The sequence below is a fragment of the Pseudomonas sp. SJZ103 genome, assembly GCF_007828335.1.
Lineage (GTDB): Bacteria > Pseudomonadota > Gammaproteobacteria > Pseudomonadales > Pseudomonadaceae > Aquipseudomonas.
In genome coordinates, this window is the sequence record NZ_VIUN01000010.1 from 55,317 (window position 1) to 111,381 (window position 56,065).

Sequence of the window (56,065 nt, forward strand, 5' to 3'; positions counted from 1 at the left end):
CATCTGCACCTACATGACCGGCGCCTGGCTGATGAATGTGCCACCGCGCAGCCTGCCCGACGACCTGACCTGGGAATGGATCAGCGGCCAGTTGAGCACACTGTGGCAACCCTTTCTGCTGGGTTCGGTGGTGTTGGGGGTCGTGTTGGGCGCATTGGCCTACTGCCTGACCATGGGGTACTGGCGCTGGTGGGTCGCGCACCAATGGAAAAAGCGCAAGCAGCGCCGAAGCTGAGACCTATCGCGCCGGCAACCGCAGGTGCACACGCAAGCCCCGGCCGGTATTTTCCGCCCACAAGCTGCCGTCCTGGCGTTGCACGGCATTGCGAGCGATGCTCAGGCCCAGCCCGAAGCCACCATCGCCTGGCCTTGAGCCGTCCAGCCGCGTAAACGGTGCAAAGATTCGCTCCAGATCCTGCTCATCGATTCCCCCGCCCTGGTCTTCCAACCAAAGGTGCCAATACTCCCCCTCGCGGCATCCATCCAGGCACACAGCCCCATCCGCCGGGGAGTGGCGTATGGCGTTGCGCAGGATATTCTCCAGGGCCTGCGCCAGGGCATTCAGGTTGCCCCGTACCCAACTGTCAGCGCCCAGAAGGCAGGGCAGTCGCGATGCCGGCCAATCGCTTTCAAAGCACGCGTTCTCGCGCAGCATGTCCCACAGCGCTTGCACCTGAATATCTTCTTTGGGCAGCGGCGCCCGCTCGGTATCCAGCCAGGCCAGTTGCAGGCTGTCTTCCACCAGGCGCTGCATGGCGTCGATCTCCCGCCCCAACCGCTCACGCAGGCGCGCAAGATCCTGCTCGCTGTCACAGGCCACCCGCAAACGGCTCAATGGCGTGCGCAGTTCATGGGACATGTCCCTTAACAGTTGCTGTTGCAGCATCACCGTACCCTGCAAGCGCTCGGACATATGATCAAACGCGCGCCCCAGCTCGCCCAATTCGTCCTGACGACTGGTGGCGTCGTGGGACATCCGCGTATTCAATTGATCGGCACGCCATGCGTTGGCCTGCTCGCGCAGTTGATTGAGGGGCATGATCAGCAGCCGATAGAGGCCGATGCACAGCAACAAGGTAAAGAGGCCGGGAATCACGCCGTTGGTCACCACCCGCCAGAACAGTTGGTAGCGCCCCGGCATAAAGCGCTGCGGCAGTTCAATCACCAGCGAACCGGCGCCCGGATCCACCGCAAACGGAATCTTCAACCACGGCAACCCCTTGACGTGGCGGCTGACCGGCCAATCCAGGCCCCGCAGGAAGGTCAGGCGCTGGCTTTCCGTGTCGGTCAGCGGGTAGCTGCTCAACGACTGTAAGTCATTGCCGATCACACCGATCCACGTGCTTTCGCGCTTGCCCATTGCATGCAGCCACGCATCAACGCCGGCATTGCCACCCTGGTTCCAGGCCTGCTCGGCGCCGACCGCATAACCACTCAAGGTGATCCTGGCCTCGTCGGACAGGTAGGCGTTCTTTTGCTCCATGTACCGGCCCCAGGACCAACTGAGCCAGATCATCAGCAAACAGAAGGCGATCAGCAGGCAGGCAAGTTTCCAGAATAACGAGTGCCTGCCCGGCAGTCGTTTCAGCGATGCCTCAAAGCCCATCGTCGTGACCGCTCAGCACATAGCCCTTGCCCCACACCGTGCGTACCTCACGCTCGCTGTAGCCGATGGCCTTGAGCTTGCGGCGGATCTGGCTGATGTGCATGTCGAGGCTGCGGTCATGGGGCGCATAACCCCGTTGCAACACGTGCTGGTAGAGGAACGCTTTGCTGAGGACTTCTTCACCGTTGCGATGCAGGGTTTCCAGCAGTCGGTATTCGCTGCGGGTCAGGCCCGCCCAGTGCCCCTGATGAAAAACATCGCACAGCTCATCGTCGAAACGCAGCGTGCGGTTATCTTCACGCACGGGCGCAAGCGTCGGCAACGGGCGCCGATCCAGGGCCACCCGACGCAGGATGGCTTCGATACGCACGCGCAGTTCAACCATGCTGAAAGGTTTGGGCAGGTAATCATCGGCCCCCAGGCGAAAACCGCTGACGCGATCGGTTTCAGCGCCCAGGGCCGACATCAGGATCACCGGAACCGAATGGCTCTGGCGCAGATGGGTGAGGATCGACAAGCCATCCAGGCCCGGCAGCAGAATATCCATCAACACCACGTCGAATGCCTGATCGCGCGCCATCTCCAAGCCCTGCTGACCGTTCTGGCACCAGGAGACCTGGAAACCACAGCGCCCCAGATGCTCATGCACATAGGCACCCAGCACGGGGTCATCTTCAATTGTCAGGATACGAGGTAGGCCAACTGGTGCGGGATTCATTAGCGTCTGCAAGTCATTCTCAATCACTGATTATTCAAGATAACCCCGCCGCAGGCAATCGCCACACGGTGTCCAACGGCCCGAGGATTGCCCTCTGTCATTAATTTGCAAGATTCCAGACCGCGCAAATGGCTACACTGCGCAGGTGGCGCGGGCCGGATGCCGGCGCGGAAGATTGATATCAGTGTGGTAGCAGGAGAGTGGCGTGCTTAGAAGAATGGGGATAAAAGGCCGCGTACTGTTGCTGACCTTATTACCGACCAGCCTGATGGCCTTGTTGTTGGGGGGTTACTTCACCTGGATGCAGCTCTCGGAGTTGCAGGCCCAACTGCTGCAACGCGGCGAAATGATCGCCGAGCAACTGGCGCCCCTGGTGGCCCCCGCCATGGGCAGCAGGAACACCGACCTGCTGGAGCGTATCGCCACCCAATCCCTGGAACAGACGGACGTGCGCACAGTGGCGTTCCTCGCGCCGGACCGCACGCCCCTGGCCCACGCCGGCCCGACCATGCTCAACCAGCCGCCGGTCGGTAACAGTTCCCACCTGCTGCAGCGCACCGGCAACGACGCCACGCGCTACCTGCTGCCTGTGTTTGGTCGCCATCGCAACCTGGCGGGCGATTTGATCCCCGATGAAGCTGATCGCCTGCTCGGTTGGGTCGAGGTGGAGTTGTCCCACAACGGCATGTTGCTGCGCGGCTATCGCAGCCTGTTCGCCAGCCTGCTGCTGATTGCCATCGGCCTGATCTGCACCGCAGCCCTGGCCCTGCGCATCAGCCGTACAATCAACGCGCCGATTGGCCTGATCAAGCAAGCGGTGGCCCAACTCAAGGACGGCAACCTGGAAACCCGCTTGCCCCCCTTGGGCAGCCAGGAGCTGGATCAACTCGCATCGGGCATCAACCGCATGGCCGAAACCCTGCAAAACGCCCAGGAAGAATTGCAGCACAGCATCGACCAGGCCACCGAAGACGTACGCCAGAACCTGGAAACCATCGAAATCCAGAACATCGAACTGGACCTGGCGCGCAAGGAGGCCCTGGAGGCCAGTCGCATCAAGTCCGAGTTCCTGGCGAACATGAGCCATGAAATCCGCACGCCACTCAACGGCATCCTCGGTTTTACCCACCTGCTGCAAAAAAGCGAACTGACCCCGCGCCAGCTGGACTACCTGGGCACCATCGAAAAATCCGCCGACAATCTGCTGGGCATCATCAACGAGATCCTCGACTTCTCGAAGATCGAGGCAGGCAAGCTGGTCCTCGACAGCATCCCCTTCAACCTGCGGGATTTGCTGCAAGATACCCTCACCATCCTCGCCCCCGCCGCCCATGCCAAGCAGCTGGAACTGGTGAGCCTGGTCTACCGCGACACGCCGCTGGCGCTGGTGGGCGACCCGCTGCGGCTCAAGCAGATCCTCACCAACCTGATCAGCAATGCGATCAAGTTCACCCGCGAAGGCACCATCGTGGCCCGGGCGATGGTCGAGGACGAGCAGGAAGACAGCGTGCAACTGCGCATCAGCGTGCAGGGCACCGGCATCGGCCTGTCCAGCCAGGATGTGCGCGCGCTGTTCCAGGCGTTCAGCCAAGCCGATAACTCATTGTCGCGCCAACCCGGCGGCACGGGGCTGGGCCTGGTGATTTCCAAGCGCCTGATCGAACAAATGGGCGGTGAAATCGGCGTCGACAGCACGCCGGGCGAAGGCTCTGAATTCTGGATCAGCCTGAACCTGCCCAAGACCCGCGACGACGTCGAAGACCTGCCCTGTGCGCCGCTGCTGGGCCATCGCGTGGCGGTGCTGGAAAATCACGAACTGGCGCGCCAGGCCCTGCAACATCAATTGGAAGACTGTGGCCTGGAAGTGACGCCGTTCAATACCCTGGAAAGCCTGACCAACGGCATCACCAGCGCTCACCAGACCGAGCAGGCTATCGACCTGGCGGTACTCGGCGTGACCGCCAACGATATTCCGCCCGAGCGCCTCAACCAGCACCTGTGGGACCTCGAACACCTGGGTTGCAAAGTGCTGGTGCTGTGCCCCACCACCGAACAGATGCTGTTCAACGAGTCGGTACCCAACCCCAACAGCCAGTTGCAGGCCAAGCCGGCGTGTACCCGCAAGCTGCGCCGTGCCCTGTCCGACCTGATCAGCCCGCGGCCGTCACGCAGTGAACCGGGCGAGCCGTTGTCCAGCCGTGCTCCGCGTGTGCTGTGTGTCGACGACAACCCGGCAAACCTGCTGTTGGTACAGACCCTGCTGGAAGATATGGGCGCGCAGGTACGTGCAGTGGAAAGCGGTTACGCGGCGGTCGACGCGGTGAAACAGGACACCTTCGACCTGGTGCTGATGGACGTGCAAATGCCCGGCATGGACGGACGCCAGAGCACCGAGGCGATCCGCCAGTGGGAAAGCGAGCGCCATGGCACGCCGTTGCCGGTGGTTGCCCTCACCGCCCACGCCATGGCCAACGAAAAGCGCGCCTTGCTGCAAAGCGGGATGGACGATTACCTGACCAAACCCATCAGCGAACGGCAACTGGCCCAGGTGGTGCTGAAATGGACTGGCCTGGCCCTGCGCAACCAGGTGCCGGAGCGCGCCGTCGAAGGCCTGGGCCCGGGCGTGCAATTGCCGGTGCTGGACCACGAGGAAGGCCTGCGCCTGGCCGCTGGCAAGACCGACCTGGCGGCCGACATGCTGGCCATGCTGCTGGCCTCCCTGGAAGCCGACCGTCAGGCCATTCACGTCGCCCGCGACGCCAAAGACAACCTGGCCCTGATCGAACGCGTCCACCGCCTGCACGGCGCCACCCGCTACTGTGGCGTGCCGCAACTGCGCGCCGCCTGCCAACGCGCCGAAACCCTGCTCAAGCAGGACGACGCCAAGGCCATGCACGCGCTGGACGAACTGGACATGGCCATTGCACGGCTGGCCAGTGAAGCGCGGGTCAGCGCCTGAACTCATCAAAAAAGGACGCCTTTGATGCGCGTGATTCTTTTCAGCAGCCAGACCTACGACCGCGACAGTTTCCTCGGCGAACCCCTGCCGCGCGGCCTGGAACTGCAGTTCCAACCTGCCCGGCTCAACCTCGACACCGTCGCCCTGGCCGAACACCACGAGGTGGTCTGCGCCTTTATCAACGATGACCTCAGTGCCCCGGTGCTGGAACACCTGGCCAAGGGCGGCACGCGGTTGATCGCGTTGCGTTCGGCCGGTTACAACCATGTGGACCTGCCTGCCGCCAAACGCCTGGGCCTGACCATCGTACGCGTCCCGGCCTATTCGCCCCATGCGATCGCCGAACACGCGGTGGCCCTGATCCTTGCCCTCAACCGCCGCCTGCATCGCGCCTACAACCGCACCCGCGACGGCGATTTCAGCCTGCATGGCCTCACCGGTTTCGACCTGGTGGGCAAGACCGTCGGCGTGGTCGGCACCGGCCAGATCGGCGCCACGTTCACCAGGATCATGGCGGGCTTCGGTTGCCGGTTGCTCGCCTACGACCCGTTCCCCAACCCGCAGGTCCAAGCCCTCGGTGCTGACTATGTGAGCCTGCCGGAGCTCTTGGCCCAGGCGCAGATCATCAGCCTGCACTGCCCGCTGACCGCCGACAGCAAGCACCTGATCAATGCACGCTCCCTGGCGCGGATGCAACCCGGCGCCATGCTGATCAACACCGGTCGCGGTGGCCTGGTCGACACGCCGGCGCTGATCGAAGCACTCAAGGACGGCCAACTCGGCTACCTGGGGCTGGATGTGTATGAGGAGGAAGCCCAGCTGTTTTTCGAGGACCGCTCCGACCTGCCCCTGCAGGACGACGTGCTCGCGCGCCTGCTGACCTTCCCCAACGTGATCATCACCGCACACCAGGCGTTCCTCACCCGCGAAGCCCTGGCGGCGATCGCCGGCACCACCTTGGCGAATATTGCGGCATGGGCCGATGGCCGGGCACAGAACCTCGTCGAAGGATGATCAGCGGTCACATACCAGGCTCATGATGATCAGGCACCCGTGATAGGATGCCGCGCCTATTTGGAGGATCCATGGCCGAACACGATTTCCGCTTCAGCTTGCTGAGCCCGCAACACACCCTGATCGAATGCCGCGCCCTGGTGCCGGGCCGTTACCAGGTCACCGGCAACGGTGGTTCGATCAAGCATGACGACGTGCTGATCGTCACCCTGCGTGGCAGTAAAACCTTGTCCATGCGCCTTACCGTCGAAGGTGACGCGCGCTACTCCATCCGTCCTGCTGGCCAGTGGGTCGCCATGGCCCGCGGGCCGAAGTTCGGTGAGCTGGAGATTCACACCTGGAAGGTCAACTGCGACAGCTGCGACACTGTGCTGGAGTTTGAATTCGCGGTGGAAACCAAGCTGACCAAAGAGCCGCTGCAACCGGCCGCCAACGCGCGCATTGCCGAGTTGGGCTGGGCCAGCGAAGGCGACAAGCACCGTTGCCCGACATGCCAGAAGGCCGGGCAATGAAAGGCCTGCTTCTGCTCGCCGCCGTCGGTGCGGCCCTGAGTGGCTGCGCCGGGGATGCGGTCAAGCTCAAGCAGGATCACAGCTACGTGGTGGAGTGGATTGGCGAGCGACCGCTGATGGATTACGCACACCTGACCGTCACCCTCGGCGCCGATGGGCGTGCCTACGGCAATGGCGGCTGCAACCACTGGTTCGCGCCGTACACCGTCGAGGGCGACAAACTCAGCTTCGGCAAGCTCGGCAGCACCCGCAAGCTCTGCGCCGAAGCCCTGATGGAGCAGGAACAGCGCTTCTTCCAGGCCCTGCAAGGCGTACAGCGCTGGGACATCTCGCCGATCGAGCAGACCCGCTTCTGGCCGGCCGAAGGCAAGCCGATTCGCCTGTGGCTCGAAGAGGGCTGACTGCACCGATCTGCACGTTGGTTAGATCTAAATGTGGGAGGGGCGGTTGCTTTAGCCGCGCAAGGCCTTGAGTTTGGCCAGCACCCCTTCCGCCGTCTGCTCACCCATCAACTGCTCGCGCACCTTGCCCTTGTCATCGATGATGTAGGTCACCGGCAACGCTTCGCTACGCGGAATATCGAAGATCCCATCCGGGTTCTGCGCCAGCACGGTGAACTTGATCCCCAGTTTGTCGCTGGCCCCCTTCAGCTCCGCCCCCTGCACATTGTCGAAGTTAACCCCGAACACCCCCACGCCCTGCCCCTTCAACTGTTCCGCCAGGGCGTTGAGTTCGGGGATTTCCGTGCGGCATGGGCCACACCATTCCGCCCAGTAGTTGACCACCAGCCACTGTTTGTCCAGGCGCTCGGCCGCGACCTTCTGGCCGTATTGGTCAACGCCGTAGTCATTGCCGCAGCCGCTGAGCAGCAGGGTTGTGATGATCGCCAATGCACCGATCAGTCGCCTTGTCATGGGGTAATCCTTCGCAAAAATGAACGTTGGCTGCGACCTATCGCCTCTTACGGTTTAAGGACAGGACGCCGCGCAGGTAGAATACCCGCCACCTTACGCAAGATGCGACCCGCACATGACCGATCTGACGCTTTATCACAACCCGCGCTGCTCGAAATCCCGCGGTGCGCTCGACCTGCTGGAAGCCCGAGGCCTCGCCCCCACCGTGGTGCGTTACCTGGAAACCCCGCTGAATGCCGTGCAATTGAAGACACTGCTGGCCAAGCTGGGCATCAGCGCCCGCCAACTGCTGCGCACCGGCGAAGACGAATACAAGACCCTTAACCTGGCCGATACCAGCCTCAGCGAAGCGCAGTTGATTGCCGCGATCGCCGAACACCCCAAGCTGATGGAACGCCCGATCCTGGAAACCGCCGATAAAGCCATCATTGGCCGCCCGCCAGAGAACGTGCTGGAGATCCTGCCGTGACTACGCCGTATGTGCTGGTGTTGTATTACAGCCGCAATGGCTCGGTGAGCGAAATGGCTCGGCAGATTGCCCGTGGCATCGAGCAAGGCGGGATGGAAGCGCGACTGCGCACCGTGCCGGCGATCTCCACCGAATGCGAAGCCGTGGCGCCGAGCATCCCCGACGAAGGCGCGCTGTACGCCAGCCTCGATGACTTGAAAAACTGCTCGGGCCTGGCCCTGGGCAGCCCGACGCGCTTCGGCAACATGGCCGCGCCGCTCAAGTACTTTCTCGATGGCACCAGCAACCTGTGGCTCACCGGCGCGCTGGTCGGCAAACCGGCCGGGGTGTTCACCTCCACCGCCAGCCTGCATGGCGGCCAGGAAACCACGCTGATGTCGATGCTGCTGCCGCTGCTGCACCACGGCATGCTGATCACTGGCCTGCCCTACAGCGAACAGGCGCTGCTCGACACCCAGGGCGGCGGCACACCGTATGGCGCCAGCCACCATGCCGGGCCGGATGGCAAGCGCCTGCTCGATCCACATGAAATCACCCTGTGCCGGGCCCTGGGCCTGCGCCTGGCCAAGACCGCCACGCTGCTGGAGAACGGCCGTGGCCAGGAAGCCTAAGGTTCTACCGCCGCAAGCGTGGCTGGAGCCACGGGTCAAGGCGGCACGCGCGTTAAGCCTGCTGGCGTTTTTCGCCCTGGTGGGTTTGTTGTGCGGGTACTACCTGTTCGTCGCCGACCTGCACGGCGCACGCCCGTGGGTGATCCTGCTGATCGAACTGGTGCCGCTGCTGGTGCTGGCGCCGGGGATGATCATCGGCAGTGCGCGCGGGCACTCGTGGATGTGCTTTGTGGTGAACCTGTATTTCATCAAGGGTGCGCTGGCGGCGTATGACCCGAACCGGCAGTGGTTCGGGGTGCTGGAGATGCTGGCCAGCCTGGCGGTGTTCTGTACGGCGCTGCTGTATGTGCGCTGGCGGCACCAACTGAACCGCCGGTTGGCCGAGTAACCGTGTGGCGGGCCTGCTCGCCACACAATAGACCCCGGTCAATGGTTGACGGTGTACGCCAGCATCATCGACAGCTGGCACATCGGCCGCCCACTCTCGGCATGCCACTGGTTGAACGCACCTTGCACCGTCGCCAGGTCGCGCAGGCTGGTGGGGGCCTTGTCGACGATCTTCTGCGCATTCAATGCCGCGACCACGTCATAGCTCGGCACAAATGTATCCTTGCCGACCATGCGCAGGAAGCGTGGTGCCGACAGCCCACCCAACTGATGACCGTGCTTGCTCAGGTACTTCCACAGCCCGACGATATCAGTCACCGGCCAATCGGCGATAAACGCGCCGAAGCTGCCTTTTTCCTGCTCGATATCCAGGATCATCTGCGCATTGCGCGGCACGCTCTTGAGCTTGCCCAGGTGACGGATGATGCGCGTGTCCTGCATCAGGCGCTCCAGGTGTTCGGCGCCCATCAGCACGACTTTTTCCGGGTCGAAGCCGAAGAACACTTGCTCGAACGCCGGCCACTTGGCATCCACCACACTGTGTTTCAAGCCGGCGCGAAACACGCGCAGCGCCAAGGTCGACAGGTAGCGATCATCACTGATCTTGCGCAGTTGCGCCGGGGTCTTGGGCACGGGCAGGTGGGCGTCCAGCTCGGCCGCTGAACCGAAGCGGTTCAGACAATATTCGTGCAGCCACTTGTAATCACGCATGCCCTCTCCTGCTGTTGAATGCTGGCAATTGAATTGAAAACGGCGCCCGCAAGCGCCGTGTGTCAGAGCGTTGAATGAGCTCAGAGGTTCACAACATTGACGAAGCGCGACGCGGCAGTCTCATCAATTTTGAGGCTGGTGAAGTCGAACAGGTTGCGGTCGGCCAATTGCGACGGCTGCACGTTCTGCAGGCTGCGGAAGATACTTTCGGTACGCCCTGGCGTCTTGCGCTCCCACTCCACCAGCATTTCCTTGACTACCTGGCGCTGCAGGTTTTCCTGGGAGCCGCACAGGTTGCACGGGATGATCGGGAATTGCTTGAGGTCGGAGTAGGCCTGGATGTCCTTCTCGTTGCAATACGCCAGCGGGCGGATCACCACGTTGCGCCCGTCATCGGCACGCAGCTTGGGCGGCATGGCCTTGAGCGAGCCGTTGAAGAACATATTGAGGAAGAAGGTCTCGACGATATCGTCGCGGTGATGACCCAGGGCCATCTTGGTCGCACCGATCTCATCGGCAAAGGTGTAGAGCGTGCCACGGCGCAGGCGCGAGCACAGCGAGCAGGTGGTCTTGCCTTCAGGCACCAGTTCCTTGACCACCGAGTAGGTGTCTTTTTCGACGATGTGGTATTCGACGCCCAGCGCCTTGAGGTAGGCCGGCAGCACGTGCTCGGGGAAGCCCGGCTGTTTCTGGTCCATGTTAACGGCGACGATCTCGAACTTGATCGGCGCGACCTTTTGCAGGTGCAGCAGCACGTCGAGCATGGTGTAGCTGTCTTTGCCGCCGGAGAGGCAGACCATGACCTTGTCGCCATCCTCGATCATATTGAAATCGGCGACCGCCTCACCGGCCAGACGGCGCAGGCGTTTTTGCAGTTTGTTCTGGTTGACCGTAAGAGTGCCCATGGCGCTTGGATCCGCTGGAGGTATGTGACGAAAAGCCGGGTATTTTACGCAAAAAAAACAGCTAAAGGGCTAACAGTAAAAGACCCCGCCGCGATTAGGCCCGATGTTTACAGCGCAATTTGCTCTAAAGGCCCTACAGTTATTCCGGTCATCCCTTCCTATACTGCGACTTGAGGTCGCACACATATATCCAGACCTTTGTGGCCATTTGGCCCGTAGGCGCTCCGATGGGGGGCGATGGTAATAACGACAGGAGTGACTGGCATGATCCATCACGTCGTGGGGCTGTTTACCCATCCCGACCAGGAATGGCGGGAAATTCGTGGCGATAAAGAAGAAAGCATCGGCCACATGTACCTCACTCACACCCTGATTCTCGCGGCGATCCCCGCCGTATCAGCCTTTATCGGTACCACCCAGGTCGGCTGGGTCATCGGCAACCGCTCCCCGGTCATGTTGACCCAGGAAAGTGCGCTGTGGATGACCCTCATGTCGTATGCGGCCATGCTCGGCGGCGTGGCGGTGATGGGTGCGTTCATTCACTGGATGGCCCGCACTTACGATGCCAACCCCAGCATGGCGCGGTGCGTGGCCTTTGCCACCTACACTGCGACACCGTTGTTTATCGGCGGGCTGGCGGCGCTCTACCCGCATATGTGGCTGGGCATGGTGGTGGGCACTGCAGCGATTTGCTACACGGTGTACCTGCTGTATGTCGGCGTACCGACCTTCATGAGCATCGACCCGGATGAAGGCTTCCTGTTTTCCAGTTCGATACTGGCCGTAGGGCTGGTGGTGCTGGTGGCGATCATGGCGTTTACCGTGATTGTCTGGGGACTGGGCGTAGGACCGATCTACACTAACTGACCGTTCAATGGTGAAGGCAAGGCCACCGCAAGGTGGCTTTGTACGTGATGGATGACCATTCGGCGCCTGACAGATTCGGAAACACTCGGTTTTGCGGCATACTGGACGTCTCTGGAGATATGTACAGCATGCCCGAGCAACTCAATACCCGCGTCGAAGATTGTTTCCTGCAAGCCGAATCCTTTTTCAAACGAAGCTTCAAACGCCCCCAGGTCAGCCTCAAGCTGCGGGGCCAGAAGGCCGGTGTCGCGCATTTGCACGAGAACCTGCTGCGCTTCAACCCACAGTTGTACCGAGAAAACAGCCAACACTTCCTGAAACAGACCGTGGCCCATGAGGTGGCGCACCTGATTGCCCACCAATTGTTTGGCGAGCGAATCCAGCCCCATGGTGAGGAATGGCAACTGATCATGCGCGGGGTTTACGAACTGCCGCCGGATCGTTGCCACACCTATGCCGTGAAGCGTCGCCAGGTGACCCGCTATATCTACCGTTGCCCATGTGCCGAGAGTGACTTTCCGTTCTCATCGCAGCGCCATGGCATGGTGGCTCAGGGGCGGCGGTACCTGTGTCGGCGCTGTCGGCAGACATTGGTGTTTACCGGCGAAACCAGGGTGGAATAAAGGCCTCATCGGGAGCAAGCTCCCTCCTACATTTTGATCGTATTCACAGGCCTGAATGTGGGAGGGGGCTTGCTCCCGATAGCGTCCGCCCAGCCACTACATAATCACCTTGGAGCTGCGCAGCTCGCTGATGCGCTGCGGGCTCAAGCCCAGCTCCGCCAACACTTCATCACTGTGCGCGCCCACGACGACGCCAATGTGCCGGGGGGCTGGCAACCCTTCCGAAAACTTCAACGGGCAGGCAATCTGCGCCTGGCTCGAGCCATCCCCCCTGGGCACCTCGCTGACCAGCGCCCGCGCCTTCAACTGCGGATGGGCCACGGCTTCGCTGAGCGTCAGCACAGGCTCCACGCAGGCATCCACCCCGGCAAACAGCTCGCACAATTCCTCGAAACTGCGCTTCTCGAACTCTACCTGCAAGGCCTGCTTAAGCGCCGGCTGCTGCTCAGGCTTCAAGCCCTGCGCGGCCAACTCCGGGCGCCCCAACGCTTCACACAACGGCTGCATGAAAGCCGGTTCCAGGCTGCCCACCGACATCCAGCGCCCATCTCGCGAGCGGTAGTAATCGTAGAAACTCCCACCATTGAGCACATGGCCCTCCCATTCCGGCTCCACACCACACGCCAGGTAACCCGCGCCGGCCATGGCATTCAGGCTGAACGAGCAATCGGTCATGCTCACATCCAGGTATTGTCCGACCCCACTTTGCTGCCGGGCGATGACGGCAGCGAGCAGCCCCACCACCGCATGCAGCGAACCGCCGCCCACGTCCGCCAACTGCACGCCCAGTGGCAACGGTCCGCTGTCCTGGCGCCCGGTGTAGCTGGCCACCCCGGCCAACGCCAGATAATTGATGTCATGCCCGGCGCGATCCTTATAGGGCCCGGTCTGGCCGTAACCGGTAATCGACACATAAATCAGCCGCGGGTTGATCGCCTTCAGCGCCTCGTAACCCAGGCCCAGGCGCTCCATCACCCCGGGGCGAAATTGTTCGAGGACAATGTCGTAGTCCTTGACCAGTTCGCGCACGATCTCCAGCCCTTCGGGCTGTTTCAAATCCAGCGCCAGGCTGCGTTTATTGCGATTAAGGTAGGCATGGCTGGCCGAAGTCCCCTGGTCATGGGGCGGCAGCACCCGCAGCAGGTCCACGCGCGTGGGGGATTCGATCCGCAGTACCTCGGCGCCCATGTCCGCCAGCATCAACGATGCGAACGGGCCAGGCAGCAAGGTGGAAAAATCCAGCACTTTGAGGAACGCCAAGGGACCTGACATGGGGACTCCATTTGGGTTTCGAATTCACACAGACTAGGCAGCCTGGCGCCTACCGGCAATCGTCAGAACGATCATCGAAGGTGACCGTTTTGATCATGGCGGGCTTTTTCGTGGCGGCGGCTTTATCATTGGCCCACGTTTGCTTGCAGAGAGTTCCATGAAGTTTGCGATTGCACTGTTTTCCGCCGCCCACGCGCCCTCCTCGCGCCGCGCCCTGCTGTTTGCACAGGCGGCGTTGGCCGGCGGGCATGAGATTGTGCGGCTGTTTTTCTATCAGGACGGCGTCTACAGCGCCTCCAATAACATCGTTGCCCCCCAGGATGAGCAGGACATCGCCCGCCAATGGCGTGAGTTTGTCAGCACACATCAGCTCGACGGCGTGGTGTGCATCGCTGCCGCCTTGCGCCGTGGCGTGCTTAACCAGGAAGAAGCCACGCGCTATCAACGCAGCGCGGTCAACCTGGATGCACCCTGGGCGTTATCGGGCCTGGGGCAATTGCATGACGCCGCCCAGGCCGCCGACCGCCTGATCTGTTTTGGAGGGCCGTGACATGTCCAAATCCTTGTTAGTGATCAGCCGCCAGGCGCCATGGTCCGGGCCGAGCGCGCGCGAAGCGCTGGATATAGTGCTGGCCGGGGGCGCGTTTGATCTGCCGATCGGCGTGCTGTTCATGGATGACGGCGTGTTCCAACTGGCGCCGCACCAGGACGCCAAGGCCGTGCAGCAAAAAGACCTCAGCGCCAACCTGCAGGCATTGGGCCTGTTCGGCATCGATGACATGTTCGCCTGCAACCACAGCCTGGGTGAGCGCGGGCTGACGCAGCCGTCCAATGCCCAGCCGCTGGACAGCGAAGCGATCTCCAGGCTGATTGACCGTTACGACCAGGTGATAACCCTCTGATGTCGACTTTACATGTGGTGTCTCACTCTCCTTTTACTGATAACCGCCTCGACAGCTGCCTGCGTATCTGTGGCGCCGAGGATGCGATCCTGCTCTGCGGCGATGGCGCCTATGGGCTGCACAACCCGGCCCTGCACACCAAGGGGGTGAAGGTCTTTGTGTTGGCCGAAGACATGCAAGCGCGCAATCTGCCGCTACCCGACTGGGCCGACAGCGTGGACTACCCGGGTTTCGTGCAGCTGTCGCTCGAGTACAGCAAGGTCAACACCTGGCTATGAACACCCTGACCGTAGGCGCGCGCACCCTGGATCTGGACAAGGACGGTTACCTCGTCGACCTGAACGAATGGTCCCCTGAAGTGGCCAACGCCCTGGCCGCCGCCGAAGGCCTGGAATTGACCCCGGATCATTGGCAGATCCTCGAACTGCTGCGCCAGTTCTATGCCGAATTCCAGCTGTCCCCCGCCACGCGCCCGCTGATCAAGTACACCGCCTTGAAGCTCGGCCCGCAGAAGGGCAACAGCCTGCACCTCAACACACTGTTCAACGGCACTCCCGCCAAACTCGCCGCCAAGCTGGCGGGCCTGCCCCGGCCGACGAATTGCTTATGACCGACTTTGCCCCACTGACCCTTGAAACCCCTGCCGAGCATCCGTTTGCGCAGTTCGTGCGCATCCTGGGCAAAGGCAAGCGCGGCGCGCGCAACCTCACCCGCGACGAGGCCCGTGAAGCCATGGGCATGCTGCTCGACGAAAAAGTCGAAGACACCCAGCTCGGCGCCTTCCTGATGCTGCTGCGCCACAAGGAAGAAAGCCCCGAAGAACTCGCCGGTTTTACCGAAGCCGTGCGTGAACGCCTGAACGCCCCGGCACTGAATGTGGATGTCGACTGGCCGACCTACGCCGGCAAGAAGCGCCACCTGCCTTGGTTCCTGCTGGCCGCCAAGTGCCTGGCGCAAAATGGTGTGCGCATCCTCATGCACGGCGGCGGCGCACACACGGCGGGCCGGCTGTACACCGAACAATTGCTGCAAACCCTGCAAATCCCGCTGTGCCGCAATTGGCAGCAGGTCGGGACCGCGTTTGAGCAAGGCAACCTGGCGTTTATCCCGCTGGGCGATTGGGCGCCGCAACTGCAACGCATGATCGACCTGCGCAACACCCTGGGCCTGCGCTCGCCGATCCACTCCCTGGCGCGCCTGCTCAACCCGCTGAATGCGCGCTGCGGCCTGCAAAGCATTTTCCACCCGGGCTACCAAGGTGTGCACCGCGATGCCAGCGGCCTGCTTGGCGACCATGTGATCGTGGTGAAGGGCGACGGCGGCGAAGTCGAGATCAACCCTGACACCATCAGCCACCTCTACGGCACCACCGGTGGCGAAAGCTGGGATGAAGAATGGCCCGCCCTCTCCGACCAGCGCCACGTCAAGCCGGCAACCCTGGAGCCTGAACACTTGAAGGCGGTATGGCGCGGCGACGTAGAGGACAGCTACCCGCAACTGGCGCTGATCGCCACCATGGCCCTGGCCTTGCGCGGCCTCGGCCACTCACGGGAACAGGCGTTCGAATTGGCCCGGCACTACTGGGATGCGCGGGACAAATCGATTTAATCGATGATTCGCGCCCGGTCTTTGCGCTTTTAGTTCGAACTCATCCCTTTAGACTGGGCTCCAACGCTTATTAGTCAAGGAGCCAGTCATGGGTTTGCTGATCGAAGGACGCTGGAAAGACCAGTGGTACGAAAGTAGTGCAGATGGCGCTTTCCAGCGGGAACAGGCACAGCGCCGCCACTGGGTGACCGCCGATGGCCACCCCGGGCCCAGCGGCGAAGGCGGCTTCAAGGCCGAGGCCGGTCGCTACCACCTCTATGTGTCCCTGGCTTGTCCATGGGCCCACCGCACCCTGATCCTGCGCAAGCTCAAGGGCCTGGAAAGCTTGATCGACGTGTCCGTGGTCAGCTGGCTGATGCTGGAAAACGGCTGGACCTTCGACAAATCCCACGGATCCACCGGCGATAAGCTCGATGGTTTCGAATTCATGCACCAGCGCTATACCGCCGACACCGCCGACTACACCGGCCGCGTCACCGTGCCGGTGCTGTGGGACAAGCAGCTCAACCGCATCGTCAGCAATGAATCGGCGGAGATCATCCGCATGTTCAACAGCGCGTTCAACGGGCTGACCGGCAACACCCTGAACTTCTACCCCGAGCCGCTGCGGGCGACCATCGATGAGCTGAACGAGCGGATCTACCCGGCCGTGAACAATGGCGTGTATCGCGCAGGCTTTGCCACCTCACAAAAAGCGTATGAAAGCGCGTTTGATGATGTGTTTGCCGAACTGGACCATCTGGAACAGCACTTGGGCGACCACCGCTACCTGGCCGGCGAGTACCTGACCGAGGCGGATGTGCGGTTGTTCACCACGCTGATTCGTTTTGATGCGGTGTATTACAGCCACTTCAAATGCAATGTGCGGCGGATTGCCGATTATCCGAACTTGTCGAACTGGCTGAGGGAGATGTATCAGTGGCCGGGCGTGGCCGAGACGGTGGATTTTGAGCACATCAAGGGGCATTACTATGCGAGCCACCGCACCATCAACCCGACGGGGATTGTGCCGAAGGGGCCGTTACAGGCGTTTGATGCCGGGCATGATCGAGTGAAGCTAACCAGCAAAGGCGTTTGGAGCTGATACAAAACCCGTAGGAGCGAGCTTGCTCGCGAAGAACTCAAAAACACCGCGTGCATTCAGGATGGGCGCGTTATCGTTGACGATTTTCGCGAGCAAGCTCGCTCCTACAGTTGATGTGTGTGCAGGTGCTCAGACTTGTGACTGGGCGCCTTCAAACCACTTCAGCTTCTCGCGCAACACCACCACCTCACCGACAATCACCAAGGTCGGCGCATGCACTTCATGCTCCGCCACCATGCGCGGCAGGTCCGCCAGGGTGCCGGTAAACACGCGCTGGTTGGACGTGGTGCCCTGCTGGATCAACGCCGCCGGGGTATCCGCGGCGCGACCGTGCTTGATCAGTTGCTCACAGATGATCGGCAAGCCAATCAAGCCCATGTAGAACACCAAGGTCTGCGACGGCCCTACCAGGTCACTCCAAGGCAGGTCCGACGTCCCATTCTTCAAGTGCCCGGTGATAAAGCGTACCGACTGCGCATAGTCACGATGGGTCAGCGGAATCCCGGCGTACGCCGCGCAACCACTGGCTGCGGTGATACCCGGCACCACCTGGAACGGGATGCCATGGGCCGCCAGTTCTTCGATTTCTTCACCGCCACGGCCAAAGATGAACGGATCGCCACCCTTGAGGCGCAGCACGCGCTTGCCTTGCTTGGCCAGGTCCACCAGTTGCTGGTTGATCTGGTCCTGCGGCACGGCGTGGTCGGCGCGGCGTTTACCGACGTAGATACGCTCGGCATCACGACGGCACAGCTCCAGAATGGCCGGCGCCACCAGGCGGTCGTACAGCACCACATCGGCTTGCTGCATCAGCCGCAGGGCACGGAAGGTCAGCAGGTCCGGGTCGCCCGGGCCGGCACCTACCAGATACACCTCGCCCGGCGCATAAGGCGGCGCGCCGTTGACCTTTTCGATCAACAGACGCTCAGCCTCATCGCCCTGCCCGGCCAACTGACGGTCGGCAATCGGACCCTGGAACACTTCTTCCCAGAATGCCCGACGCTGCTGCACATCCGGGTACAAGCCTTTGACCTGGGCACGAAACCGAGCCGCCAGCCCGGCCAACTGGCCGTAGGTGGACGGAATCCAGGTTTCCAGCTTGGCGCGGATCAAGCGCGCCAGCACAGGCGCATCGCCGCCGCTGGACACCGCGATCACCAAGGGCGAGCGGTCGACAATCGCCGGGAAGATCACGCTGCACAAGGCCGGCGCGTCCACCACATTGACCGGTACGCAACGACGCTTGGCGTCACTGGACACTTGCGCATTCAGTGGCTCGTCGTCGGTCGCCGCGATAATCAGGGTGCAGCCTTCAAGGTCAGCCTCCTGATAACCGCGCAGAATCATTTCCCCGCCACTGCCCTGCACCAATTCACACAACTGGTCTTCGATCTGGGGAGCAACCACCCGCAGCACTGCGCCGGCGTCAGCCAGCAGACGGGATTTGCGCAAGGCAATCTCCCCCCCACCGACGACCAGCACACGACTGCCGCGCAGGTTATGAAACAGCGGCAGAAATTCCATTTAGCGGATGACCTCAACGCCCGCCATGTAAGGCTTGAGCACCTCAGGCACGCGGATCGAACCGTCAGCCTGCTGGTAGTTTTCCAGCACCGCCACCAGGGTGCGACCTACAGCCAGGCCCGAACCGTTGAGGGTGTGCACCAGTTCCGGCTTGCCGGTTTCCGGGTTACGGAAACGCGCCTGCATGCGCCGGGCCTGAAAATCACCGCAGTTGGAGCACGACGAAATCTCGCGGTATTTGTCCTGGCTGGGTACCCACACTTCGAGGTCGTAGGTCTTCACGGCGCTGAAGCCCATGTCGCCGGTGCACAGCGCCAGGACGCGGTACGGCAGCTCCAGCAGCTGCAGGACGCGTTCGGCGTTGGCGGTCAGGCCTTCCAGGGCTTCCATGGAGGTCGACGGCTCAACCACTTGCACCATCTCGACCTTGTCGAACTGGTGCTGGCGGATCATGCCGCGGGTGTCACGACCCGAGGCGCCGGCTTCACTGCGGAAGCACGGGCTGTGGGCGACGAACTTGAGCGGCAGTTGCTTGGCATCGAGGATCTCGCCGGCAACGATATTGGTCAGCGACACTTCGGCGGTCGGGATCAGGTACAGATCGGCTTCGCCATCGCGGCTGATCTTGAACAGGTCTTCCTCGAACTTCGGCAGCTGGCTGGTGCCCATCAGCGCCGGCGCCTGCACCAGGTACGGGGTGTAAGCCTCTTCGTAACCGTGCTCGCCGGTGTGCAGGTTGATCATGAACTGCGCCAGCGCACGGTGCATGCGTGCGATCGGGCCGCGCAGCAAGGCAAAGCGCGCACCGGACATTTTGGCGGCGGTTTCGAAATCCAGGCCACCGGTCAATTCGCCCAGGGCGACGTGGTCCTTGATCTCGAAATCAAAGGCCGTTGGCGTGCCCCAGCGGCGCACTTCGACGTTGCCGTCTTCGTCTTCGCCAATCGGCACGGACTCATGCGGCAGGTTGGGGATGCCCAGCAGGATCGAATCCAGCTCGGACTGAATGCCTTCCAGCTCGACCTTGCCGTCGGACAGCTCGGTGCCCATGCGCTCGACGTCCGCCATCAACGGTGCGATGTCTTCGCCACTTTGCTTGGCCTGACCGATGGATTTGGAACGCGCATTACGCTCAGCCTGCAGTGCTTCGGTGCGGGTCTGGACGGTCTTGCGCTGTTCTTCCAGCGCTTCGATGCGCGCAACATCCAAGGCAAAGCCACGGGATGCCAGGCGGTCCGCTACGTCCTGAAGGTTGCTACGTAACAGTTTGGAATCGAGCATGTCGGTCTCTCGTTTATCAAAGTTTGGTCAAGGACAGGCCAGCCCAGGTGGCGAGCAGCCCGCCGAACACGCTGATGCCCAGGTACCCGAAGGCGACCAGGGCCTGCCCGCTTTCCAGCAGGCGCAGCGTATCCAGTGAAAAGGATGAAAAGGTCGTCAGACCGCCTACAAAACCGACAATCAAGCCGGTGCGAATTTCAATCGGTACTTCCGGGCGCAACAGGAACCAGCCGTACAGCAACCCGATGATCAGGCAACCCACCAGGTTGACCGCCAGGGTCGCCGCATAAAAATGCTTCGGCCAATTGGCGCTCACCCACGTACTGGTGGCGAAACGCAATAATGTACCAGCGATGCCGGCTGCGGACACGGCAAGAATCGTCTTGAGCACTACTTTCTCCGCTGTTTGGGGCTGAGGCGGTCGAGTTGGGCGAGGTGATTGAGCTTTTCACCGATCTTCAGCTCCAGGCCACGGGGCACCGGCTGGTAGAACGGCTGCGGCTCAAGCTCGTCGGGGAAATAGTCTTCGCCGGCGGCATAAGCGTCCGGCTCATCATGGGCATAGCGGTATTCATCACCGTAGCCCAGTTGTTTCATCAACTTGGTCGGCGCGTTGCGCAGGTGCAGCGGCACTTCGAGGGAACCATGTTCAGCGGCGGCACGCAGGGCGGACTTGAAGCCCATGTACACCGCATTGCTTTTCGGCGCGCACGCCAGGTACGTGATGGCCTGGGCCACCGCCAGCTCACCCTCCGGGCTGCCGAGGCGCTCCTGCACCTCCCATGCAGCCAGGCACAGGCTCAGGGCGCGCGGGTCGGCGTTGCCGATGTCTTCACTGGCCATGCGCACCACGCGCCGCGCCAGGTACAGCGGGTCGCAGCCGCCGTCGATCATGCGCGCAAACCAATACAGCGCGCCGTCCGGGTTGGAGCCGCGCACGGACTTGTGCAGCGCCGAAATCTGGTCGTAGAAGGCTTCGCCGCCCTTGTCGAACCGCCGACGCGTATCGCCGAGCAGGCTTTGCAGCAGGTCGACGCCAATCTCGCTGCCGTCTTCGGCCAGGTCGGAGGCGTTCTCCAGCAGGTTGAGAAAGCGCCGACCGTCGCCGTCGGCGGCGGTAAGCAGGATCTTGAAGCCTTCGTCGCTGAGACTCAGCTGGCGCTTGCCCAGACCCTTGTCTTCGCTCAGGGCGCGGTGCAACAGCTTTTGCATCGCGGCTTCGTCCAGGCTTTTAAGCACATAGACCCGCGCACGCGAGAGCAAGGCGTTATTCAATTCGAAGGAAGGGTTCTCGGTGGTCGCACCGATAAAAATCAGCGTGCCGTCCTCGACATAGGGCAGGAATGCATCCTGCTGCGACTTGTTGAAGCGATGCACTTCATCGACAAACAGGATGGTGCGCTTGCCGTACTGCCCGGCCTGCTGTTTGGCCACCTCGACGGCCTGGCGGATCTCCTTGACCCCGGCCAGCACGGCCGAGACCGTTTCGAAGTGCGCATCCGAGACCTTTGCCAGCAGCCGCGCCAGGGTGGTCTTACCCACGCCCGGCGGCCCCCAGAAAATCATCGAGTGCAGCGCACCCTGCTCCAGGGCTTCGCGCAACGGCTTGCCGCGAGCGAGCAGGTGTTCCTGACCGACGTACTCATCCAGGTTGGTCGAGCGCAAGCGCGCGGCCAAAGGCTGGGCAATCGGGTCACTTCGAAACAGATCCATGGGCAGCGCTTGAAACCTCTGGGGAGTTTATTCCTGGATCACGTCGGCACCCTTGGGGATGTCGAACTTGAACTTGGACGCCGGTACCGGCTGGTTGGCCTTGACCCCGGAGAACAGGATATCGGTGCGCTGACCGACGCTGTCGACCAGGCGCATGTTATTGATCACACCGTTGCCGAACGACAGGGACAACGTGTCAAACAGCGTGTCCTTGGATTTCGGCTTGAGGGTGAACTCGATCACGTTGCTGGTCTGCTTGGAGGTGATGTCGAAGCTGTCGTTGATTTTCGACACGTCGCCCGAGAGCAGCAGCGCCGGAGTCTGGTTCAGGCGCGGGTCCAGCTTCTTGATGGTCGCCTGCTCCAGGTCCGGGTCCCACAGGGTGACTTTCTGGCCGTCCGAGACGATGGTCTGCTCGGCCTTGCCTTCCGTGTGCCAGTAGAACAGCCCTGGGCGCTGCACGGCCATCTCGCCAGCGGTTTCCTGCAACTGGGTACCGCCGGCATCCAGCGTGAGCTGGGAGAAGCGCGCAGTCAGGGTCTGGGATTTGTCCAACAGGTTTTTCAGGCTGGCAACGGAGGCCGGGTCAGCGTGGGCCGAAACAGCGGTCAGGGCCAGTGCCGGCAACAACAGCATGCGGATAAGACGCATGGGAGTCCTCATTGAGTCGTAAGGGCGCGCCGCGTGCTGCCACGCGGCACGGAATCAGTCGCGCGCCTGCCCAGGAGCAAGGACTTCGCGCGAGCCGTTGGTGTTCATTGCGGTGACGACGCCAGCGTTTTCCATAGCCTCGATCATGCGCGCGGCGCGGTTGTAGCCAATCTTGAGCTTGCGCTGCACCGCAGAAATCGAGGCACGGCGGCTTTCCAGCACGAAGGCTACCGCTTCGTCGTACAGCGCATCGGTCTCGGCATCATCGTCACCACCGCTGCTGCCACCGTCGAAGCCACTGCCGGCCTCTTCGACACCGGCAAGGATGTCGTCGTTGTATTCGGGCGCGCCACGCAGCTTCCAGGCTTCCACCACGCGGTGTACTTCATCATCGGACACGAAGGCGCCGTGAACGCGGATCGGCAGACTGGTGCCGGGCGGCATGTAGAGCATGTCACCGTGGCCCAGCAGTTGCTCGGCGCCGCCCTGGTCGATGATGGTCCGTGAGTCGATCTTGCTCGACACCTGGAACGCCATGCGGGTCGGGATGTTGGCCTTGATCAGGCCGGTGATCACGTCCACCGACGGACGCTGGGTGGCGAGGATCAAGTGAATACCGGCCGCCCGCGCCTTCTGGGCGATACGCGCGATCAGCTCTTCGACCTTCTTGCCGACGATCATCATCATGTCGGCAAACTCATCGACCACGACCACGATGGTCGGCAGCTTGCTCAGCAGCGGTGCTTCGTCATGGATACTTTCGCGCTTGTACAGCGGGTCGGTCAGCGGCGTGCCGGCGTCCTGGGCTTCCTTGACCTTGGCGTTGAAGCCTGACAGGTTACGCACGCCCATCTTCGCCATCAGCTTGTAGCGGCGTTCCATCTCGGCAACGCTCCAGCGCAGGGCGTTGGCGGCGTCCTTCATGTCGGTGACCACAGGGCAGAGCAGGTGCGGAATGCCTTCGTAGATCGACAGCTCGAGCATCTTCGGGTCGATCATGATCAGCTTGGCGTCTTCCGGGCCGGACTTGAACAGGATCGACAGGATCATCGCGTTCACGCCCACCGATTTACCCGAACCGGTGGTACCGGCCACGAGCAGGTGAGGCATTTTTGCAAGGTCGGTGATCACCGGCTTGCCGCCGATGTCGTGGCCCAGGGCCAGGGTGACCGGCGACTTGAAGTTGTCGTACTCGGGCGTCGACAGCACTTCGGAGAACCGCACGATCTGGCGGTCTTCGTTGGGAATCTCGATACCCACGGTGGTCTTGCCGGGGATCACTTCCACCACGCGCACGCTGGTCACGGCCAGGGAGCGCGCCAGGTCTTTGGCCAGGTTGGAAATGCGGCTGACTTTTACGCCAGCGGCCGGCTGGATTTCGTAACGGGTAATCACCGGGCCGGGGTGAATCGAGTCCACCGACACTTCGACGCCGAACTCCTTGAGTTTGATTTCCAGCAAATGGCCGACGGCCGCCAGGGACTCGGGGGAATAGTTGAGTTGTTTCTTTTCGGCCGGGTCGAGGATCGAGATCGGCGGCAAGGTGCCTTCCACGGCGCTGTCGACAAACAACGGCGCCTGTTTCTCTTTCTGCACGCGGTGGCTAGGCTCGGCCGGCTTGGGCGGCGCCGGGGCGATTACCGGCGGCACCTGCTTCTCGCGGTCCGACATGTGCTTGCTCAGGGCCTGCTCGCGTTCGATCAGGCGTTCCTTGACCTTGGCCTGCTCACGGCGGTCCGGTGTGCTTGGGGCCACCACTTCGTTGACGCGGGTGTCGACTTCGCGCAGTTGCGCCACCATGCGCTTGCGCTCGACACGGGCGGCCCACCAACGGTTGGCGGCGCCCTGGAACAACTCCAGCAGGTCAAGGGTGATCTTACCGGTCACGTCCATCACCTTGAACCACGACAGGTCGGTGAACACCGTGAGGCCGAACAGGAACAGCGCGATGAACATCAGGGTGCTGCCCTGGATATTCAGGGTCTTGCGCGCCAGGTCGCCGAGGCTTTCGCCCAGCGCCCCGCCCGCGCCCGCCGGCAGGCCGGTGGGTGCATGGAAATGAATATGCGCCAGGGCGGCACCCGACAGCACCAGGAACACCAGGCCGATCAGGCGCCAGGAAAACAGCCAGCCGCTCCACTGCCACGGCTCGTGGCGCTGGCGGAAGATCTGCCAGGTCTTGATCGCCAGCAGCAAGGGGAAAATGTAAGCGAAATAACCCAGCACCATGAACAGGATATCGGCGCTGTAGGAGCCGGCAGGCCCACCGAAGTTCTGCACGTCTTCGATCTTGCTGTTGTGGCTCCAGCCCGGATCGTCCTTGCCATAGGTGAGCAAGGCCATCATCAGGAACAGGCACAGGGCGCCGATAGCGATCAGCGCGCCTTCCTTGAGTCGATAGTGCAGGTGCTGACGCCAGGCCGGCACGATGGCTGCTTTAGGTGTTGCGGCGGATTTCTTCAAAACGGGTCTTTTCCTGCGCCTGTTAGCGCGTCCATCTGTTGAATAAGTGCAAATACTGCCCAATCCGAGCAGCTGAAAAATGAACGAACGTCGTGGAATCTACTTTTAACACTGGGCGATTGCTGGATGAAATGGCGATAACGCCACAATGGCCGCATTGTACGGGTTTGTGTTCCTGTTGCCACGCCACTTGGCTTTCTTAGAGCAGCATAGCCAATTGCGTGTCACAACATGTTCAATTTGAGCATGCATTGTCTTTGCTGACAAAGGCTTATGAGCTGTTTTTACCAATCCAGGCAAGCTTGGCAAATGGCCTGCATGGGCCAGACCCGATTACGACCACGCCTCACGCAGAGAGTTGCAGAAACACCCGCTCATGCTTATGCACGTCAACAGCCGATTCGGACTGGCCCCACAGCGCTGCGTCGACAATAATCACACCCCTTGGGGCAGGCGATCCGCCTGCCACTCCCCTCCCCTTCCGTAAGCCTGGATGCCATGCTGACCTGGTTACAACGCGACTCACTGACATTCCCCCCGCTGGCCAAGGCCATGCGCGAACCCAATGGCCTGCTCGCCGCCGGTGGCGACCTGTCGGCCGAACGACTGGTGCAAGCCTACCGCCACGGCTGCTTTCCCTGGTTCTCCGAGGGCCAGCCGATCCTCTGGTGGTCGCCGGACCCGCGCACCGTGATATTCCCCGACGAACTGCATGTCTCCCGCAGCCTGGGCAAACTATTGCGCCAGCAGCGCTACACCGTGACCTTCGACCAGGACTTTGCCGCCGTCATCCAAGCGTGCGCCGCGCCGCGCGCGTATGCTGATGGCACCTGGATCACCGAAGGTATCCAGCGCGCCTACCTGGAACTGCATCAGCGCGGCTATGCGCACTCGGTCGAGGTATGGGACGAGGGCGTGCTGGTGGGCGGACTGTATGGCCTGGCGATGGGCCAGCTGTTTTTTGGCGAATCCATGTTCAGCCGTGCCGACAATGCCTCAAAATTCGGCTTCGCTACACTCACACGGCAACTACAGGCCTGGGGCTTTGCACTGATCGATTGCCAAATGCCCAATGATCACCTGCATAGCCTGGGTGCTCGCGCCATTCCTCGCAGTGAATTTGCCGGCTTCCTACGCGACCACCTGGACCAACGCAATTGCGGGCCATGGGTTTCTTAGGCGACATCCGCGCACCTGGCTTACACTTATTTCAAAGCTTATCCGAGGGTTGATCATGACCGAGTTGGCGCGTTTGAAGTTTTATGCCACTCAACCCCACTCTTGCAGCTATCTGCCCGACGAGCAGGCCACCACGCTGTTCCTCGACCCCAGCCAGCCAATGGATGTGCACGTGTATGCCGATCTCTCGGAAATGGGTTTTCGGCGCAGCGGCGATCATCTGTACCGGCCCCACTGCCAGAACTGCAATGCCTGCGTGCCGGCACGCATCCCCGTGGCGCAGTTTCTACCGGACCGCAATCAGAAACGCATCCTCAAGCGCAACGCCGACTTGACGGTGACGGCTGCCAAACCACGATTCACCGAAGAATACTTCGACCTGTACCAGCGCTATATCGAGCAGCGCCACGCCGACGGCGATATGTTCCCACCGAGCCGCGACCAATTTTCCACCTTCCTGGTGCGTGACCTGCCGTTCTCACGCTTCTACGAATTTCGCGCGGACGGCCGCCTGGTGGCCGTCGCCGTGACCGATTTGCTGCCTAACGGCCTGTCAGCGGTCTATACCTTCTACGAGCCGGCCGAAGAGCGGCGTAGCCTCGGGCGTTTCGCGATCCTCTGGCAAATCGGTGAAGCACTGCGCCTGGAACTCGAGGCAGTGTACCTCGGATACTGGATCAAGAACTGCAAAAAGATGAACTACAAGACCCAATATCGCCCCATAGAACTGCTGATTAATCAAAGATGGGTCACGCTTAACTAGAACCCCTTGGCTTAAACACCCTTTTTCGGGCACAATGCACGCCGCTTTTGCCTGGCGCAGTTGCACCGGGCCATTCACTGGATACCGAGGGCTTTACTGCATGTCGAAAGAAGACAGCTTCGAAATGGAAGGCACTGTCGTCGACACCCTGCCCAACACCATGTTTCGTGTGGAGTTGGAAAATGGGCACGTCGTAACCGCGCATATCTCCGGCAAGATGCGCAAGAACTACATTCGTATTCTTACCGGTGACAAAGTGCGCGTCGAGCTGACGCCCTATGACTTGAGCAAAGGGCGCATCACTTACCGCGCTCGCTAAGCAAGTCAATACAAAACGCCCGGTTATGCCGGGCGTTTTTGTGTGCGCGGGATTTCTCAAACACCGAGGGTTCCTGTGGGAGGGGCTTGCCCCCTCCCACACTGGATCTTCATTGTTCTGACAATTGCATTTCAAGACAGCAAAAAGGCGCCTTGCGGCGCCTTTTGTGTTACTGCAGAACGATCAGGCCATTTCAGCCGTGGTTTCGAACTCAAAGGTCAGCTCGCCATCCTTCAGGTCGATATGCACCACGCCACCATGGTCGGAAAGCTCGCCAAACAGGATCTCTTCGGCCAGTGGCCGCTTGATCTTGTCCTGGATCAGACGCGCCATTGGGCGAGCGCCCATTGCCGCATCGTAGCCACCTTCGGCGATCCAGCTGCGCGCCGCTTCCGTGACATCCAGCTGCACGCGCTTGTCTTCCAACTGCGCCTGAAGCTCGGTGAGGAACTTGTCCACCACACTCTTGATGACCTCATGGCTGAGGCGACCAAATTGGATAATGGTGTCCAGACGGTTGCGGAACTCCGGCGTGAAGCTCTTCTTGATCACTTCCATCGCATCAGACGAGTGATCCTGATGAGTAAAGCCGATCGAAGCCCGCGCGGCCGTCTCGGCACCGGCGTTGGTGGTCATGATCACGATGACATTGCGGAAGTCCGCCTTGCGCCCGTTGTTGTCGGTCAGGGTCCCGTGGTCCATCACCTGCAGCAGCAGGTTGAAGACTTCCGGGTGGGCCTTCTCGATCTCATCGAGCAGCAGTACGCAATGTGGCTGCTTGGTGATCGCTTCGGTCAACAGGCCGCCCTGGTCGAAACCGACATAGCCCGGAGGCGCACCGATCAGGCGCGACACAGTGTGACGCTCCATGTATTCGGACATGTCGAAGCGCACCAGCTCGATCCCCATGGCCTTGGCCAATTGCCGTGCCGCCTCGGTCTTGCCGACACCGGTAGGACCGGCGAACAGGAACGAACCGACAGGCTTGTCCGGCGACTTGAGGCCCGCACGCGACAGCTTGATCGCGGTGGACAACGCGTCGATCGCCGCGTCCTGGCCGAACACGGTGAGCTTGAGGTCGCGCTCAAGGTTACGCAGCAGCTCCTTGTCGGAACTGTTGACGTGTTTTGGCGGAATCCGCGCGATTTTCGCGACAATGTCCTCGACCTGAGGTACGTCGATGCGCTTCACACGCTTCTCGACCGGCTGCAGGCGCTGGTAGGCCCCTGCCTCGTCGATCACGTCGATGGCCTTGTCCGGCATGTGCCGGTCATTGATGTAGCGCGACGCCAGCTCAGCGGCCGCACGCAGCGCCTCATCGGTGTACTCGATGCCGTGGTGCGCTTCAAAACGCCCCTTGAGCCCGCGCAGAATGCCGATGGTGTCTTCAACCGAGGGCTCGGACACGTCGACTTTCTGGAAGCGACGCGCCAGGGCACGGTCTTTCTCGAAGATGCCACGGAATTCCTGGAAGGTGGTCGAACCGATGCAGCGGATATCACCCGACGACAGCAACGGCTTGAGCAGGTTGGAAGCATCCATCACCCCACCGGATGCCGCGCCGGCACCAATGATGGTGTGGATCTCGTCGATGAACAGGATCGCCTGCGGGCGTTTTTTCAGCTCGCCGAGCAGGGCCTTGAAACGCTTCTCGAAATCGCCACGGTACTTGGTCCCGGCGAGCAACGCGCCCAGGTCAAGGGAGTAGACGACACTGTTGGCCAGCAGGTCCGGCACCTGGTTGTCGACGATGCGCTTGGCCAGGCCTTCGGCAATCGCGGTCTTACCCACGCCCGCCTCACCCACCAGCAACGGATTGTTCTTGCGACGGCGCGCAAGGATCTGCGCTACACGCTCGACCTCGAGTTCACGCCCCACCAACGGATCGATCCGCCCCTGGCGCGCCAGCTCATTGAGGTTGCTGGCATAGGCATCCAGCGGGTTGCTTGAAGAAGAGGACTCACCGCCCTCGTCGTCCTGCATATCCTGCTCACCCTCGGAATGATCGCCGTGCCCAGGCACCTTGGAGATACCGTGGGCGATGTAGTTGACGACATCAATACGGGCAACGCTCTGCTGCTTGAGCAGGAACACTGCCTGGCTTTCCTGTTCGCTGAAGATCGCCACAAGCACATTGGCGCCCGTGACTTCACGCTTACCGGAGCTCTGTACGTGGAAAACAGCACGCTGCAATACCCGCTGGAAGCCCAGGGTTGGCTGGGTTTCGCGGTCCTCGTCATGCACGGGGATCAGTGGCGTGGTGGAGTCGATAAACTCCTGCAGGTCATGCTTGAGTTTGTCGAGGTTGGCGCCGCACGCACGCAGAACCGTGGCGGCAGCTTCGTTATCCAAAAGTGCCAGCAGCAGGTGTTCGACGGTCATGAATTCATGACGCTTCGAACGAGCCTCCTTGAAGGCAAGATTGAGGGTGACTTCGAGCTCGCGGTTTAACATAGCTTCACCTCATACCCAAGTGGTCGGCGTTAACCGTCCTTCTCGATTTCACAGAGTAGCGGATGCTGGCTTTCCCTGGCGTACTGGTTGACCTGCATAGCCTTTGTCTCGGCGATGTCACGGGTAAACACTCCACATACTGCCCGTCCTTCTGTGTGAACGGCCAGCATTACCTTGGTCGCCAACTCGCGGTTCAGGTTAAAAAACACCTCGAGCACTTCGACCACGAAATCCATCGGTGTGTAGTCATCGTTGAACAAAACCACCTTGTACATCGGCGGCGCCTGTAAAGCAGGCTTGGCCTCCTGAACAGCAATGCCTGCAGAACCGTCGTCATCGTGTTCGTGATCCGGTCGATCCTGATTGAATGTTAGTCGAATCTGGCTGATTGCATGCATGGAAAGAAAGGTTCGTCAGTGGTTCAAATACAGTGGTGGGGGCGACCTGTCAGAATTTCAACTCCTGACCACCCGGTCGCCTTGACTATCGGCAAATCGGTGTTACAACCAATAGAACCCACAGTGGGTAAAAAAGGTCCGCGCAGTCAACCTTATTTATTCGGGTTAGGACGGATAAACTGGATGATACTCCAGTGATGGAGTCTGGTGCAGAGGGATATGGGTATGTCTGGCGTCAAGATCAGTGGCAAGGTCAAGTGGTTCAACAATGCCAAGGGATATGGTTTTGTTAATGAAGAGGGTAAAACCGAGGACCTTTTTGCGCACTACTCAGCGATTATCATGGATGGGTATAAAACGCTGAAGGCTGGCCAAGCTGTGAGCTTTGAAATCATTCAAGGACCGAAAGGGCTGCACGCCGTGAATATCGATGCAGTGAAAGCTGAAACACATGAGAAAAACACGCCATCAACCGCTCATAAAGAAAAGAAACAAACGGCCTGACCCCCGCGAAGCGAGTGAAATGCGATAAAAAACCGGCCACCCAATCGACTTGGGATGGCCGGTTTTTTTGTGACACACCTTTACATATGCGAAATCAGCGCATCCCCAAAGCCCGACGACGACACCAGCTTCGCGCCATCCATCAGGCGCTCGAAGTCATAAGTCACCGTCTTGGCCGAGATAGCGCCGTTGGTACCCTTGATGATCAGGTCTGCCGCTTCGGTCCAGCCCATATGACGCAGCATCATTTCCGCCGACAGGATCAATGAGCCCGGATTGACCTGGTCCTTGCCCGCATACTTGGGCGCGGTACCGTGGGTCGCCTCGAACATGGCCACGGTGTCGGACAGGTTGGCACCCGGAGCGATACCAATACCACCCACCTCTGCCGCGAGGGCGTCGGACAGGTAGTCGCCGTTCAGGTTGAGGGTCGCGATCACGTCATACTCAGCCGGACGCAGCAGGATCTGCTGGAGCATGGCATCGGCGATGGCATCCTTGACCACGACATTCTTGCCGGTCTTCGGGTTCTTGAACTGCATCCACGGACCGCCATCCAGCAGGGTCGCACCGAACTCCTCAGCCGCCACTTCGTAGGCCCACTCCTTGAAGGCCCCTTCGGTGAACTTCATGATGTTGCCTTTGTGCACGATGGTCAGCGAGTCGCGATCGTTATCCACTACATACTGCAGGGCCTTGCGCGCAAGGCGCTTGGTGCCTTCCAGCGATACCGGCTTGATACCAATGCCGCAATCCTGGTCGAAACGAATCTTGGTAACGCCCATTTCCTCCTTGAGGAACTTGATGACCTTTGTCGCTTCCGGCGAGCCGGCCTTCCACTCGATCCCGGCGTAAATATCTTCGGAGTTTTCGCGAAAGATGGTCATGTCCACGTCGCCTGGCTTCTTGACCGGGCTGGGCACACCCTCGAACCAGCGCACCGGGCGCAGGCACACGTAGAGGTCGAGTTGCTGACGCAGGGCCACGTTCAACGAACGAATGCCGCCGCCGACCGGGGTGGTCAGCGGACCCTTGATGGACACCACGTAATCCTTGACCGCATCCAGGGTTTCCTGGGGCAGCCAGGTGTCCTGGTCGTAGACTTGGGTCGCCTTCTCGCCGGCGTACACCTCCATCCACGAGATTTTGCGCTTGCCGCCGTAAGCCTTTTCAACAGCTGCGTCGACCACCTTGATCATCACCGGGCTGATGTCGACGCCAATACCGTCACCTTCGATATAAGGGATGATCGGTTGGTCAGGAACATTGAGAGAATGGTCTGCATTGACGGTGATTTTGTCGCCGACTGCCGGAACCTGAATCTTCTTGTATCCCATGCTGAACTCCATCTATGGATTGAACATCTGGCTGCGTCCGAGCCTACTCCAGATAAATGGCGACTGAAACCTCGCGCCATGCTCATTTGCCTCGAAAACAGCATAAATTGTCGCCTACAAGCCTGAAAGCAAAGGGAAAAGCGCCAATCTTGAGCACATCGTGCGACTTTAGGCGTAATCCGGTACCTGCGACCTTTAGACCAATGGACGACACACCTTTTGTATGAAGGCTCGGCGTAAGCATAGCGACCTATGTATAATGCCGCCGCTGACCAAAGAGTCACGACGGCAGACCGCTCTGGAACAGGGCCCTCCGCTACAAAGCAGGACTAATACAATAGTCCACCCGCTTGACGCTCGACTGATGCAACCCAACATCACCGCGAAGAAACCTCGACCTTTCGCTCATGGATGACTTTGAACGAACGCGCTCCACCCGGCGCATCTCGAGTTTCTGCGCACGCTTTCAGCAAAGAAGAGAGTTAATCCGAATATGCCCACCCGCTCGAAGATCATCTACACCTTCACCGACGAAGCCCCAGCCCTCGCCACCTATTCACTGCTGCCTATCGTAGAGGCCTTCACCGCTTCCGCTGATATTGCCGTGGAAACCCGCGACATCTCCCTCGCAGGGCGCATCCTCGCAAGCTTCCCCGAGCAACTGGGCACCAAGGCCGTACCGGACCACCTCGCCGAACTGGGCGACCTGGCCGTTACCCCTGAAGCCAACATCATCAAGCTGCCTAACATCAGCGCCTCGACACCTCAGCTGCAAGCGGCGATCAAGGAACTGCAGGCCCAGGGCTATGCCCTGCCGGACTACCCGGAAACCGTAACCACCGACGCGGAAAAAGAAACCCGTGCACGTTACGACAAGGTCAAGGGCAGCGCCGTGAACCCGGTACTGCGCGAAGGCAACTCCGACCGCCGCGCGCCGCTGTCGGTCAAGAACTACGCTCGCAAGCACCCGCACAAGATGGGCGCCTGGGCTGCCGACTCCAAGTCCCACGTTGCCCACATGAGCAACGGCGACTTCTACGGCAGCGAAAAAGCCGTACAGATCGAAGCCGCTGACGCGGTCAAAATCGAGCTGGTCGCCCAAGACGGCACCACCACCGCCCTGAAAGAAAAGACCAACGTCAAGGCCGGCGAAATCATCGACAGCGCCGTACTGAGCAAGAACGCGCTGCGCAGCTTTATCGCCGCTGAAATCGAAGACGCCAAGAAACAAGGCGTGCTGCTGTCGGTCCACCTGAAAGCCACCATGATGAAGGTCTCCGACCCGATCATGTTCGGCCAGATCGTTGCCGAGTTCTATAAAGACGCCCTGGCCAAGCACGCAGACGTGCTGGCACAGATCGGCTTCAACCTGAACAACGGCATCGGCGACCTGTACGCCCGCATCAAGGCCCTGCCTGCCGAGCAACAAGCGCAGATCGAAGCTGACATCCAGGCGGTCTACGCCGCCCGCCCTTCCCTGGCGATGGTCAACTCCGACAAAGGCATCACCAACCTGCACGTGCCGAGCGACGTCATCGTCGACGCCTCGATGCCGGCCATGATCCGTGACTCCGGCAAAATGTGGGGCACCGACGGCCAGTTGCACGACACCAAGGCCGTGATCCCGGACCGCTGCTACGCCACCATCTACCAGGCGGTGATCGAAGAGTGCAAGGCCAACGGCGCCTTCGACCCTACCACCATGGGCAGCGTGCCAAACGTTGGCCTGATGGCGAAAAAAGCCGAAGAGTACGGTTCCCACGACAAGACTTTCCAGGTCAAGGCTGACGGCGTCGTCCGCGTGACCGACAGCAAGGGCAACCTGCTGATGGAACAGAAAGTCGAGGCGGGCGACATCTTCCGCATGTGCCAGACCCAAGACGCGCCGATCCAGGACTGGGTCAAACTGGCCGTCAACCGTGCCCGCGCCAGCAACACCCCGGCCATCTTCTGGCTGGACCCTAAGCGCGCACATGACGGCGTTGTTGTCGAGAAGGTTCAGGCTTACCTGAAAGACCACAACACCGAAGGCCTGGACATCCGCATCATGTCGCCGGTCGACGCGATGAAGTTCACCCTGGAGCGCACCCGCAAGGGCCTGGACACCATCTCGGTGACCGGCAACGTACTGCGCGACTACCTGACCGACCTGTTCCCGATCATGGAACTGGGCACCAGCGCCAAGATGCTGTCGATCGTGCCGCTGATGAATGGCGGTGGTCTGTTCGAAACCGGCGCCGGCGGTTCGGCTCCGAAGCACGTGCAACAGCTGTTGGAAGAGAACTTCCTGCGCTGGGACTCCCTGGGCGAGTTCCTGGCCCTGGCCGCTTCCCTCGAGCATTTGGGTGTGACGTACAACAACCCGAAAGCCCTGGTACTGTCCAAGACCCTGGACCAGGCCACCGGCCAGTTCCTCGACAACAACAAGTCGCCATCGCGCAAAGTCGGCAACATCGACAACCGCGGCAGCCACTTCTACCTGGCGCTTTACTGGGCCCAAGCCCTGGCCGCCCAGACCGAAGACACTGCACTGCAAGGTCAATTCAGCGAACTGGCCAAGACCCTGGCCGCGAACGAAGCAACCATCGTTGCCGAGCTCAATGCCGTACAGGGCAAGCCAGTGGACATCGGCGGCTACTACGCGCCGAACCCAGAGCTGACCAGCAAGGCCATGCGCCCAAGCAACACCCTCAACGCGGCGATTGCCAAGTTGAAGTAAGGTTGTAAGGATGCATCACAAACCCCGGCCAAGTGCCGGGGTTTGTGTTTTCAGGGCTTATGCAACGCCGTATTCCTCGCGCCACGCGGCCTCGATAATCGCCAGGAACTGCGGCTTATACCAAGGCTCCCAGCCCGCCCTCTGCTTGAGTTCGACCCCAAACCCCGGCAGCGCAGGCAAATGCGCGAGCGCTTCGACGTTTTTCAAGCCCGGCACCTGGGCAAACCAGGGTAAAAGCGTCACACCGACTCCCGCCTGGACCGCTGAACGCAGCGACATCAGGTCTTCAGACTCATACACGCAGCGCCACCTGATGCCACTCTCCTCCAAACGACGAATCGCCAGGCTCCTGAACACGCAGGGCGCCTTGAACAGGGCCAGCGAAACTTCCTGCCCGTCCATGGGGGCTGCCGCACACTCGCCACCCAGCCACATCAACGAAAGTGCATGCAAAGGCACGCCAGCGACTTTTGGCAACTCATCAATCATCAAGCCAATATCGATTCGTCCCTCACTGAACGCCTCCGCAAGCAACAGGGAACGCGCGACCTTGACCACAATTCGCACTGAAGGTAATTCAAGCGCCAGAGCAGGAATAACGCGCTGCAGGATTTCCTCGCTGAAATATTCGGGAATACCCAGCGTCACGAACTCTTGAGTGCGACTGGTATCAAACAGGCTCCCCACCTTGTCGTTGACGCTGACCATCTGCTGGGCATAGCCGGTCAAGCGCTCTCCTTCGAGAGTGAGCAATACATGCCGATTGTCGCGAGCAAAAAGCTCGACACCCAGCAAATCCTCAAGTCGTCGAATTTGCTGGCTGATTGCCGGCTGGGTCAGGCTCAACGCTTGCGCGGCCCGGGTGAAACTGCCCAGTTCTGCGACCTTGAGGAAACTGCGCAGCGACTGAATATCAAGATTGACTCTCATGCCATACCCATGCGAGTGAGTAAATATTCCCCGCTATTAGTGCAAGGCACCCGCTATACCTGTCAAGACTACCTACTTGGCGCGCACATGATTCATCCAATAAACCCCCGTCCCTGAAACAACAAACCCCACAAGCGCAACCCCACTCGGCACCTCACCCAACACCAATGACGCCATGATCTGCGTGACCGCCGGAATCACATGAAACAAGTTCGTCGCCTTACTCGCCTCCCCCCGTCGAATCATCAAATACAGCAGCGTCAGCGCACCCACGGAGTTCATCAGCGTGATCCAGGCCACCGACGCTGCGAATGGAACCCACTCGGTGACCTGCATGGTTTCGGTGGTGTATGCCAGCAACAACATGACCAGTGACGCGGTGACCATCTGAATGAAACAACCCACCCATAGATTCACCCCGCCAAGAAAGCGTTTTTGATAGAGGGTGCCAAGCGTGATACCCAATAGCGCCAAGCCCACCGCGCCGTAACCGACCACTGACGCCTCGGAGCCAAAAAAGCTGCCGGCCACGACGATGCCCACGCCGCCAACGCCCAGGATCGAACCCGGCAGGTCGCGCCAGCTCAATTGCTCACCCAGGCAGAAATAGGCACCGATCACGACGAACACCGGCATCAGCCCGACGATCAATGCCGCCTGCCCTGCGGGAACGCCTTGGCTGATGCCGGTGTAAAGGCCGCCGAACTGCAAGGCCTGCAACAGCAGCCCCACTGCCGCAGCATGGAGGTAGGGGGCGAGCCGTTTCGGCCATTGCGCCTTGATGGCGAGTGCAACTCCCAGGAACACCAGGGCAGCCAAGGCAAACCGATAGAACGTCATGGTGAAGGGCTCGCCATAACGCACACCGAACGCACCGCCGATGTAGCCGGAACTCCACAGCAGGATGAAGGCAATGGGCAGTGGCGATGTAAGGCGCACTTCGTAGCTTTTATCGGCAATCGGGTGCATGACACTCTCCAAGGCAAGGGTTCTGGAGAGATAAGCTGCACCGGGAGCTTAAATCGGTAAAATCATAAAATGTCAGGCGCATCATGCAGATTGCTTATGCATCATCCCTGTGTGAGGGGCAAGCCCCCCTCACACACTGACTGCAACCCAGCCCCAAGCCTGTGCGGCATCCTGAATCGAGAGGCATCCCATGACCTGGCAACCCCACATCACCGTCGCCACCATCGTCGAAGACAACGGCAAATTCCTGATGGTCGAAGAACTCAAGGGCGGCCGCGCCGTGCTCAATCAGCCCGCCGGCCACCTCGACCCGCATGAAACCCTGACCGAGGCCGCCGTGCGCGAAACCCTCGAAGAAACCGGCTGGGACGTGGAAGCCACGGGCATCGTCGGCATCTACCTGTACACCGCCCCCAGCAACGGCGTGACCTACCAGCGCGTGTGCTTCATCGCCAAGGCCTTGAAACACCACCCGGACTACCAACTCGACGAAGGCATCCTGCGCGCCCGCTGGCTGACCCGTGACGAGCTGATGGCCGTGCGCGACGACTGGCGCAGCGAGCTGATCATCCGCTGTATCGATGATTATCTGGCCGGCCAGCGTCACAGTCTGGAATTGATCCGCCCTTCTCTTTAGCCTTGCGGGCCCAGGCCTGCTAGAATCGCGTCCTTTTTCAAGACACCCGTTGAAACCCTATGCGTGATCCAGCCCCTTCTGACACACAAAAGAAGCGCGTCATCGTCGGCATGTCCGGCGGCGTGGACTCTTCCGTTTCCGCCGTTCTGCTCATGGAGCAGGGTTATGAGGTGGAAGGCCTGTTCATGAAGAACTGGGAAGAAGACGATGGAACGGAATATTGCACCGCCATGGACGACCTGGCGGACGCCCAGGCCGTGTGCGACAAGATCGGTATCAAGCTGCACACCGCCAACTTCGCCGCCGAGTACTGGGACAACGTGTTCGAGCACTTCCTGGCCGAATACAAGGCCGGTCGCACGCCGAACCCGGACATCCTGTGCAACCGCGAAATCAAGTTCAAGGCGTTCCTCGACTACGCCATGATCCTTGGCGCCGACTTAATTGCCACTGGCCACTACGTGCGCCGCCGTGACATCGACGGCCGCACCGAACTGCTCAAGGGCCTGGACCCGAACAAGGACCAGAGCTACTTCCTGCACGCCGTCGGCGGCGAGCAGATCGCCAAGACCCTGTTCCCGGTGGGCGAACTGGAAAAGCCCGAAGTCCGCAGGATCGCCGAGCAACACGGCCTGGCGACCGCCAAGAAGAAGGATTCCACCGGGATCTGCTTTATCGGCGAGCGCCGCTTCAGCGACTTCCTCAAGCAGTACCTGCCGGCGCAACCGGGTGAGATCAAGACCACCGAGGGTGAAGTGATCGGCCGTCACCACGGCCTGATGTACCACACCATCGGCCAGCGCCAGGGCCTGGGCATCGGCGGCTTGAAGGACGCCGGCGAAGAGCCGTGGTACGTGCTGGTCAAGGACCTGGAGCACAACGTGCTGATCGTCGGCCAGGGCAATGAACACCCGCTGCTGTTCTCGGGCGCGCTGCTGGCCTCGGAGATCTATTGGGTCAACCCGATCGACCTGAGCACCCCGCGCCGCCTGACCGCCAAGGTGCGCTATCGCCAGAGCGACCAGCCCTGCACCCTGGAAAAAACCGCCAGCGGCTACCGCGCCACTTTCGATGACCCGCAACGTGCGGTCACCCCTGGCCAGTCGGTGGTGTTCTATGACGGCGAAATCTGCCTGGGCGGCGGCGTGATTGAAGTCGCCGAAGCCTGGAGCAACCCGGCATGAGCCCGACCCAGGAGCAACTGACGGCACTCGGCGGGGTGTTTCTCTCCGCCGTGCTGGTGGACAAGATCGCCAAGACCGGCCAGGTTACCGAAGCCGGCCTGACCTGCATGCTCGGCAGCCTGCTGATCCGCGACCCCAAGGACACCCTGGAAGTCTACGGGGGCGACGACCTCGCACTGCGTGAAGGCTACCGCGCCCTGATCGGCGCCCTGGAGCGCGACCCCAGCACCCTGCAGCGCGAGCCGCTGCGTTATGCCCTGTCGATGCTCGGCCTCGAGCGCCAACTGGCCAAGCGCGAGGACATGCTGGAAACCATCGGCAAACGCCTGCCCCAGATCCAGTCCCAGGTAGAGCACTTCGGCCCGGCCCACGAAAACGTGATCGCCGCCTGCGGTGCGCTGTACCAGGACACCTTGAGCACCTTGCGCCAGCGAATCCAGGTGCACGGCGACATGCGCAACCTGCAGCAACCGAACAATGCCTCGAAAATCCGCGCCCTGCTGCTGGCCGGTATTCGTTCGGCGCGGTTGTGGCGGCAATTGGGCGGTCATCGTTGGCAACTGGTGATCAGCCGACGCAAATTGCTCAAAGAGCTTTACCCGTTGATGCGCAACGAATAAGTCGCACCAACAGGCTGTTTTCAAGCCGTTACGCGTAATACGCCGGTCAGTTGGCAACGGACCGGCGAATTTTTTCATGTATGATACGCGCCCCATTTCGTTGCCCGACTGTCCGAGAACACCCCATGCAGCTCTCTTCGCTCACTGCGGTTTCCCCTGTTGACGGCCGCTACGCCGGCAAAACCCAGGCCCTGCGCCCTATTTTCAGCGAATACGGCCTGATCCGTGCTCGTGTATTGGTTGAAGTGCGCTGGCTCCAGCGCCTGGCCGCTCACCCCGCCATCAGCGAAGTGCCGGCGTTCTCCGCCGAAGCCAACGCTGTGCTCAACACCCTGGCGGAAAACTTCTCCCTGGAGCACGCCGAGCGTGTGAAAGAGATCGAGCGCACCACCAACCACGACGTCAAAGCCATCGAATACCTGCTCAAGGAGCAGGCGGCCAAGCTGCCGGAACTGGCCCAGGTCAGCGAATTCATCCACTTTGCCTGCACCAGCGAGGACATCAACAACCTGTCCCACGCCCTGATGCTGCGCGAAGGCCGTGATGACGTGATGCTGCCGCTGATGCGCCAGACCGCCGAAGCCATCCGTGAGCTGGCCATCCGCTTCGCCGACGTGCCGATGCTGTCGCGTACCCACGGCCAGCCAGCGTCGCCGACCACCCTGGGCAAAGAACTCGCCAACGTGGTGTACCGCCTGGAGCGCCAGATCGCTCAAGTCGCCGCAGTCCCGCTGCTAGGCAAGATCAACGGCGCCGTCGGCAACTACAACGCCCACCTGTCGGCCTACCCTGAGATCGACTGGGAAGCCAACGCCCGCGCCTTTATCGAAGACGAGCTGGGCCTGGGCTTCAACCCGTACACCACGCAGATCGAACCGCACGACTACATCGCCGAGCTGTTTGACGCCATTGCGCGCTTCAACACCATCCTGATCGACTTCGATCGCGATATCTGGGGCTACATCTCCCTGGGTTACTTCAAGCAGCGCACCATTGCCGGTGAAATCGGTTCGTCGACCATGCCGCACAAGGTCAACCCGATCGACTTCGAAAACTCCGAAGGCAACCTCGGCATCGCCAACGCCCTGTTCCAGCACCTGGCCAGCAAGTTGCCGATCTCCCGCTGGCAGCGCGACCTGACCGACTCCACCGTACTGCGCAACCTCGGCGTGGGCTTTGCCCACAGCGTGATCGCGTACGAAGCCAGCCTCAAGGGCATAAGCAAACTGGAGCTCAACGCGCAGAAAATCGCCGCTGACCTGGACGCCTGCTGGGAAGTGCTGGCGGAGCCAATCCAGACCGTGATGCGCCGCTACAACATCGAAAACCCTTACGAGAAGCTGAAAGAGTTGACCCGTGGCAAGGGCATCAGCCCTGAAGCACTGCAAACTTTCATCGACGGCCTGGACATGCCAGCCGCGGCCAAGGCCGAGCTCAAGCTGCTCACCCCGGCCAACTACATCGGCAACGCTGTAGAGCAAGCCAAGCGCATCTGATTCGCGCTAGCCCCCTTGAGACGCCCGGCCGCGCCGGGCGTTTTTATTCCAGTCTGAAAAGTGCTTTTTTTCAATAGGTTACACATGAATCCTGACATCCCTCTTCAACTTCTGGGCGGCATCACGGCACGGGAATTCCTGCGCGACTACTGGCAGAAAAAACCGCTGCTGATTCGCCAGGCGATCCCTGACTTCGAAAGCCCGATCGACGCCGACGAACTCGCCGGCCTGGCCCTGGAAGAAGAAGTCGAATCGCGCCTGGTGATCGAACACGGCGAACGCCCGTGGGAACTGCGCCGCGGCCCGTTCGCCGAAGACGCCTTCAGCACCTTGCCTGAGCGCGAGTGGACCCTGCTGGTACAGGCGGTCGACCAGTTCGTCCCAGAAGTGGCCGAGCTGCTGGAGCAGTTCCGCTTCCTGCCAAGCTGGCGCATCGATGACGTGATGATCAGCTTTGCCGCACCCGGCGGCAGCGTAGGCCCGCACTTCGACAACTACGACGTATTCCTGCTGCAAGCCCAGGGCAAGCGCAACTGGAAGATCGGCCAGATGTGCAGCTCCGAAAGCCCGCTGCTGCCACACGCCGACCTGCGCATCCTCGCCGAATTCGAGGAAAGCGCCGAATGGGTGCTGGAACCGGGCGACATGCTCTACCTGCCGCCGCGCCTGGCGCATTTCGGCATCGCCGAAGATGACTGCATGACGTACTCGGTGGGCTTTCGCGCACCAAGCGCCGCTGAAGTACTGACTCACTTCACCGACTTCCTCGCCCAGTACCTGACCGACGAAGAGCGCTACACCGACGCCGACGCGCAGCCGGTCAGCGACCCGCACCAGATCCAAAGCGACGCCCTCGACCGCCTCAAGAGCCTGCTGGCCGAGCACATGAGCGACGAGCGCATGCTACTGACCTGGTTCGGCCAATTCATGACCGAGCCGCGCTACCCGGAACTGGTGGCGGGCGAAGAACTGGGCGAAGACGACTTCATCAGCAGCCTGCAAGACGGCGCGATCCTGGTGCGCAATCCAAGCGCGCGCATGGCCTGGTCGGAAGTCGACGATGACGTATTGCTGTTTGCCAGCGGCCAGAGCCGCTACCTGCCGGGCAAACTGCGCGAGCTGCTGAAACTGGTCTGCGCCGCCGATGCACTGCACGCCGAAAACCTCGGCGAATGGCTGTTGGACGAAGACGCCCGCGACCTGCTGTGCGAGCTGGTCAAGCAAGGAAGCCTGGGGTTTGCTGATGAATAAGATTCACGTAAGTGTCGCGGACTGGCATAAGGATATCGCCGAGATTCGGCGCATTCGTGAAGCGGTATTTATCGCTGAACAATCGGTCCCACCTGAACTGGAGTGGGACGCGGACGACGCAGACGCGGTGCATTTCCTTGCATTCGAAGGCGACTTTCCGATTGGCACCGCGCGCCTGCTACCCAGCGGCGAGATCGGCCGTGTGTCGGTGCTCAAGGACTGGCGCGGGCTGAAGGTCGGCGACAAGCTGATGGAAGCGGTGATTGGCGCCGCCGAGCAACGCGGCCAGACCAAGCAGTTCCTGAGTGCGCAGGTGTATGCGGCGCCGTTCTATGAGCGACTGGGCTTCAAGATCGTCAGCGAGGAATTCCTGGAAGTCGGGATTCCCCATGTCGATATGGTGCGCGGGGGCTGATTCGAGACCGCGTCGCTGCCATCGAGGGCAAGCCCCCTCCCACACTTGACCGCATCCCCAAGGATGTACTCGGTCAAAATGTGGGAGGGGGCTTGCCCCCGATGGCTATTTCAGCAACACCAACAATGCCCTGCCATGCCAGGGCATTTTGCCGTCTACGATTCAAATTGCGACCTCCCAGGCCGACAAACTGGCACTATCAAGCCTAAATGACTCGCAGAGATAACGGACATGTCCCTACGCACCCTGCTCACCGCCCTCCTCCTGACTGCCAGTTGCTCGGCCATGGCCGACACCGAAGTCGTCAACCTGAGCAACCGCACCAGCACCGACCTGCTCCCCGTGGCGCAGAATTTCATCGGCAAGGACGGCACCGTCAGCGCCTACGGCAACCAGCTAATTGTCAACGCCGCCCCCGGCAAGATCCAGGATCTGCGTGCACTGCTCGCCCAACTGGACACACCGGCCAAGCGCCTGCTGATCACCGTCGACACCAACGAAAACAACCAGCAGAACAGCGGCGACAGCCAGACCCGCATCATCAGCTACGGCACCGCCAGCCGCGACGGCGGCATCCAGCAGATCCAGGCCAGCGAAGGCGTGCCTGCGCTGATCCAGGTCGGCCAGAGCGTGCCACTGACCACGACCCAGCCCGACGCCTACGGTCGCCCGCAGAACCAGACCCAGTACCGCAACGTCACCCAGGGCTTCTACGTCACCGCCAGCGTCACCGGCGAGACCGTGCATTTGGCGATCAGTACCAACCGTGACCGCATGAGCCAGGAACGTCCCGATGTAGTGAATGTGCAAAGTACCGACACAAGCGTCAGCGGGCGCCTTGGCGAATGGATCCCCCTGGCCGGCATCAACCGTGAGACCCAGGCCGATAAATCCTCTACAACCCGCAGCTACTCTACCCAGGGCCGTGATGACCTGACGTTGCGGGTTAAGGTCGACACCCTGAACTGAAGCACCAAAAACTGACTGATGAGTCGTATTAGACTAAAGATGTAGTGCCACAAAAAAAGCACTACAAAACATTTGACGATCCAAAAAAGCATGGGCATGATGGCCTCGCTCCCGCTAATCAGGGGCCCTGGCAAGGGCCTTCGGATCGACGCTCCAAGCTACCCACCCGAGCCGATTCGTGTCTGTACCGCCCACAAGGCGTGTTTGACGAGGTTGCGACTGGAACGAAGTTGTCCCGAGGGACGGAAGCTAACCAGGTAACCCGGCTACACACTGATGGATCGTACAAAGGCCCACGCCGCCCGAAGACCGTTCGCAGTTCGCCCTTACCTGCTCAACTCCCCCCCCCTTGAGCCGTCGTTCATCCCGTCGCCTACCCCGTCGAACTCAACTTGAACACCTGAGCTTCTGGTCAGCGAGCAGCCATAACCACGCATTCACTACGTGGCTGGCAAATGGAATTTTCCACCTAGACCTATGCGACGAGGTTTTCCCCCATGGCACTGACACGCGAACAGCAAATTGCAGCCCTCGAGAAAGACTGGGCTGAAAACCCACGCTGGAAAGGCGTAACCCGCGCTTATTCCGCTGCTGACGTCGTCCGCCTGCGTGGCTCGGTTCAACCTGAGCACACCTTTGCAAAACTCGGCGCCGAGAAGCTGTGGAAGCTGGTCACCCAAGGTGCCAAGCCGTCCTTCCGCCCCGAGAAAGATTTCGTCAACTGCATGGGCGCCCTCACTGGCGGCCAGGCAGTCCAACAGGTGAAAGCCGGTATCCAGGCGATCTACCTGTCCGGCTGGCAAGTGGCAGCGGACAACAACTCCGCTGAATCCATGTACCCCGACCAATCGCTGTACCCGGTGGACTCCGTGCCGACCGTGGTCAAGCGCATCAACAACTCGTTCCGTCGTGCCGACCAGATCCAGTGGAAAGCCGGTAAAGGCCCGGGCGACGAAGGCTACATCGACTACTTCGCGCCAATCGTGGCCGACGCCGAAGCCGGTTTCGGTGGCGTACTGAACGCCTACGAGCTGATGAAAAGCATGATTGAAGCTGGCGCTGCCGGCGTGCACTTCGAAGACCAACTGGCTTCGGTGAAGAAATGCGGCCACATGGGCGGCAAGGTACTGGTACCGACCCAGGAAGCCGTGCAGAAACTGACCGCTGCCCGCCTGGCGGCTGACGTTGCCGGCACGCCGACCATCATCCTGGCCCGTACCGACGCCAACGCTGCGGACCTGCTGACTTCGGACTGCGACCCGTACGACCAACCGTTCGTGACGGGCGAACGCACCCAGGAAGGTTTCTACAAAGTGCGCGCCGGTCTCGACCAGGCCATCGCCCGCGGCCTGGCCTACGCGCCGTACGCCGACCTGATCTGGTGCGAAACCGCCAAGCCGGACCTGGACGAAGCGCGTCGCTTTGCTGAAGCGATCAAGAAGGAATACCCGGACCAACTGCTGTCCTACAACTGCTCGCCTTCCTTCAACTGGAAGAAGAACCTGGACGACGCAACCATCGCCAAGTTCCAGCGCGAACTGTCCGCCATGGGCTACAAGCACCAGTTCATCACCCTGGCCGGCATTCACAACATGTGGCACAGCATGTTCAACCTGGCGCACGACTACGCCCGCAACGACATGACCGCCTACGTGAAGCTGCAGGAGCAGGAATTCGCTGACGCCGCCAAGGGCTACACCTTCGTGGCCCACCAGCAGGAAGTGGGCACCGGCTACTTCGACGACATGACCACCGTGATCCAGGGCGGCACCTCGTCCGTGACCGCGCTGACCGGCTCGACCGAAGAAGAGCAGTTCCACTGATCGATGTGAGTACACGGCCACTGCGGACCCGTTAAAGAGCTAACCGCAGTGCCGCACGACAATCACGCCCCGACTGGTTCGGGGCGTTTTTTTGCCGGTACGCATCTCACTGATTCAATAAGGGCAAAAGGGCAAAATGTGGGAACGGTCTTGCCCCGGTACAGACCGGAGACATCCTTTACGTTTGAAACCGGAGACATCCTTTACAAGCCTCCTCCCACAAGGGAACGCATGCAACCTGAAGATTTTGTCCAAAACCTTGATCCAGAGCGCTATTCGTTGCAGATAAATCGGTTAAAAGATCCGCTCCAACAACTAGCGCTAATCAGGCAAGTAACGGCAACTTACTCCGCTGCATGAGAAACAATCGCTTAAACCCCACGCAAACAATATTCATTATCATTTGGCACATAAAAACTTCGTTACAGGTTAAACAAAACACATTTGATAAAATGCCCGCTAATGCCCGCCCCGCAAGGGCTACAGCCCCAAGAAGGTGCACTATGTGCTTATTCCATCGAATAATTTCGCCCTAGGAATTTTACTTGCCCGGTGTTTAGCCATAAAATCACCGCGATTGATTGCAGTGCGACATATCGTCACTGCATCGTTACTTTTTCGAGCTCAGAGACCTTTGCTCTCTGTTAAGGATTTCCAGCATGACCGAAGCGACAGGACTCATGGCCCACAACTGGGGCTTTGCCATTTTCCTCCTCGGTGTTGTCGGCCTTTGCGCCTTCATGCTCGGTGTTTCCAGCCTCCTCGGGTCAAAAGCCTGGGGCCGCAGCAAGAATGAACCGTTTGAATCCGGCATGCTGCCTACAGGTGGCGCCCGCTTGCGGCTCTCAGCCAAATTCTATCTGGTCGCGATGCTCTTCGTGATCTTCGATATCGAAGCCCTCTTTCTCTTTGCCTGGTCTGTGTCCGTCCGCGAAAGCGGCTGGACCGGATTCGTCGAAGCTCTCGTTTTCATAGCAATTCTGTTGGCAGGCCTTGTCTACCTATTTCGAGTGGGCGCCCTTGATTGGGCTCCGGAAGCTCGTCGTAAGCGGCAAGCGAAGCTGAAACAATGAGGCTTTGGCGATGCAATACAATCTCACCAGGATCGACCCGGATGCTCCTAACGAGCAGTACCCCATCGGCGAACGGGAAACCGTTTCCGATCCGTTAGAAGACCAAGTCCACAAAAACATCTACATGGGCAAGCTGGAAGACGTGCTGAGTGGCGCGGTCAACTGGGGACGTAAGAACTCCCTGTGGCCGTACAACTTCGGTCTTTCGTGTTGCTACGTGGAAATGACCACCGCCTTCACGGCGCCCCACGACATCGCGCGCTTTGGCGCCGAAGTTATCCGGGCATCGCCGCGCCAGGCGGATTTCATGGTTATCGCCGGTACCTGCTTTATCAAGATGGCGCCGATCATTCAGCGTCTCTACGAGCAAATGCTCGAGCCAAAGTGGGTTATCTCCATGGGTTCGTGCGCCAACTCCGGTGGCATGTACGACATCTACTCCGTGGTTCAAGGGGTGGACAAGTTCCTGCCCGTGGACGTCTACGTGCCTGGCTGCCCGCCCCGCCCCGAAGCATTCCTGCAAGGCTTGATGCTGTTGCAGGAATCGATTGGCAAGGAGCGTCGCCCGCTTTCCTGGGTCGTCGGCGATCAAGGCGTGTACCGCGCCGAGATGCCGTCGCAAAAGGAACAGCGCCGCGAACAGCGAATCGCAGTCACCAACCTGCGCAGCCCCGACGAAGTCTGATCCAGCACCGCTTCTTTTATAGAACGAAAACCTGGCTTCATTCTTTACGTTGACCGAAAGCGATAAAAAACCATGACTACAGGCAGTGCTCTGTACATCCCGCCTTATAAGGCAGACGACCAGGATGTGGTCGTCGAACTCAATAACCGTTTTGGCCCTGACGCCTTCACCGCCCAGGCCACACGCACCGGTATGCCGGTGCTGTGGGTGGCGCGCGCCAAGCTCGTCGAAGTCCTGACCTTCCTGCGCAACCTGCCCAAGCCGTACGTCATGCTCTATGACCTGCATGGCGTGGACGAGCGCCTGCGCACCAAGCGCCAAGGCCTGCCGAGCGGCGCCGATTTCACCGTGTTCTATCACCTGATGTCGCTGGAACGTAACAGCGACGTGATGATCAAGGTCGCACTGTCCGAGAGCGACCTGAGCATCCCGACCGTGACCGGTATCTGGCCCAACGCCAGCTGGTACGAGCGCGAAGTCTGGGACATGTTCGGTATCGACTTCCCGGGCCACCCGCACCTGACGCGCATCATGATGCCGCCAACGTGGGAAGGTCACCCGCTGCGCAAGGACTTCCCTGCCCGCGCCACCGAATTCGACCCGTTCAGCCTCAACCTCGCCAAGCAGCAACTTGAAGAAGAGGCCGCGCGCTTCCGTCCGGAAGACTGGGGCATGAAGCGTTCCGGCACCAACGAGGACTACATGTTCCTCAACCTGGGCCCGAACCACCCTTCGGCTCACGGTGCCTTCCGCATCATCCTGCAGCTGGACGGCGAAGAAATCGTCGACTGCGTACCGGACATCGGCTACCACCACCGTGGTGCCGAGAAGATGGCCGAGCGCCAGTCGTGGCACAGCTTCATCCCGTACACCGACCGTATCGACTACCTCGGCGGCGTGATGAACAACCTGCCGTACGTGCTATCGGTCGAGAAGCTGGCCGGCATCAAGGTCCCGGACCGCGTCGACACCATCCGCATCATGATGGCCGAGTTCTTCCGGATCACCAGCCACCTGCTGTTCCTGGGTACCTATATCCAGGACGTCGGCGCCATGACCCCGGTGTTCTTCACCTTCACCGACCGTCAGCGCGCCTACAAGGTCATCGAAGCCATCACCGGTTTCCGCCTGCACCCGGCCTGGTACCGCATCGGCGGTGTCGCCCACGACCTGCCGAATGGCTGGGAACGCCTGGTCAAGGAATTCATCGACTGGATGCCCAAGCGCCTGGACGAGTACCAGAAAGCCGCCCTGGACAACAGCATCCTCAAGGGTCGGACCATCGGCGTTGCCGCCTACAACACCAAAGAGGCCCTGGAATGGGGCGTCACCGGTGCCGGCCTGCGTTCGACCGGTTGCGACTTCGACCTGCGTAAAGCGCGCCCCTATTCCGGCTACGAGAACTTCGAGTTCGAAGTCCCGCTGGCGGCCAATGGCGACGCCTACGACCGTTGCATCGTGCGCGTCGAAGAAATGCGCCAGAGCCTGAAGATCATCGAGCAGTGCATGCGCAACATGCCGGCCGGCCCGTACAAGGCGGATCACCCGCTGACGACGCCGCCGCCGAAAGAGCGCACGCTGCAGCACATCGAAACCCTGATCACGCACTTCCTGCAGGTTTCGTGGGGTCCGGTAATGCCGGCCAACGAATCCTTCCAGATGATCGAAGCGACCAAGGGTATCAACAGCTATTACCTGACGAGCGATGGCGGCACCATGAGCTACCGCACCCGGATTCGTACCCCAAGCTTCGCCCACTTGCAGCAGATCCCTTCGGTGATCAAAGGCGAGATGGTCGCGGACTTGATTGCGTACCTGGGTAGTATCGATTTCGTTATGGCCGACGTGGACCGCTAAGCATGAACAGCACGCTTATCCAGACAGACCGTTTCACCCTGAGTGAAACCGAGCGCTCGGCCATCGAGCACGAGCTGCATCACTACGAAGACCCGCGCGCGGCGTCGATCGAAGCCTTGAAGATCGTCCAGAAGGAACGTGGCTGGGTGCCGGACGGCGCCCTCTACGCCATCGGCGAGATCCTCGGCATCCCCGCCAGCGACGTTGAAGGCGTGGCGACGTTCTACAGCCAGATCTTCCGCCAGCCGGTCGGCCGTCACATCATTCGCGTGTGCGACAGCATGGTCTGCTACATCGGTGGCCACGAATCAGTGGTCAGCGAGATCCAGAACACGCTGGGCATCGGCCTCGGCCAAACCACCCCGGACGGCCGCTTCACGCTGCTGCCGGTGTGCTGCCTGGGCAACTGCGACAAGGCGCCGGCGTTGATGATCGACGACGACACATTCGGTGACGTGCAGCCTGCTGGCGTGACCCAATTGCTCGAGGGCTACCCATGACCCTGACTTCCTTCGGCCCGGCCAACCTGATCAAGCGTTCGGCCGAAACCCACCCGCTGACCTGGCGCCTGCGTGACGACGGCGAGCCGCTATGGCTCGACGAGTACCAGGCCAAGAACGGTTACGCCGCTGCGCGCAAGGCCTTCGCCGACATGGCCCAGGACGACATCGTCCAGACCGTGAAGGACGCCGGCCTCAAGGGTCGCGGCGGTGCAGGCTTCCCCACGGGCGTGAAGTGGGGCCTGATGCCCAAAGACGAGTCCATCAACATCCGCTACCTGCTGTGCAACGCGGATGAAATGGAACCCAACACCTGGAAAGACCGCATGCTGATGGAGCAACTGCCCCATCTGCTGATCGAAGGCATGCTGATCAGCGCCCGCGCGCTGAAAACCTACCGTGGCTACATCTTCCTGCGCGGCGAATACACCACCGCCGCCAAGCACCTCAACCGTGCCGTGGCAGAAGCCAAGGCCGCAGGCCTGTTGGGCAAGAACATCCTCGGTTCGGGTTTTGACTTCGAACTGTTCGTGCACACCGGCGCCGGGCGTTACATCTGCGGTGAAGAAACCGCACTGATCAACTCCCTCGAAGGCCGCCGCGCCAACCCGCGTTCCAAGCCGCCCTTCCCTGCCGCCGTGGGCGTGTGGGGCAAGCCGACCTGCGTGAACAACGTCGAGACCCTGTGCAACGTGCCGGCGATCATCGCCGACGGCGTGGACTGGTACAAATCGTTGGCCCGCGAAGGCAGCGAAGACATGGGCACCAAGCTCATGGGCTTCTCCGGTAAGGTCAAGAACCCTGGCCTGTGGGAACTGCCATTCGGCGTGACCGCACGCGAGCTGTTCGAGGACTACGCCGGCGGCATGCGCGACGGCTACACCCTCAAGGCCTGGCAGCCAGGCGGCGCCGGCACCGGCTTCCTGCTCCCCGAGCATCTTGACGCACAGATGTATGCCGGCGGCATCGGCAAGGTGGGCACCCGGATGGGTACCGGCCTGGCGATGGCGGTGGACAACACCGTGAACATGGTCTCGCTGCTGCGCAACATGGAGCAGTTCTTTGCCCGTGAATCCTGCGGCTTCTGCACCCCATGCCGCGACGGCCTGCCGTGGAGCGTCAAGCTGCTGATGGCCCTGGAAAATGGCGAAGGCCGCGAGGGTGACATCGAGACCCTGCTGGGGCTGGTCGGTTTCCTCGGCCCAGGCAAGACCTTCTGTGCTCACGCACCGGGCGCCGTGGAGCCATTGGGCAGCGCAATCAAATACTTCCGCTCGGAGTTCGAAGCCGGCATCGCGCCTACCAGCGCCGCCGTCCCGCCTCTGGCAAGGCCGATCGTAGTCGGCGCGTAACGCTTAAAAAGCGAAGGGTCCGTGCCCTTCGCTTTCTCATGTGCTGACGCCGTCAAGGCTGTGTAGATGCACATGAACAACAAGATTCCATTAGCCACGCCCGCTGACAACGGGCCAACGAAGAACTTTGAACCATGGCCACTATCCACGTAGACGGCAAAGCGCTCGAAGTCGATGGGGCGGACAACCTGTTACAGGCGTGTCTGTCACTAGGCCTCGACATCCCTTATTTCTGCTGGCACCCCGCGCTTGGTAGCGTCGGTGCCTGTCGCCAGTGTGCGGTCAAGCAGTACACCGACGAAAACGACACCCGTGGTCGTATCGTCATGTCCTGCATGACCCCAGCCACCGACAACACCTGGATCTCCATCGACGATGATGAATCCAAGGCGTTCCGCGCCAGTGTGGTCGAATGGCTGATGACCAACCACCCCCACGACTGCCCGGTCTGTGAGGAAGGCGGTCACTGCCACCTGCAAGACATGACGGTGATGACCGGCCACAACGAGCGCCGTTATCGCTTCACCAAGCGTACCCACCAGAACCAGCAACTGGGCCCGTTCATTTCCCACGAGATGAACCGCTGCATCGCCTGCTACCGCTGCGTACGCTTCTATAAAGACTACGCCGGCGGCACCGACCTCGGCGTATTCGGCGCCCACGACAATGTGTACTTCGGTCGCGTTGAAGACGGCGTGCTCGAAAGCGAGTTCTCCGGCAACCTCACCGAGGTCTGCCCGACCGGTGTGTTCACCGACAAGACTCACTCCGAGCGCTACAACCGTAAGTGGGACATGCAGTTCTCGCCAAGCATCTGCCATGGCTGCTCGAGCGGTTGCAACATCTCCCCCGGCGAGCGCTACGGCGAACTGCGTCGCATCGAAAACCGCTTCAACGGTTCGGTCAACCAGTACTTCCTGTGCGACCGTGGCCGTTTCGGCTATGGCTACGTCAACCGCGAAGACCGCCCACGCCAGCCACTGCTGGCCGATGGCGCCAAGCTGAGCCTGGACGCGGCGCTGGATAAAGCCGCCGACCTGCTGCGCGGCCGCAACATCGTCGGTATCGGTTCGCCCCGCGCCAGCCTCGAAAGCAACTACGCGTTGCGCGAGCTGGTGGGTGCCGAGCACTTCTACTCCGGTATCGAAGCCGGTGAGCTGGAGCGCATTCGCCTGGTCCTGCAGGTGCTGAACGACAGCCCGCTGCCGGTGCCGAACATGCGCGACATCGAAGACCACGATGCCATCTTCGTGCTCGGTGAAGACCTGACCCAGACCGCCGCGCGTATCGCGCTGTCCCTGCGTCAATCGGTCAAAGGCAAGGCTGAAGACATGGCCGACGCCATGCGCGTACAGCCTTGGCTCGACGCTGCGGTGAAAAACATCGGCCAGCACGCGCTGAACCCGCTGTTTATCGCAAGCCTCGCTGAAACCAAGCTCGACGACATCGCCGAAGAATGCGTCCACGCTGCACCGGACGACCTGGCGCGCCTCGGTTTCGCCGTGGCCCACGCCCTCGACGCCAGCGCACCAGCGGTTGAAGGACTGGACACTGAAGCCGTCGAATTGGCCCAACGCATCGCCGACGCCCTGCTGGCAGCCAAGCGTCCATTGATCATTGCCGGTACCTCGTTGGGTTCCAAGGCATTGATCGAAGCCGCCGCCAACATCGCCAAGGCCTTGAAGCTGCGCGACAAGAACGGCTCCATCAGCCTGGTGGTGCCGGAAGCCAACAGCCTCGGCCTGGCCATGCTCGGTGGCGAGTCCCTGGACGCGGCCCTGCAAACCGTGATCGAGGGCACTGCCGATGCGATCGTGGTGCTGGAAAACGACCTGTACACCCGCACCGATGCCGCCAAGGTTGACGCTGCGCTGAACGCCGCCAAGGTCCTGATTGTCGCCGACCACCAGAAGACCGCCACCAGCGACCGTGCCGACCTGGTGCTGCCAGCCGCCACCTTCGCCGAAGGCGACGGTACCCTGGTCAGCCAGGAAGGCCGCGCCCAGCGCTTCTTCCAGGTGTTCGATCCGAAGTACATGGACGCCAGCATCCTGGTTCACGAAGGCTGGCGCTGGCTGCATGCCCTGCGCGCGACCCTGCTGAACCAGCCGATCGACTGGACCCAGCTCGACCACGTGACCGCCGCAGCCGCAGCGAGCGCGCCGCAGCTGGCGCGTATCGTCGACGCAGCACCGTCCGCCGCGTTCCGCATCAAGGGCATGAAGCTCGCCCGTGAGCCGCTGCGTTACTCCGGTCGTACCGCCATGCGCGCCGACATCAGCGTGCACGAACCGCGTACCCCGCAAGACAACGACACCGCGTTTGCCTTCTCCATGGAAGGTTACTCGGGTTCGGTCGAGCCACGTCAGCAGGTGCCGTTTGCCTGGTCGCCGGGCTGGAACTCGCCGCAGGCCTGGAACAAGTTCCAGGACGAAGTCGGTGGGCATATCCGCGCCGGCGACCCGGGCACCCGCCTGATCGAACCCCAGGGCGACGCGCTGAACTGGTTCGCTGCGGTCCCGCGCCCGTTCAACCCGGCCCAGGGCACCTGGCAGGTTGTGCCGCTCTTCCACCTGTTCGGCAGCGAAGAGACCTCTTCCAAGGCCGCGCCGGTACAAGAGCGCATTCCCGAAGCCTACGTGTCCTTGGCCAAGTCCGAAGCCGACCGCCTGGGCGTCAACGACGGTGCCCTGCTCAGCGTGACCGTGGCCGGCCAGACCCTGCGTCTGCCGCTGCGCATCAACGAAGCGTTGGGTGCCGGCCTGGTTGCACTGCCTAAAGGCCTCGCCGGTATCCCGCCTGCGATCTTTGGCAAAACCGTTGACGGTCTGCAGGAGGCAGCGCAATGACCTGGTTCACCCCTGAAGTGATCGACGTGATCATCTCGGTCGTCAAGGCCATCGTGATCCTGTTGGCCGTGGTCGTCGCGGGCGCCCTGCTCAGCTTCGTCGAACGTCGCCTGCTGGGCTGGTGGCAGGACCGTTACGGTCCGAACCGCGTTGGCCCGTTCGGTATGTTCCAGATCGCTGCCGACATGCTGAAGATGTTCTTCAAGGAAGACTGGACCCCGCCGTTTGCCGACAAGGTGATCTTCACCCTGGCACCGGTCGTGGCCATGAGCGCCTTGCTGATCGCGTTCGCAGTCATCCCGATTACCCCGACCTGGGGCGTGGCGGACCTGAACATCGGCCTGCTGTTCTTCTTCGCCATGGCTGGCCTGTCGGTCTACGCGGTGCTGTTCGCCGGCTGGTCGAGCAACAACAAGTTCGCCCTGCTGGGCAGCTTGCGGGCCTCGGCCCAGACCGTGTCCTACGAAGTGTTCATGGGCCTCGCGCTGATGGGCATCGTGGTGCAGGTCGGCTCGTTCAACATGCGCGACATCGTCGAGTACCAGGCGCAGAACCTGTGGTTCATCATTCCGCAGTTCTTCGGCTTCTGTACCTTCTTCATCGCCGGCGTCGCCGTGACTCACCGTCACCCGTTCGACCAGCCGGAAGCGGAACAGGAACTGGCCGACGGTTACCACATTGAATACGCCGGCATGAAATGGGGCATGTTCTTCGTCGGTGAGTACATCGGCATCATCTTGATCTCGGCCCTGCTGGTCACGCTGTTCTTCGGCGGCTGGCACGGTCCATTCGGCATCCTGCCGCAGCTGGCGTTCTTCTGGTTCTTCCTGAAGACCGCGTTCTTCATCATGCTGTTTATCCTGCTGCGCGCTTCCATTCCGCGTCCACGGTATGACCAGGTGATGGATTTCAGCTGGCGTTTCTGCCTGCCGCTGACCCTGATCAATTTGCTGGTGACTGCTGCCGTTGTGTTGTTGAACACGCCAGCGGGCGCGGTTCAGTGAGGATTTGACCCATGTTCAAATATATTGGCGACATCGTTAAGGGTACCGGTACCCAGTTGCGAAGCCTGGTGATGGTTTTCGGCCATGGCTTTCGCAAGCGCGACACCCTGCAATACCCGGAAGAAGCGGTGTACCTGCCACCGCGCTATCGCGGCCGCATCGTACTGACCCGCGACCCCGATGGCGAAGAGCGTTGCGTGGCCTGCAACCTGTGCGCCGTGGCGTGCCCGGTGGGTTGCATCTCCCTGCAGAAAGCTGAAACCGAAGACGGTCGCTGGTACCCGGACTTCTTCCGCATCAACTTCTCGCGCTGCATTTTCTGCGGCCTCTGCGAGGAAGCTTGCCCGACCACCGCGATCCAGCTCACACCGGATTTCGAGATGGCCGAGTTCAAACGTCAGGACCTGGTGTACGAGAAAGAAGATCTGCTGATCTCTGGTCCCGGTAAAAACCCTGATTACAACTTCTATCGTGTTGCAGGTATGGCCGTTGCCGGTAAGCCGAAAGGCGCCGCACAAAACGAAGCCGAGCCGATCAACGTGAAGAGCTTGCTGCCTTAAGGAAGAAAGATGGAATTCGCTTTCTATTTCGCATCGGGTATTGCAGTGGTGTCCACGCTTCGCGTGATCACCAACACCAACCCCGTGCACGCCCTGCTCTACCTGATCATTTCGCTGATCGCCGTGGCCATGACCTTCTTCAGCCTTGGCGCGCCGTTCGCCGGTGTGCTCGAAGTGATCGCCTACGCCGGCGCCATCATGGTGCTGTTCGTGTTTGTGGTGATGATGCTCAACCTCGGGCCGGCCTCGGTCGCCCAGGAACGCGTCTGGCTCAAGCCCGGCATCTGGCTCGGCCCGGTTGTCCTCGCAGCGCTGCTGCTGGGTGAACTGCTGTATGTGCTGTTCGCTCACCAGAGCGGCCAGGCCATCGGCCACACCACCGTGGACGCGAAAGCCGTGGGCATCAGCCTGTTCGGCCCGTACCTGCTGGTGGTCGAACTGGCTTCGATGCTGCTGCTCGCCGCAGCCATCACCGCCTTCCACTTGGGCCGTAACGAAGCCAAGGAGCAATGACGATGCCTGCTATCCCTTTGGAGCATGGTCTGGCGGTCGCCGGCATCCTGTTCTGCCTTGGCCTGGTCGGCCTGATGGTTCGCCGTAACATTCTGTTCGTGTTGATGAGCCTGGAAATCATGATGAACGCTGCGGCACTGGCGTTCATCGTTGCAGGTGCACGTTGGGGCCAGCCGGATGGACAAGTGATGTTCATCCTGGTGATCAGCCTGGCAGCCGCCGAGGCCAGTATCGGCCTGGCGATCCTGCTGCAACTGTATCGTCGCTTCCACACGCTTGATATCGACGCTGCCAGTGAGATGCGCGGATGAACATGATCTTTCTGACTTTCGTATTTCCCCTGATCGGTTTCCTGCTGCTGTCGTTCTCTCGCGGACGCTGGTCGGAAAACCTTTCTGCCCTGATCGGTGTGGGCTCCATTGGCCTGTCGGCCATTGTCGCCGCCTACGTCATCTGGCAATTCAACGTGGCGCCGCCGGAAGGTGGTCACTACACCCTGGTGCTGTGGCAGTGGATGTCGGTGGAAGGCTTCAAGCCCAACTTCGCCCTCTACGTCGACGGCCTGTCGATCACCATGCTCGGCGTGGTCGTCGGCGTGGGCTTCCTGATCCACCTGTTCGCGTCCTGGTACATGCGCGGTGAAGCGGGCTACTCGCGCTTCTTCTCGTACACCAACCTGTTTATCGCCAGCATGCTGTTCCTGGTGCTCGGCGATAACCTGTTGTTCCTGTACTTCGGTTGGGAAGGCGTGGGCCTGTGCTCGTACCTGTTGATCGGTTTCTACTACAGCAACCGCAACAACGGTAACGCGGCACTCAAGGCATTTATCGTCACCCGGATCGGCGACGTGTTCATGGCCATCGGCCTGTTCATCCTGTTCCAACAGGTGGGCACGCTGAACATCCAGGAAC

General features: G+C 61.0%; 57 protein-coding genes (2 of these 57 only partly in view). 40 read left to right on the top strand and 17 right to left on the bottom strand.

Going from position 1 to position 56,065, the window contains the following annotated elements:
- Positions 1-235, top strand: the final stretch of a protein-coding gene (locus tag FBY10_RS20685) for a DUF2062 domain-containing protein (protein WP_145337674.1). Its footprint begins 281 nt before the window's first position; 235 of the gene's 516 nt are visible here — the last part of the coding sequence; its start codon lies off the left edge, out of view; its stop codon occupies positions 233-235.
- Positions 236-238: 3 nt separating this feature from the next.
- Here the strand turns inward: FBY10_RS20685 and FBY10_RS20690 are convergent, their stop codons facing one another.
- Both FBY10_RS20690 and FBY10_RS20695 read right to left on the bottom strand, forming a co-directional pair.
- Complete coding sequence (locus FBY10_RS20690) at positions 239-1,606, bottom strand: sensor histidine kinase (RefSeq protein ID WP_145337673.1); 1,368 nt, start codon at positions 1,604-1,606, stop codon at positions 239-241.
- Positions 1,596-2,324 carry a response regulator transcription factor gene (locus FBY10_RS20695; RefSeq protein WP_131698036.1) on the bottom strand — a complete coding sequence of 243 codons (729 nt, stop codon included), beginning with the start codon at positions 2,322-2,324 and terminating at the stop codon, positions 1,596-1,598. The genes FBY10_RS20690 and FBY10_RS20695 overlap by 11 nt, the downstream gene beginning before the upstream one ends.
- A gap of 205 nt (positions 2,325-2,529) precedes the next feature.
- Between FBY10_RS20695 and FBY10_RS20700 the strand changes: the two genes are divergently transcribed.
- The 4 genes from FBY10_RS20700 (at position 2,530) to FBY10_RS20715 (ending at position 7,210) form a co-directional block, all read left to right on the top strand.
- On the top strand, positions 2,530-5,283 hold the full coding sequence (locus tag FBY10_RS20700) for a response regulator (protein WP_145622931.1): 2,754 nt from the start codon (positions 2,530-2,532) through the stop codon (positions 5,281-5,283).
- 24 nt (positions 5,284-5,307) lie between these two features.
- Complete coding sequence (locus tag FBY10_RS20705; protein ID WP_145337671.1) at positions 5,308-6,297, top strand: 2-hydroxyacid dehydrogenase; 990 nt, start codon at positions 5,308-5,310, stop codon at positions 6,295-6,297.
- A gap of 71 nt (positions 6,298-6,368) precedes the next feature.
- Complete coding sequence (locus FBY10_RS20710) at positions 6,369-6,809, top strand: hypothetical protein (protein ID WP_092488784.1); 441 nt, start codon at positions 6,369-6,371, stop codon at positions 6,807-6,809.
- Positions 6,806-7,210, top strand: a complete 405-nt coding sequence (locus FBY10_RS20715) for an META domain-containing protein (protein WP_131698039.1) — start codon at positions 6,806-6,808, stop codon at positions 7,208-7,210. The genes FBY10_RS20710 and FBY10_RS20715 overlap by 4 nt, the downstream gene beginning before the upstream one ends.
- A 51-nt stretch (positions 7,211-7,261) precedes the next feature.
- Here FBY10_RS20715 and FBY10_RS20720 read toward each other — a convergent pair whose 3' ends face one another.
- Positions 7,262-7,723: a TlpA disulfide reductase family protein gene (locus FBY10_RS20720; RefSeq protein WP_131698040.1), complete on the bottom strand. Its 462-nt coding sequence runs from the start codon at positions 7,721-7,723 to the stop codon at positions 7,262-7,264.
- A 115-nt stretch (positions 7,724-7,838) separates the two neighbouring features.
- Between FBY10_RS20720 and arsC the strand changes: the two genes are divergently transcribed.
- Genes arsC through FBY10_RS20735 form a run of 3 tightly spaced genes read left to right on the top strand, consistent with a single transcriptional unit; the run spans position 7,839 to position 9,191 of the window.
- On the top strand, positions 7,839-8,192 hold the full coding sequence (gene arsC / locus FBY10_RS20725; protein WP_131698041.1) for an arsenate reductase (glutaredoxin): 354 nt from the start codon (positions 7,839-7,841) through the stop codon (positions 8,190-8,192).
- On the top strand, positions 8,189-8,803 hold the full coding sequence (gene wrbA, locus FBY10_RS20730; protein ID WP_090402864.1) for an NAD(P)H:quinone oxidoreductase: 615 nt from the start codon (positions 8,189-8,191) through the stop codon (positions 8,801-8,803). The genes arsC and wrbA overlap by 4 nt, the downstream gene beginning before the upstream one ends.
- Positions 8,787-9,191: a DUF2069 domain-containing protein gene (locus tag FBY10_RS20735; RefSeq protein WP_145337670.1), complete on the top strand. Its 405-nt coding sequence runs from the start codon at positions 8,787-8,789 to the stop codon at positions 9,189-9,191. Before wrbA ends, FBY10_RS20735 begins: the two co-directional genes overlap by 17 nt.
- 38 nt (positions 9,192-9,229) lie before the next feature.
- Here the strand turns inward: FBY10_RS20735 and FBY10_RS20740 are convergent, their stop codons facing one another.
- Positions 9,230-9,901 (bottom strand): DNA-3-methyladenine glycosylase I, encoded by a 672-nt coding sequence (locus FBY10_RS20740; protein ID WP_145337669.1) that lies wholly within the window; start codon positions 9,899-9,901, stop codon positions 9,230-9,232.
- An 80-nt stretch (positions 9,902-9,981) separates the two neighbouring features.
- A complete protein-coding gene (gene ttcA / locus FBY10_RS20745) occupies positions 9,982-10,806 on the bottom strand; it encodes a tRNA 2-thiocytidine(32) synthetase TtcA (protein ID WP_053128530.1) in 825 nt (274 codons plus the stop codon).
- Positions 10,807-11,070: 264 nt separating this feature from the next.
- Between ttcA and FBY10_RS20750 the strand changes: the two genes are divergently transcribed.
- Positions 11,071-11,673: a Yip1 family protein gene (locus FBY10_RS20750; protein WP_027606356.1), complete on the top strand. Its 603-nt coding sequence runs from the start codon at positions 11,071-11,073 to the stop codon at positions 11,671-11,673.
- 128 nt (positions 11,674-11,801) lie between these two features.
- Entirely contained in the window at positions 11,802-12,296 is a 495-nt protein-coding gene (locus FBY10_RS20755; RefSeq protein ID WP_145337668.1) for a SprT family zinc-dependent metalloprotease, read from the top strand.
- 96 nt (positions 12,297-12,392) lie between these two features.
- Here the strand turns inward: FBY10_RS20755 and FBY10_RS20760 are convergent, their stop codons facing one another.
- A complete protein-coding gene (locus FBY10_RS20760) occupies positions 12,393-13,568 on the bottom strand; it encodes a CaiB/BaiF CoA-transferase family protein (protein WP_145337667.1) in 1,176 nt (391 codons plus the stop codon).
- 157 nt (positions 13,569-13,725) lie between these two features.
- On the opposite strand from FBY10_RS20760, the gene tusD reads away from it, so the two are divergent.
- The 6 genes from tusD to FBY10_RS20790 all read left to right on the top strand — a co-directional run bounded on the left by tusD (position 13,726) and on the right by FBY10_RS20790 (position 17,162).
- Positions 13,726-14,118, top strand: coding sequence for a sulfurtransferase complex subunit TusD (tusD, locus tag FBY10_RS20765; protein WP_145337666.1), 393 nt, complete (start codon positions 13,726-13,728; stop codon positions 14,116-14,118).
- A 1-nt stretch (position 14,119) separates the two neighbouring features.
- Positions 14,120-14,470 (top strand): sulfurtransferase complex subunit TusC, encoded by a 351-nt coding sequence (gene tusC, locus FBY10_RS20770; protein ID WP_145337665.1) that lies wholly within the window; start codon positions 14,120-14,122, stop codon positions 14,468-14,470.
- Complete coding sequence (gene tusB, locus FBY10_RS20775; RefSeq protein WP_131698047.1) at positions 14,470-14,748, top strand: sulfurtransferase complex subunit TusB; 279 nt, start codon at positions 14,470-14,472, stop codon at positions 14,746-14,748. The genes tusC and tusB overlap by 1 nt, the downstream gene beginning before the upstream one ends.
- Entirely contained in the window at positions 14,745-15,080 is a 336-nt protein-coding gene (locus tag FBY10_RS20780; RefSeq protein WP_131698048.1) for a TusE/DsrC/DsvC family sulfur relay protein, read from the top strand. Before tusB ends, FBY10_RS20780 begins: the two co-directional genes overlap by 4 nt.
- A complete protein-coding gene (locus FBY10_RS20785; protein ID WP_131698049.1) occupies positions 15,077-16,078 on the top strand; it encodes a glycosyl transferase family protein in 1,002 nt (333 codons plus the stop codon). Before FBY10_RS20780 ends, FBY10_RS20785 begins: the two co-directional genes overlap by 4 nt.
- Positions 16,079-16,166: 88 nt before the next feature.
- On the top strand, positions 16,167-17,162 hold the full coding sequence (locus FBY10_RS20790; RefSeq protein ID WP_145337664.1) for a glutathione S-transferase family protein: 996 nt from the start codon (positions 16,167-16,169) through the stop codon (positions 17,160-17,162).
- A gap of 129 nt (positions 17,163-17,291) precedes the next feature.
- On the opposite strand, the gene cysG is transcribed toward FBY10_RS20790, so the two are convergent.
- Genes cysG through FBY10_RS20820 form a run of 6 tightly spaced genes read right to left on the bottom strand, consistent with a single transcriptional unit; the run spans position 17,292 to position 24,794 of the window.
- Positions 17,292-18,686, bottom strand: coding sequence for a siroheme synthase CysG (gene cysG / locus FBY10_RS20795; protein ID WP_145337663.1), 1,395 nt, complete (start codon positions 18,684-18,686; stop codon positions 17,292-17,294).
- Positions 18,687-19,967 (bottom strand): serine--tRNA ligase, encoded by a 1,281-nt coding sequence (gene serS, locus FBY10_RS20800; RefSeq protein WP_145337662.1) that lies wholly within the window; start codon positions 19,965-19,967, stop codon positions 18,687-18,689.
- Positions 19,968-19,983: 16 nt separating this feature from the next.
- Positions 19,984-20,358 carry a fluoride efflux transporter CrcB gene (crcB, locus tag FBY10_RS20805; protein ID WP_131698052.1) on the bottom strand — a complete coding sequence of 125 codons (375 nt, stop codon included), beginning with the start codon at positions 20,356-20,358 and terminating at the stop codon, positions 19,984-19,986.
- The gene (locus FBY10_RS20810; RefSeq protein ID WP_131698053.1) at positions 20,358-21,680 is read right to left on the bottom strand and encodes a replication-associated recombination protein A; all 1,323 of its coding nucleotides are present in this window, start codon (positions 21,678-21,680) and stop codon (positions 20,358-20,360) included. Before FBY10_RS20810 ends, crcB begins: the two co-directional genes overlap by 1 nt.
- Before the next feature lie 27 nt (positions 21,681-21,707).
- Complete coding sequence (gene lolA / locus FBY10_RS20815; protein WP_016975527.1) at positions 21,708-22,331, bottom strand: outer membrane lipoprotein chaperone LolA; 624 nt, start codon at positions 22,329-22,331, stop codon at positions 21,708-21,710.
- A 54-nt stretch (positions 22,332-22,385) separates the two neighbouring features.
- Complete coding sequence (locus FBY10_RS20820) at positions 22,386-24,794, bottom strand: DNA translocase FtsK (protein WP_131698054.1); 2,409 nt, start codon at positions 24,792-24,794, stop codon at positions 22,386-22,388.
- Positions 24,795-25,292: 498 nt separating this feature from the next.
- On the opposite strand from FBY10_RS20820, the gene aat reads away from it, so the two are divergent.
- The 3 genes from aat (at position 25,293) to infA (ending at position 27,055) form a co-directional block, all read left to right on the top strand.
- A complete protein-coding gene (aat, locus tag FBY10_RS20830) occupies positions 25,293-25,973 on the top strand; it encodes a leucyl/phenylalanyl-tRNA--protein transferase (protein ID WP_131698055.1) in 681 nt (226 codons plus the stop codon).
- Positions 25,974-26,028: 55 nt separating this feature from the next.
- Positions 26,029-26,736: an arginyltransferase gene (locus FBY10_RS20835; RefSeq protein WP_053128509.1), complete on the top strand. Its 708-nt coding sequence runs from the start codon at positions 26,029-26,031 to the stop codon at positions 26,734-26,736.
- A 100-nt stretch (positions 26,737-26,836) separates the two neighbouring features.
- The gene (gene infA / locus FBY10_RS20840) at positions 26,837-27,055 is read left to right on the top strand and encodes a translation initiation factor IF-1 (protein WP_002553999.1); all 219 of its coding nucleotides are present in this window, start codon (positions 26,837-26,839) and stop codon (positions 27,053-27,055) included.
- Positions 27,056-27,238: 183 nt separating this feature from the next.
- Here infA and clpA read toward each other — a convergent pair whose 3' ends face one another.
- Together clpA and clpS are read right to left on the bottom strand one after the other, a co-directional pair.
- Positions 27,239-29,509 (bottom strand): ATP-dependent Clp protease ATP-binding subunit ClpA, encoded by a 2,271-nt coding sequence (gene clpA, locus FBY10_RS20845; RefSeq protein ID WP_053128508.1) that lies wholly within the window; start codon positions 29,507-29,509, stop codon positions 27,239-27,241.
- Between the two features lie 29 nt (positions 29,510-29,538).
- Positions 29,539-29,907: an ATP-dependent Clp protease adapter ClpS gene (gene clpS / locus FBY10_RS20850; RefSeq protein ID WP_010567912.1), complete on the bottom strand. Its 369-nt coding sequence runs from the start codon at positions 29,905-29,907 to the stop codon at positions 29,539-29,541.
- 225 nt (positions 29,908-30,132) lie between these two features.
- Here clpS and cspD point away from each other — a divergent pair, with 225 nt between their 5' ends.
- Entirely contained in the window at positions 30,133-30,411 is a 279-nt protein-coding gene (gene cspD / locus FBY10_RS20855) for a cold shock domain-containing protein CspD (RefSeq protein WP_131698056.1), read from the top strand.
- An 80-nt stretch (positions 30,412-30,491) separates the two neighbouring features.
- On the opposite strand, the gene icd is transcribed toward cspD, so the two are convergent.
- Entirely contained in the window at positions 30,492-31,748 is a 1,257-nt protein-coding gene (icd, locus tag FBY10_RS20860; protein WP_027606337.1) for an NADP-dependent isocitrate dehydrogenase, read from the bottom strand.
- Positions 31,749-32,241: 493 nt separating this feature from the next.
- Here icd and FBY10_RS20865 point away from each other — a divergent pair, with 493 nt between their 5' ends.
- On the top strand, positions 32,242-34,467 hold the full coding sequence (locus FBY10_RS20865; protein WP_145337661.1) for an NADP-dependent isocitrate dehydrogenase: 2,226 nt from the start codon (positions 32,242-32,244) through the stop codon (positions 34,465-34,467).
- Between the two features lie 57 nt (positions 34,468-34,524).
- Here FBY10_RS20865 and FBY10_RS20870 read toward each other — a convergent pair whose 3' ends face one another.
- Both FBY10_RS20870 and FBY10_RS20875 read right to left on the bottom strand, forming a co-directional pair.
- The gene (locus FBY10_RS20870; protein ID WP_145337660.1) at positions 34,525-35,397 is read right to left on the bottom strand and encodes a LysR family transcriptional regulator; all 873 of its coding nucleotides are present in this window, start codon (positions 35,395-35,397) and stop codon (positions 34,525-34,527) included.
- Between the two features lie 72 nt (positions 35,398-35,469).
- Entirely contained in the window at positions 35,470-36,366 is an 897-nt protein-coding gene (locus FBY10_RS20875; protein WP_131698059.1) for a DMT family transporter, read from the bottom strand.
- Between the two features lie 190 nt (positions 36,367-36,556).
- On the opposite strand from FBY10_RS20875, the gene FBY10_RS20880 reads away from it, so the two are divergent.
- From FBY10_RS20880 to nuoL, 19 genes are all read left to right on the top strand, one after another.
- The gene (locus tag FBY10_RS20880; protein ID WP_131698060.1) at positions 36,557-37,003 is read left to right on the top strand and encodes an NUDIX hydrolase; all 447 of its coding nucleotides are present in this window, start codon (positions 36,557-36,559) and stop codon (positions 37,001-37,003) included.
- Between the two features lie 59 nt (positions 37,004-37,062).
- The gene (gene mnmA / locus FBY10_RS20885) at positions 37,063-38,187 is read left to right on the top strand and encodes a tRNA 2-thiouridine(34) synthase MnmA (RefSeq protein ID WP_131698061.1); all 1,125 of its coding nucleotides are present in this window, start codon (positions 37,063-37,065) and stop codon (positions 38,185-38,187) included.
- Positions 38,184-38,807, top strand: a complete 624-nt coding sequence (hflD, locus tag FBY10_RS20890; RefSeq protein ID WP_027606331.1) for a high frequency lysogenization protein HflD — start codon at positions 38,184-38,186, stop codon at positions 38,805-38,807. Before mnmA ends, hflD begins: the two co-directional genes overlap by 4 nt.
- Before the next feature lie 125 nt (positions 38,808-38,932).
- Entirely contained in the window at positions 38,933-40,303 is a 1,371-nt protein-coding gene (purB, locus tag FBY10_RS20895; protein WP_032889684.1) for an adenylosuccinate lyase, read from the top strand.
- A gap of 84 nt (positions 40,304-40,387) precedes the next feature.
- Entirely contained in the window at positions 40,388-41,554 is a 1,167-nt protein-coding gene (locus tag FBY10_RS20900; protein WP_131698063.1) for a cupin domain-containing protein, read from the top strand.
- Positions 41,547-41,969 carry a GNAT family N-acetyltransferase gene (locus FBY10_RS20905; RefSeq protein ID WP_145337659.1) on the top strand — a complete coding sequence of 141 codons (423 nt, stop codon included), beginning with the start codon at positions 41,547-41,549 and terminating at the stop codon, positions 41,967-41,969. Before FBY10_RS20900 ends, FBY10_RS20905 begins: the two co-directional genes overlap by 8 nt.
- A gap of 231 nt (positions 41,970-42,200) precedes the next feature.
- The gene (locus tag FBY10_RS20910; RefSeq protein ID WP_131698065.1) at positions 42,201-42,938 is read left to right on the top strand and encodes a secretin N-terminal domain-containing protein; all 738 of its coding nucleotides are present in this window, start codon (positions 42,201-42,203) and stop codon (positions 42,936-42,938) included.
- Between the two features lie 497 nt (positions 42,939-43,435).
- On the top strand, positions 43,436-44,761 hold the full coding sequence (gene aceA, locus FBY10_RS20915) for an isocitrate lyase (RefSeq protein ID WP_003219577.1): 1,326 nt from the start codon (positions 43,436-43,438) through the stop codon (positions 44,759-44,761).
- A gap of 659 nt (positions 44,762-45,420) precedes the next feature.
- A complete protein-coding gene (locus tag FBY10_RS20920) occupies positions 45,421-45,834 on the top strand; it encodes an NADH-quinone oxidoreductase subunit A (protein WP_003219575.1) in 414 nt (137 codons plus the stop codon).
- Positions 45,835-45,844: 10 nt separating this feature from the next.
- Positions 45,845-46,519 carry an NADH-quinone oxidoreductase subunit B family protein gene (locus FBY10_RS20925; protein WP_003174719.1) on the top strand — a complete coding sequence of 225 codons (675 nt, stop codon included), beginning with the start codon at positions 45,845-45,847 and terminating at the stop codon, positions 46,517-46,519.
- Between the two features lie 72 nt (positions 46,520-46,591).
- Positions 46,592-48,376, top strand: a complete 1,785-nt coding sequence (gene nuoC / locus FBY10_RS20930; protein WP_090402815.1) for an NADH-quinone oxidoreductase subunit C/D — start codon at positions 46,592-46,594, stop codon at positions 48,374-48,376.
- Positions 48,377-48,378: 2 nt separating this feature from the next.
- Positions 48,379-48,876, top strand: coding sequence for an NADH-quinone oxidoreductase subunit NuoE (gene nuoE, locus FBY10_RS20935; RefSeq protein ID WP_127880709.1), 498 nt, complete (start codon positions 48,379-48,381; stop codon positions 48,874-48,876).
- A complete protein-coding gene (gene nuoF, locus FBY10_RS20940) occupies positions 48,873-50,228 on the top strand; it encodes an NADH-quinone oxidoreductase subunit NuoF (RefSeq protein ID WP_145337658.1) in 1,356 nt (451 codons plus the stop codon). Before nuoE ends, nuoF begins: the two co-directional genes overlap by 4 nt.
- 134 nt (positions 50,229-50,362) lie before the next feature.
- Positions 50,363-53,077, top strand: coding sequence for an NADH-quinone oxidoreductase subunit NuoG (gene nuoG, locus FBY10_RS20945; RefSeq protein ID WP_145337657.1), 2,715 nt, complete (start codon positions 50,363-50,365; stop codon positions 53,075-53,077).
- Positions 53,074-54,081: an NADH-quinone oxidoreductase subunit NuoH gene (nuoH, locus tag FBY10_RS20950; RefSeq protein WP_057721782.1), complete on the top strand. Its 1,008-nt coding sequence runs from the start codon at positions 53,074-53,076 to the stop codon at positions 54,079-54,081. The genes nuoG and nuoH overlap by 4 nt, the downstream gene beginning before the upstream one ends.
- 11 nt (positions 54,082-54,092) lie before the next feature.
- On the top strand, positions 54,093-54,641 hold the full coding sequence (gene nuoI, locus FBY10_RS20955) for an NADH-quinone oxidoreductase subunit NuoI (RefSeq protein ID WP_003174725.1): 549 nt from the start codon (positions 54,093-54,095) through the stop codon (positions 54,639-54,641).
- Between the two features lie 9 nt (positions 54,642-54,650).
- A complete protein-coding gene (gene nuoJ, locus FBY10_RS20960; RefSeq protein ID WP_003174726.1) occupies positions 54,651-55,154 on the top strand; it encodes an NADH-quinone oxidoreductase subunit J in 504 nt (167 codons plus the stop codon).
- A gap of 2 nt (positions 55,155-55,156) precedes the next feature.
- Positions 55,157-55,465, top strand: coding sequence for an NADH-quinone oxidoreductase subunit NuoK (nuoK, locus tag FBY10_RS20965; RefSeq protein ID WP_003174727.1), 309 nt, complete (start codon positions 55,157-55,159; stop codon positions 55,463-55,465).
- Positions 55,462-56,065, top strand: the start of a protein-coding gene (gene nuoL, locus FBY10_RS20970) for an NADH-quinone oxidoreductase subunit L (protein WP_145337656.1). Its footprint extends 1,250 nt past the window's final position; only the first 604 of its 1,854 coding nucleotides appear in the window; the start codon lies at positions 55,462-55,464; the stop codon falls past the right edge of the window. The genes nuoK and nuoL overlap by 4 nt, the downstream gene beginning before the upstream one ends.

What these genes read in the sequence shown, in the direction of transcription:
- FBY10_RS20690 (WP_145337673.1), bottom strand. Translation starts at nt 1,606, where the DNA reads ATGGGCTTTGAGGCATCGCTGAAACGACTGCCGGGCAGGCACTCGTTA.
- FBY10_RS20695 (WP_131698036.1), bottom strand. Translation starts at nt 2,324, where the DNA reads ATGAATCCCGCACCAGTTGGCCTACCTCGTATCCTGACAATTGAAGAT.
- FBY10_RS20705 (WP_145337671.1), top strand. Translation starts at nt 5,308, where the DNA reads ATGCGCGTGATTCTTTTCAGCAGCCAGACCTACGACCGCGACAGTTTC.
- FBY10_RS20710 (WP_092488784.1), top strand. Translation starts at nt 6,369, where the DNA reads ATGGCCGAACACGATTTCCGCTTCAGCTTGCTGAGCCCGCAACACACC.
- FBY10_RS20715 (WP_131698039.1), top strand. Translation starts at nt 6,806, where the DNA reads ATGAAAGGCCTGCTTCTGCTCGCCGCCGTCGGTGCGGCCCTGAGTGGC.
- FBY10_RS20720 (WP_131698040.1), bottom strand. Translation starts at nt 7,723, where the DNA reads ATGACAAGGCGACTGATCGGTGCATTGGCGATCATCACAACCCTGCTG.
- arsC (WP_131698041.1), top strand. Translation starts at nt 7,839, where the DNA reads ATGACCGATCTGACGCTTTATCACAACCCGCGCTGCTCGAAATCCCGC.
- FBY10_RS20740 (WP_145337669.1), bottom strand. Translation starts at nt 9,901, where the DNA reads ATGCGTGATTACAAGTGGCTGCACGAATATTGTCTGAACCGCTTCGGT.
- ttcA (WP_053128530.1), bottom strand. Translation starts at nt 10,806, where the DNA reads ATGGGCACTCTTACGGTCAACCAGAACAAACTGCAAAAACGCCTGCGC.
- FBY10_RS20750 (WP_027606356.1), top strand. Translation starts at nt 11,071, where the DNA reads ATGATCCATCACGTCGTGGGGCTGTTTACCCATCCCGACCAGGAATGG.
- FBY10_RS20755 (WP_145337668.1), top strand. Translation starts at nt 11,802, where the DNA reads ATGCCCGAGCAACTCAATACCCGCGTCGAAGATTGTTTCCTGCAAGCC.
- FBY10_RS20760 (WP_145337667.1), bottom strand. Translation starts at nt 13,568, where the DNA reads ATGTCAGGTCCCTTGGCGTTCCTCAAAGTGCTGGATTTTTCCACCTTG.
- tusD (WP_145337666.1), top strand. Translation starts at nt 13,726, where the DNA reads ATGAAGTTTGCGATTGCACTGTTTTCCGCCGCCCACGCGCCCTCCTCG.
- tusC (WP_145337665.1), top strand. Translation starts at nt 14,120, where the DNA reads ATGTCCAAATCCTTGTTAGTGATCAGCCGCCAGGCGCCATGGTCCGGG.
- tusB (WP_131698047.1), top strand. Translation starts at nt 14,470, where the DNA reads ATGTCGACTTTACATGTGGTGTCTCACTCTCCTTTTACTGATAACCGC.
- FBY10_RS20780 (WP_131698048.1), top strand. Translation starts at nt 14,745, where the DNA reads ATGAACACCCTGACCGTAGGCGCGCGCACCCTGGATCTGGACAAGGAC.
- FBY10_RS20785 (WP_131698049.1), top strand. Translation starts at nt 15,077, where the DNA reads ATGACCGACTTTGCCCCACTGACCCTTGAAACCCCTGCCGAGCATCCG.
- FBY10_RS20790 (WP_145337664.1), top strand. Translation starts at nt 16,167, where the DNA reads ATGGGTTTGCTGATCGAAGGACGCTGGAAAGACCAGTGGTACGAAAGT.
- cysG (WP_145337663.1), bottom strand. Translation starts at nt 18,686, where the DNA reads ATGGAATTTCTGCCGCTGTTTCATAACCTGCGCGGCAGTCGTGTGCTG.
- serS (WP_145337662.1), bottom strand. Translation starts at nt 19,967, where the DNA reads ATGCTCGATTCCAAACTGTTACGTAGCAACCTTCAGGACGTAGCGGAC.
- FBY10_RS20810 (WP_131698053.1), bottom strand. Translation starts at nt 21,680, where the DNA reads ATGGATCTGTTTCGAAGTGACCCGATTGCCCAGCCTTTGGCCGCGCGC.
- lolA (WP_016975527.1), bottom strand. Translation starts at nt 22,331, where the DNA reads ATGCGTCTTATCCGCATGCTGTTGTTGCCGGCACTGGCCCTGACCGCT.
- aat (WP_131698055.1), top strand. Translation starts at nt 25,293, where the DNA reads ATGCTGACCTGGTTACAACGCGACTCACTGACATTCCCCCCGCTGGCC.
- FBY10_RS20835 (WP_053128509.1), top strand. Translation starts at nt 26,029, where the DNA reads ATGACCGAGTTGGCGCGTTTGAAGTTTTATGCCACTCAACCCCACTCT.
- infA (WP_002553999.1), top strand. Translation starts at nt 26,837, where the DNA reads ATGTCGAAAGAAGACAGCTTCGAAATGGAAGGCACTGTCGTCGACACC.
- clpA (WP_053128508.1), bottom strand. Translation starts at nt 29,509, where the DNA reads ATGTTAAACCGCGAGCTCGAAGTCACCCTCAATCTTGCCTTCAAGGAG.
- clpS (WP_010567912.1), bottom strand. Translation starts at nt 29,907, where the DNA reads ATGCATGCAATCAGCCAGATTCGACTAACATTCAATCAGGATCGACCG.
- cspD (WP_131698056.1), top strand. Translation starts at nt 30,133, where the DNA reads ATGTCTGGCGTCAAGATCAGTGGCAAGGTCAAGTGGTTCAACAATGCC.
- icd (WP_027606337.1), bottom strand. Translation starts at nt 31,748, where the DNA reads ATGGGATACAAGAAGATTCAGGTTCCGGCAGTCGGCGACAAAATCACC.
- FBY10_RS20865 (WP_145337661.1), top strand. Translation starts at nt 32,242, where the DNA reads ATGCCCACCCGCTCGAAGATCATCTACACCTTCACCGACGAAGCCCCA.
- FBY10_RS20870 (WP_145337660.1), bottom strand. Translation starts at nt 35,397, where the DNA reads ATGAGAGTCAATCTTGATATTCAGTCGCTGCGCAGTTTCCTCAAGGTC.
- FBY10_RS20875 (WP_131698059.1), bottom strand. Translation starts at nt 36,366, where the DNA reads ATGCACCCGATTGCCGATAAAAGCTACGAAGTGCGCCTTACATCGCCA.
- FBY10_RS20880 (WP_131698060.1), top strand. Translation starts at nt 36,557, where the DNA reads ATGACCTGGCAACCCCACATCACCGTCGCCACCATCGTCGAAGACAAC.
- mnmA (WP_131698061.1), top strand. Translation starts at nt 37,063, where the DNA reads ATGCGTGATCCAGCCCCTTCTGACACACAAAAGAAGCGCGTCATCGTC.
- hflD (WP_027606331.1), top strand. Translation starts at nt 38,184, where the DNA reads ATGAGCCCGACCCAGGAGCAACTGACGGCACTCGGCGGGGTGTTTCTC.
- purB (WP_032889684.1), top strand. Translation starts at nt 38,933, where the DNA reads ATGCAGCTCTCTTCGCTCACTGCGGTTTCCCCTGTTGACGGCCGCTAC.
- FBY10_RS20900 (WP_131698063.1), top strand. Translation starts at nt 40,388, where the DNA reads ATGAATCCTGACATCCCTCTTCAACTTCTGGGCGGCATCACGGCACGG.
- FBY10_RS20905 (WP_145337659.1), top strand. Translation starts at nt 41,547, where the DNA reads ATGAATAAGATTCACGTAAGTGTCGCGGACTGGCATAAGGATATCGCC.
- FBY10_RS20910 (WP_131698065.1), top strand. Translation starts at nt 42,201, where the DNA reads ATGTCCCTACGCACCCTGCTCACCGCCCTCCTCCTGACTGCCAGTTGC.
- aceA (WP_003219577.1), top strand. Translation starts at nt 43,436, where the DNA reads ATGGCACTGACACGCGAACAGCAAATTGCAGCCCTCGAGAAAGACTGG.
- FBY10_RS20920 (WP_003219575.1), top strand. Translation starts at nt 45,421, where the DNA reads ATGACCGAAGCGACAGGACTCATGGCCCACAACTGGGGCTTTGCCATT.
- FBY10_RS20925 (WP_003174719.1), top strand. Translation starts at nt 45,845, where the DNA reads ATGCAATACAATCTCACCAGGATCGACCCGGATGCTCCTAACGAGCAG.
- nuoC (WP_090402815.1), top strand. Translation starts at nt 46,592, where the DNA reads ATGACTACAGGCAGTGCTCTGTACATCCCGCCTTATAAGGCAGACGAC.
- nuoE (WP_127880709.1), top strand. Translation starts at nt 48,379, where the DNA reads ATGAACAGCACGCTTATCCAGACAGACCGTTTCACCCTGAGTGAAACC.
- nuoF (WP_145337658.1), top strand. Translation starts at nt 48,873, where the DNA reads ATGACCCTGACTTCCTTCGGCCCGGCCAACCTGATCAAGCGTTCGGCC.
- nuoG (WP_145337657.1), top strand. Translation starts at nt 50,363, where the DNA reads ATGGCCACTATCCACGTAGACGGCAAAGCGCTCGAAGTCGATGGGGCG.
- nuoH (WP_057721782.1), top strand. Translation starts at nt 53,074, where the DNA reads ATGACCTGGTTCACCCCTGAAGTGATCGACGTGATCATCTCGGTCGTC.
- nuoI (WP_003174725.1), top strand. Translation starts at nt 54,093, where the DNA reads ATGTTCAAATATATTGGCGACATCGTTAAGGGTACCGGTACCCAGTTG.
- nuoJ (WP_003174726.1), top strand. Translation starts at nt 54,651, where the DNA reads ATGGAATTCGCTTTCTATTTCGCATCGGGTATTGCAGTGGTGTCCACG.
- nuoK (WP_003174727.1), top strand. Translation starts at nt 55,157, where the DNA reads ATGCCTGCTATCCCTTTGGAGCATGGTCTGGCGGTCGCCGGCATCCTG.